Here is a 57671-nt window from a genome sequence, read left to right as displayed (position 1 = left end):
TGATGAAAATGATAAAAATTTAGGAGATAAGCATAAATTAGAAGTAATAGATATTTTTAATGATGATGCTTCTTTAAATTCATTCGGATTACATTATCAAGGAAAAGACAGATTTGTAGTAAGAAAAGAAATATCAAAAGAATTAGAAGAAAAAGGCTTTTTAGTGAAGACTGAAGTTCATACCAATAAAGTAGGAACATCAGAAAGAACAAAGGCAGTTATAGAACCAAGATTATCCGATCAATGGTTTTTAAAGATGAAAGATCTTGCACAACCAGCAATTGATGCTGTTTTAGGAGAAGATGCTGAAATCAATTTATATCCAAAAAAGTTCGAAAACACATACCGTCATTGGATGGAAAATGTGCGTGATTGGAATATTTCTCGTCAACTTTGGTGGGGACAACAAATTCCTGCATATTTTTATGGAGATGGAAAAGAAGATTTTGTTGTTGCAGAAAATAGAGAAGAAGCTTTTAAATTAGTTCAAGAAAAATTTGCAACCACTTCTAAAATTGTAGAAATCAAGATAGAAGATTTAAGACAAGATGAAGATGCATTAGATACTTGGTTTTCTTCTTGGTTATGGCCAATGTCTGTTTTCGACGGAATTAGAAATCCAGAAAACGAAGAAATTAAATACTATTATCCAACAAACGATTTAGTTACAGGACCAGATATTTTATTTTTCTGGGTGGCAAGAATGATTGTTGCAGGATATGAATATAAAGATGAAAAACCTTTTAATAATGTGTATTTAACTGGTTTAGTTAGAGATAAACAAAGACGTAAAATGTCTAAATCTTTAGGTAATTCGCCAGATGCACTAGGTTTAATTAAAGATTATGGAGCAGATGGAGTAAGAGTTGGGTTGTTGTTAAGTTCTGCAGCTGGAAACGATTTAATGTTCGACGAAGATTTATGTCAGCAAGGAAAAGGATTTGCTAACAAAATTTGGAATGCTTTCCGTTTGATAAAAGGTTGGGAAGTAGATGCAAGTTTGCCACAACCAGAAACTTCTAAAATAGGTTTAGAATGGTATGAAGCGAAGTTTCAAAAAGCGTTAGCAGAAATTGAAGATCATTTTTCTAAATATAGATTATCAGACGCTTTAATGGCAATTTATAAATTGATAAATGACGATTTTTCTTCTTGGTTATTAGAGATTGTAAAACCAGCATATCAACAACCAATAGATAAAACAACGTTTGATGCAATTATTGAAGTTTTAGAAAATAACTTGAAAGTATTGCACCCATTTATGCCATTTTTAACAGAAGAAATTTGGCAATATATTGCAGATAGATCTACAGAAGAAGCGTTAATAATTGCAAAATATCCAACAATTAAAGATTTTAATGAGGATATTATTACAGATTTTGAATTTGCAACAGATGTAGTTTCTGGAATTAGAACCATTAGAAAAGATAAAAATATTTCTTTTAAAGATGCTGTTGAATTATTTGTAATAGATAATGATAAATCTTCTAAAGATTTTGATGCTGTTATTCAGAAATTAACAAACACATCAACTATTAATTATGTTGCAGAAAAAGTAGAAGGTGCTTCATTTAGAGTAAAATCTAACGAATATTTTGTACCAATTTCTATTGAAAATATAGATGTAGAAGCAGAAGTGAAGAAATTAGAAGCAGAATTAAAAAGAGCAGAAGGTTTCTTATTCGGAATTACAAAGAAGTTATCTAATGAGCGTTTTGTAAATAATGCACCAGAAAAAGTGCTAGAATTAGAACGTAAAAAAGAAGCAGATACTTTAGCAAAGATAGAAACTATAAAAAGTAGTTTAAATTCTTTAAAATAAAATTATTTTTTTTAAATAGTATAAGTCCATAAAAACTACTGTTTTATGGGCTTTTTTGTTTTTTAAAAGTAAAAAAAATAAGTTTTTCTAAAATAAATATAATTTTTTGGTAGGGTTTTTTAAAGTTGAGTTGTTCTAATTATAATAGAGTATAATTTAATAACAAAAAATGACCGTTAAATGGTTATTTAACTTAAACTAATTAATTATGAAAAACCTTATTATTCCAGTTGTAGCATTATCCTTAATTGCAACCTCATGTGTGTCAAAGAAAAAATATGCTGCTTTAGAAAGTCAGTATAAAGACACTAAAGGAAACCTTCAAAAAACTACTTTAGAAAAAGAAGAATTAGAAAGTAAGTTTGCAAAAATTGAAAGTAGAGTTGCAAATTATAATGAAAAAATTAATTCTCTAAAAAGTGATAATGTTGCTTTACAGAATGAGAATGACGTTAAATTAGATATGGTAGGTAATGCTGCAGTAATTTCTAATAAAACCCGTGAGAGTATGAGAGAAACTTTATCTAAAGTAGATCCAGCTCTTTTGGCAGAAGCAAAAACTTTAAAAGATTCTTTAAACTTGGCTATTTCTTACAACTTAAAAAGTAAGATGAATACAGAAGATTTAAATAATTCTGATGACATAAATATAGACATAGATCAAACTGTTGTTATGATTTCTGTTTCAGATAAATTATTATTTAATACAACAAGTTACAGAGTTAAAAAAGGCGCTTTTAAATTAATTGAAAAATTAGCAAACGTAATTAAATCTGAACCAAGTATGGATGTTATGATTGAAGGTCACACAGATTCTAGAACAATTAATAATGTAACAGTACAAGATAATTGGGATTTAAGTGTAAAAAGAGCAACGTCTATTGTAAGACTTTTAGAAAATAAATACAACGTAGATGGAAGCCAATTAATTGCTTCTGGTAGAGGTTCTACTATGCCATTGGTAGAAAATACGTCTTCAGAAAACAGAGCTAAAAACAGAAGAACAAGAATTGTGATTCTTCCTAATTTAGATAAATTCTTTGCATTATTAGCAAATGAAAAGCCTTTAGAACAATAATTTAAAATTATTACAACATAAAAAGTTCCTTTAAAAGGAGCTTTTTATGTTATAATAATGCATTTTCTTATTAAAGAATGGATTAAAAAATCTTCAAATGTTTCAATTATAAAAATATAACTATATTTATCTAATCTCAAAAAACAGAAAACTACCTATGAAAAAATTTATTTTACCATTATCAATAATTTTATTAGTAGCAACTTCATGTGTTTCTAAAAAGAAGTATTCAGAATTGAAAACAAAATATTCTGAAACGAAAGGAAATTTACAGAAATTAGAACTAAAATTTGACAAAATAGATAGGAGAGTAGAAATTTACAATGAAAAGATAAATTCTCTAAAAGGAGACAATGCAAATCTAGAAAAAGAAAACGCATTAAAGTTAGATATGTTAAATGACAATGTTGTTATTTCTAAAGAAGGAAGAGCATTAATGAATAAAACTTTATCTAAAATTGATCCTAAAAAATTAGCATCAGCAAAGACTTTAAAAGATTCTATGAATTTGGCAGTTTCTTATAATATTGTAAGAAAGACTCTCGGAAAAACCGAATTTAATAATTCTGATGACATAGATATTAATATAGAACAAACTCTAGTAATGATTTCAGTTTCCGATAAACTGCTTTTTAATTCTGGAAGTTATAAAGTTAAAAACAGTGCTTTAGAGTTAATAACAAAATTGGCAGACATTATTGAGTCTGAACCAAGTATAGATGTTATGATTGAAGGTCATACAGATTCTAAAACCATTAGTAATATTGCTGTTGAAGATAATTGGGATTTAAGTGTAAAAAGAGCAACTTCTATTGTTAGACTTTTACAAAACAAGTTTAATATTGATGGAAGCAGACTAATAGCTTCAGGTAGAGGAGATACACAGCCTTTGTACCCAAATACAAGTAATGAAAATAGAGCAAAAAATAGAAGAACAAGAATTGTAATTTTACCTAATTTAAATAAGTTTTTTGCATTATTAGCAGAAGATGGAATTATTGAAAAAGACTAATTTATTCTTGATTATTCAATATAAAAAAGCTCCTAATTAGGAGCTTTTTTTTTTTTACTATATAATTTAAAATTGACTTTACAAGTATATTTAAGAATCAGTGATTTTATTTATTTTTAATAACTCACTTTCTGTAAATGTTGTGTTTTTTATGGCTTTAACACTATCTAAAATTTGTTCTGTTTTACTTGCACCAATTAAAACAGAAGTAATTCTATCATCCTTTAAAATCCAAGAAATTGCCATTTGTGCCAAATTCTGATTTCTATTTTTTGCAATTTCATTTAATGCTTTAATTTTAGGAAGCATTTCCATCACTTTTTCTGTATTTAAAAAAGGACTGTCTTTTATAGCTCTAGAATCTTTTGGCAAGCCAGTTATGTATTTACCTGTCAACATTCCTTGTGCTAAAGGCGAAAAACAAATGGCTCCAACTCCAGAATTTCCTAATAAATCTAACAAACCATTTTCAATCCATTTATCAAACAAACTATATCTTGGTTGATGAATTAAACAAGGTGTCCCTAAACCTTTTAAAATTTTAAATGCTTTTTCCGCTTCTTCTGGCTGATAATTAGAACAATGCTTTTCCTTGTCTAACCATTAGATCTAAAGTACCCATAGTTTCTTCTAAAGGCGTATCATTATCTGGTCTATGATGATAAAAAATATCCACATAATCCAAGTCCATTCTTTTTAAACTTTGGTCTAAACTAGAAACCAAATATTTTTTAGAACCCAAATCTCCATAAGGTCCAGGCCACATTCCATAACCTGCTTTTGTAGAAATAACCAATTCATCTCTATAAGAACTAAAATCCTTTTTTAAAATCTTTCCAAAATTCTTTTCAGCAGAACCAGGAGGAGGACCGTAATTATTTGCCAAATCGAAATGTGTAATTCCGTTATCGAATGCGCATTTTAAAAGTTTTCTTGAATTTTTAAAATTGTCAACATCTCCAAAGTTATGCCATAGACCCAAAGAAATTTCAGGTAATAATAAACCACTATTTCCTGTTCTTCTGTATTTCATTTTTTCATAGCGATTTTCATCTGCTACAAACTTGCTTTTTTTACTCATAAAAATTAGTTTAAAGCTTCTTTTAAAATAGTAATTGGGTGTTTTGCAATACGTTTTGTTCCATCAAAAATTTGATGTCTACAACTTGTTCCAGCAGCAACAATTTCTGTTTCTATTGGTGTGTTTCTAACTTTTGGAAACAACGTATCTTCACCAACTTGCATAGAAATATCATAATGTTCTTTTTCATAACCAAAAGAACCTGCCATTCCACAACAACCTGAATTTATAATTGTTACAGAGTAGTTTTTTGGAAGATTTAAGATTTGAAAACTTGCATGTGTTCCAGACAATGCTTTTTGATGACAATGTCCATGAATTTTTAAAGTTTTAGATGCTGAAGTAAAAAGAGAAGTATCTAAATTACCTTTTTCTAATTCTTTGGCTAAAAACTCTTCAAAAGTAAAGACATTTTTAGCAATTTTTTCTGCGGCTTTTTTATCATCTGCTAAACGAATATATTCATCTCTAAAAGTTAAAATTGCTGAAGGTTCTATTCCAATTAACGGAGTTTCTTCTGTAATAATATCTTTAAATATTTCTACATTTAAATTACAAACTGCTTTTGCTTCTTTTAAAAAACCTTTAGAAATAAAGCTTCTTCCAGATTCTTCGTGATTTACAATTTGTAAATTATAGCCTAATTTTTCTAACAAGTCGAAAGTATCTTTTCCAATTTCAACATCATAAAAGTTTGTAAATTCATCACAAAATAAATAAACAACTCTTTTGTTTTTAGATATTGGTTGTTTTTTACTCCACTTTTTTAAAGTTTTTGAAGCCAATTTTGGCACACTTCTTTTCTGTGCAATTCCCATTGCAGCTTTTGCAAATGGTGTACTTAAAATAGCGTTTGTTAAAGCAGGAACAATGCTTCCTAATTTGTTGTATTTTACATTATTAGCAAATAATTTGCTTCTAAAAGAATAGCCGTTTGTTTCTTGATATTGATATAAAAACTCGGCTTTCATAGTAGCAATATCAACATTACTTGGGCATTCAGAAGCACACGCTTTACAGCTTAAACACAAATCGAAAACTTCTTTTAATTCTTTGTGATTAAATTTATTTGCTTCATCGGAATTTGTTAGAAACTCACGCAATGTATTTGCTCTTGCTCTTGTGGTGTCTTTTTCATCTTTTGTAGCTCTATAACTTGGGCACATGGTTCCTCCAGCTTCCACAGGTTTTCTACAATCTCCAGAACCGTTACATTTTTCTGCAAGTTTTAAAATTCCTTCGCTATCAGAAAAATCTTGAATGGTTTTTATTTTTGGTTCAATTCTATCCACTTCATAACGTAGATTTTCATCCATGGCAAAAGCATCTGTAATTTTCCCTTTGTTGAAGACATTATTAGGGTCAAAAGCCTTTTTAATTCTTCTTAATAATTGATAATTTTCTTCACCAATCATTAATGGAATAAATTCTGCACGTACAATTCCATCTCCATGTTCTCCAGAAAAAGAACCTTTGTATTTTTTTACTAATTCCGCAGTTTCGGTGGTTATTTTTCTGAATAAAACAACATTTGCTTTCTTCTTCAAATTCAAAATCGGACGTAAGTGCAATTCTCCAGCTCCAGCATGGGCATAATAAATTGCGTCTTGCTGATACTTATCCATAATTTTGGTAAATTCTTCAATATAATTTGGCAAATCTTCTAAAGCCACAGCTGTATCTTCAATACAAGCAACCGCTTTCATATCGCCAACCATATTTCCTAAAGCTCCTAAACCTGCTTTTCTTAAATAATGAACTTTCGCAATATCTTTTCCATATACTTTAGGATGATGATATCCGAAATTGTTTTTTTCTAAATCTGCAATCAATTTATCAGCCAATAATTCTGCTTCTGGCAATGTATTTGCAGAAACTTCTAACATTAAAACTGCTTCTGGATTTCCTTGTAAAAAGAACCTATTTTTAGCTAATTCTCTATTGTTTTTAGTACAATCTAAAATGGCTTTGTCCATCAATTCACAATTGTATAAATTATGATTCATGGCAGTTAACGTCGCAATTAAACTCTCGTTAATACTTGTAAAATGAGAACAAACCATAATACTTTCAGTAGGAGGTAAGTCGTCTAATTGTAAAGTAATTGAAGTTGAGAAAGCTAATGTTCCTTCACTTCCTGATAAGAACTTTGCCACATTTATGGTTGGTTCTGTACCGCCAAATAAATCTGATTTTAAAAACTCATCAACTGCATAGCCTGTATTTCTTCTATGAATTTCTGGTTTCGGAAATTCTTTTTTAATTTCATTTTGTGCAGAATCGTAAATTAATTCCGAATAAATACTTTTATAAATTTGTCCTTCTAAAGTCTCTAATTTTGTTTTTTCTAGAAACTCATCCGAAGTTATTTCTTTAAATATTGCTGAAGAGCCATCACTCAAAATAGCTTCAATTTCCAATACTTTATCACGAGTTACTCCGTATTTTATAGAAGTACTTCCAGAAGAATTATTACCCACCATTCCACCAATCATACATCTGTTAGAAGTTGATGTATTTGGGCCAAAGAATAAGCCAAAAGGTTTTAAGTACACATTTAAAGAATCTCTTACAATTCCTGGTTCTAATTTTATGGTTTTCGCTTTTTCATCAAAATGAAGCGTTTTTGTAAAATGTTTAGAAACATCTACCACAATTCCATCTCCAACACATTGTCCTGCCAATGAAGTTCCTGCAGTTCTTGGTATTAAAGTGATTTTATTTTCGGTTGCAAAGGCAATTAATGTTTTAAGGTCTTTTACATCTTTTGGAAACGCAACTGCCAAAGGAATTTTTCTATACACAGAAGCATCTGTTGCATATAATGTTTTGTGTAAATTATCGAATAAAACATCACCAGAAAGTGAGTTGTGTAAAGCTTCTAAAGTAGTATTCTGAATCATTTGTAATTGAAAAAGTATCTAATTACAAATATCTGAATAATATTTCCATTAATACTGAATAGCGCTTGAGTTTCTAAATTTTTGTGGATTTGTTAAATTATAAAAGAGTAATTTTAGATTATCAGTAAATAATGCTATTATTTAAGATAAAATTCAAAGAAACATTTAAACAAATAATGTTTTTAATAAATTTAAACCATTTCTTTTTCTTGTTTTAACTGTTCCCATAGGAATGTTTAATTCTTCTGAAACTTCTTTTTGAGTAAAACCTTCAAAATAGATTAAGTTTAATATGTTCTTTATTTTCGGTTCTAAATTAGACACCATATTTTTTAAACCGATAGTATTAGTAGTAGAATTTGAATCTATATTACACATAAAACTATTTAGAAAATCTTCTGAACTAACATTTTTTTTGTTGTTTTTATAAGATTTAGATCTTATTTTATCAATAGTTGTGTTTTTAGCAATGTTAAGTAGCCAAGTAAAAAATCTCCCTTTTTTATTTGAATATTTTTCAGAATTGTTCCAAGCTTTTATAAATACATCTTGAGTTAAATCATTTGCAATTTCAGTATCTTTTATCATATTAAAAATAACACCATATATACTCTTATGGTACATGCTATATAATTCTTCAAAAGCAAGATGGTCTTTGCTTTTAAAATTCTTTACTAAAATTTCTAATTCTATCATCAAGTCAATTTATTACTTAAGACGAAATTACTTTTAAACAAAAAGCATCAATGCCTCATATAAATTATATTTTAACGCTATTAAGCAAGACTTTAATAAATAGTTGCATCTTATATATTATTTTTTAAATGTAAGGTTAGATAGCATTCTCAATCAGTTGAAGAATTTTAATTTCAATATCCATTGCTATAATTCTATTAATAATGATTTATGATTAGTTTTTCTTTGGGTCTGAAAATAAATATCCCTTTTAATTACAAAAAACTTAAATCAATGTTAAAGTCTAAAATAGAACATTTTTGAATTCATATATTTGTTAGATAACCAAACTTTACTTGAATGAAAAAACTATTTGTACTTTTCTTATTTATATCCATTTCTATTTCTGCACAAAAAGTGGATTTATCTTATTATTTACCTAAAGATGTAACTTATAATAAAAACATTCCAACACCAAAATCTGTCATAGGTCATGAAGTAGGTGAGTGGCATATTACACACGATAAATTGGCTGAGTATATGAAAGTTTTAGCTGCTTCATCAAATAGAATTTCTATAGAAAATAGAGGGAAAACGTTTGAAGACAGACCTTTATTATTACTGACGATTACTTCACCTAAAAATCATCAAAATTTAGAAAGTATTCGTAAAAATCATGTTGATGCTACAAATAGTTCTGCTGATGTTTCTAACAATAAAATTGTGGTATATCAAGGTTTTTCCATTCATGGAAATGAGCCAAGTGGATCGAATGCAGCCTTGGCTGTAGCTTATTATTTAGCAGCTGCAGAAGGAAGTGAAATCGATAATTTATTAGAAAACACGGTTATTCTATTTGATCCTTCTTTTAATCCTGATGGTTTGCAACGTTTTGCATATTGGGCAAATACGAACCGAAGTAAAAACATAAATCCCGATCCTAATGATCGTGAATATTCAGAGATTTGGCCAAAAGGAAGAACTAATCATTATCAATTTGATATGAACAGAGATTGGTTGCCAGTACAATTGCCAGAAAGTCGCGCAAGAATTGCAAGTTTTCATAAATGGATGCCAAATATTTTAACGGATCATCATGAAATGGGAAGCAATTCGAGTTTCTTTTTTCAACCTGGAATACCAAGTAGAACAAATCCTTTGACTCCACAAATGAATCAAGATTTAACCAAAGAAATTGCCACTTATCATGCAAAAGCTTTGGATAAAATAGGTTCTTTATATTATTCTGAAGAAAGTTTTGACGATTTCTATTATGGAAAAGGTTCTACCTTCCCAGATATTAATGGAAGTATTGGAATTTTATTTGAGCAAGCAAGTTCAAGAGGTCATGCACAAGAAACTGTAAATGGTATTTTAACGTTCCCTTTTACGATTAGAAATCAGTTTACAGCAGCATTATCTACATTAGAAGCTGCCAGAAAAATGAGAGTTAAAATTTTGCAATATCAGCAAGATTTTTACAAAGAATCTAGAAGCGGATTTTCAAATAAAGCAATTGTTTTTGGTGATGAAAAAGATGCTGCCAAAAGTTATCATTTAGCCGAAGTTTTAAAACGTCATCAAGTGAAAATTCACGATGTAAAGTCAGATTTTACTCAAAATGGCAAAACATTTAAAAAAGGATACAGCTATGTAGTTCCAATGAATCAGAAGAACCAACGTCTAGTAAAAGCGATGTTCGATGTTCGTAAAACTTTTAAGGATAGTTTGTTTTATGATGTTTCTGCATGGACTTTTAACCATTCTTTTGGTGTTGATTATGCTGAAAATATTTCACTTTCGAAAGCTGGAAATGAAATTGCAGATTTAAAAATGAAAACAGGAACTGTTTCATTTAAAAGTGATTATGGATATTTAATGCCTTGGAATGAATATTATGCTCCAAAAGCTTTAAACGCCATTTTACAAAAAGGCTTAAGTGCAAAAGTTTCGATGAAAAACTTTAATAATGGTGGCAATTCTTACGATTATGGAACGATTTTTATTCCTGTTCAGAATCAAAAATTGAATGCTTTAGAAATGTATCAATTTTTACAAAAAACGGCAGAGGAAAGTCATGTTTCTATAAATGGAGTTCAAACCGGTTTAAATGACGGAATTGATTTAGGTTCGAATAATTTTAGTTCAATTGACAAACCAAAAGTGGCAATGTTGGTTGGAGATGGAATTGCAGGAAACGATTCTGGAGAAATCTGGCACCTATTAGACCAACGTTTCGATATGGCTTTAACACGTTTAGATATGAGATACTTTTCGAGAGTAGATATTAGTAAATATTCTGCAATTGTAGTTCCAAGTAGTTATAGTTTAGGCAAATCTGCTGAAGAAAAATTAAGAACTTGGGTACAAAATGGCGGAATTTTAATTGGTTATAAAAATACTGCAAGATGGTTGGAAAGTAAAAAGTTTATCAATTTAGAATTTGATAAAACAAAGATCGATACTATTAAAGATGTTTCTTTTGAAAACAAAGGCTTACAATCTGGTGCACAGTATATTGGTGGTGCAATTTTTGAAGCTAAAACAGACAGGTCTCATCCTATTAATTTTGGTTATAAGAATGATAAAATTGCGTTATTTAGAAATTCAACAATCTTTATAAAAGCGGACAAAAAGAGTTATAACAATCCTATTCAGTATACTTCAAATCCTTTATTAAGTGGTTATATTTCGAAAGAAAATGCAAAAGTAATTAAGAATACAGTTCCTTTTAAAGTACAAAGAATGGGAAGAGGAAAAGTATTAGTTTTTACTGACAATACAAACTTTAGAGCCTTTTGGTATGGAACTAACAAGTTGTTAATGAATGCAATTTTCTTTGGGGATAAAATGTAATTATAAACATTATTATTTAAAATTTAAAATCCCACTTTTGTGGGATTTTTTTATGTTTTTGACAATTTATATACCTTTAAATAATTATCATCAAACTTTTTTATTCATTTTCCTTATTATCTTTGGTTGAAGAAATGCTTTCACATCAATCAACTATTTTATGAAATTCAACCAACTCTCATTAATTTTATTCACAGGAATTTTTATCACTTTTAATTCCTGTCAGCAAAAGGAAAAAACTGCCGAAAAAACGAAACCAAATATCATTGTCATTTTAGCTGATGATATGGGTTTTTCTGATATCGGAAGTTATGGAGGGGAAATAGAGACACCGAATTTAGATGCTTTGGCAAATAACGGAATTCGCTACACACAGTTTTACAATACTTCTAGATGTTGCCCAACAAGAGCATCTTTATTAACGGGTTTATATCCACACCAAACTGGTTTGGGTTGGATGACAAAAGTAGATTTAGGAAACCCAGGTTACACTGCAGAATTAAATAATAATTGTGTTACGATTGGAGAAGCATTGAAAAATTCTGGCTATTCTACCTACGTTTCTGGAAAATGGCATGTAAATAAAGATGATGAAAGTGCCCAAGATAGTCCAAACCACAATTGGCCTTTACAAAGAGGTTTTGATGGTTTTTTCGGAATTCTAAAAGGTGCCTCCGATTATTTCAATCCTGATAATTTATACGATGGAAATACGCACATTCAGCCAGATGAAAATTTTTATTTTACAGATGCTGTAAACGATGCTTCTTCTAATTTTATTGAAAAGCATATGGAGGAAAAGGTCAATCCGTTTTTTATGTATGTTGCTCACATTGCACCTCATTGGCCAATTCAAGCAAAGCCAGAAGACATCAAAAAATACCAAGGAAAATATATGGAAGGTTGGGATGTTTTACGAAAAAAACGTTACGATAAAATGAAAGAATTAGGAGTAATTGGCGAAAACGTAAAACTTTCTGAAAAAGACAAAGATATTGCAGATTGGAATTCACTTTCCGAAGATGAAAAGATTGATATGGACAAACGAATGGCCATTTATGCAGCGCAAATCGATTGTATGGATCAAGGAATTGGACGTATTATTTCAACTTTAAAAAAGCACAATCAATTAGATAATACCTTAATACTTTTTCTTTCTGATAATGGTGGATGTTTACAGCCAGTTTCTAGAGGAGAAAGTAAAGAATTGGCAGATTTAGGAACCGAAAAATCTTTTGAAAGTTACAGAAAAGCGTGGGCAAACGTGAGTAATACACCTTTTAGAAATTATAAGAAATGGGAACACGAAGGTGGCGTTTCAACTCCTTTAATTGCACATTGGCCAAAAGGAATCAAAGAAAAAGGAGCGTTAAAAAATCAAATGGGACATGTTATCGATTTTATGCCAACTATTTTAGAATTAGCAGAAGTTGAATATCCTAAAACATACAAAGAAAATAATATTACACCTTTAGAAGGAGAGAGTTTAGTAGCTACTTTTAATGGGGATAAGGTTCACGATAGAGCTATATATTTTGAACACACAGGAGCAAGAGGGATGAGAGATGGAGATTGGAAATTGGTTTCTTTAAATATGCAAGAATACCCGTATTTTAAAGATTGGGAATTGTATAATTTAAAGGATGATAGATCTGAAACTAAAAATTTAGCTTCACAATATCCAGAAAGAATCGAGCAATTAAGTAAAAAATGGTATGCTTGGGCAGAAAGAACAAATGTATTACCAATTGACGGACGTGGATGGTATCAAAAAATAAACTTTCCAAATGGAGTAAAAACACCAGAAAGTAAGTAATCAAAAGATTTTATTGTAACAAAAGCAGACTTTAATCGTCTTTATAGTATACCAACCAAAGTTATATTATGAGTATTTTTAGAGTCTTTTTTGCTATTTTCTTTCCACCACTTTCTGTTATAGATAAAGGTTGTGGATCTTTTGTAATTATTTTTTTACTAACACTTTGTGGCTGGATTCCAGGAGTAATTGGAGCGTTGGTTATTTTGAATAATCCGAAGAACTAAAAAGTTTAAAGTTTAAAATTTAAAATTGAGATTTCTCCACAAGGTCGAAATGACAATCGTTATAACTTTTCAATTATGCTAACCACTAACCACTAACCGCTAAAACCTAACTTACCTGTTCTCCGTTTTTAATCTTTTTAGAAGCTTGTAATAAAACTACATTTCCATCTGTATTGTAAACACCAATAACCAAAATTTCACTCATAAAATCAGCTATTTGTCTTGGTGCAAAGTTTACGATTGCAGATACTTGTTTGTTTAGTAATTCTTCTTTAGAATACAAATCTGTTATTTGAGCACTTGATTTCTTAACTCCTAAATCGCCAAAATCAACAGTTAGTTGATATGCTGGTTTTCTTGCTTTTGGAAAATCGTTTACTTCTATAATGGTTCCTATTCTAATATCAACTTTTAAAAAGTCTTCGAATGTTATTTCTGGTTTCATAATTATTTTTTCTTTCTTCCCAATTTCTGAATCACCCAAAGCGGACCAATTAATAAAAATTGTAAATCTTTTGCAAAAGATGGTTTTTTACCTTCCACTTTATGTCCCCAAAACTGACCAATCCAAGCCAAAACAAATATGATTATAGAAGCATATAAAAGATTTGTATTATTTCCTAACCAGAAATTACCTACAATACATAATAAGATTACAAATAGCATATTTAAGAAATACCAAAACCCTAAACGTAAGTAAAAGAGATAAATTACAACACCAATTACTGCTGCCCAATTTTCTAAAAGCGGATTGTATAAACCAAAAGTACTTTCTAAAAATGAAGTTGGAATACTCATTAAAAGCCCAATAACACTAAAGAAAATTAACGGAACACAAATATAATGTACCAATTGGTTGGTTTCGTTTTGATGACTTACTGCATATTCATCAAACCATTGTTGTGCGGTTTTCATTTTTTATAAATTAAAGTTTAAAGATATGAGTATTTTTAGAAAAAGAGAATTAAATCTCTTAATGTGTTTTATTTCCAACCTTTACGAATCATTAATTGCTCTATATGTGCAAAATGATGATTGCAATGCCACGCATAAATACCAATATTTTCTTTCAAACTTACTTTTTCATTTCCTGAAGGATGTATAAAATCTTTTTCTAAATCACTTTCAGATAAACCATTTAACAAATAAACCCATTTAGCATGCAAAGCTTTTAAAGCATCAATTGATAAAGAAATTGGGCCAGAGGTAGAATCTTGTAATTCTGCCCAACGTTCTTCAAAATAAGCTTTAATTACTGGTGTGTCTTCAGTTATAGTCCATTTGAAACGAGTGTAAGAATTATGATGACTGTCATAACAATGGTGTACAACTTGTCTAATTGTCCAGCCATTTTCTCTGTAATGAGTATCTAATTGATTTTCCGATAAATCTTTGGTTAAAAATTCTAATTCTTGTGGAAATTTTTCTAACACAGAAATCCATTCTTCAATATCTTTTTTTGTGATATTCTCTAGGATATTTGCTTTTCCTATTGGGTATTGTAATTGTTCTAGCGTCATTTATTTTATAAATTTAGACAAGAATAAGAATTTTAAAAGACTAATTAATGTGTTTAAATATAATTTTCAATATGATTAAGCGAAATATAAATGGTTATAAGATGTAAGAAATTAAAGTTTAGAATCTCCTATCAATTTATTAATCACTTTATAAGTCATTTCAAAACCTGGTTGTTTAGGGTTTCCTTCCCAAACTACAATTCCTTCAGGGTTTATAATAATACAATAAGGAATTCCAGTAATTTTAAGTTCAGCAGCCATTTTGGCTTTGCTGTCAACTCCACTGAAATATTCAATTTGTTCTTTTTTAAACCTTTTTATTTTCGATTTAGATTGATTGCTAAGTCCAATAATCACTAAATCTTCTTTAAATTCTTTTTGATATTCGTTTAAGTCAGGAATTCCTTGAATACAAGGTCCACACCAAGTTGCCCAAAAATCGACCAATACAAATTTGCCTTTGGTTTCTGGAACTTCAGAAATCCATTTTTTTACATACAATTCTGGAGCTTTCTTATTGATAAAAGATTTTGCGAACATTTGTTTCTCTTGCGCATAAGAAGTCATAAAAAATAGACCGATAAATAATACTACTAATTTTTTCATTTATTTTGATTGAATTGATGTTCGGCAAAACTAATCGTATAAAGTTATTAGAATCCCTATGTTTTGTTAATTAAGTAGAAATTGTGATTTTAATAAATTCTTTCAAGTCATTAATAAAAAAAAATAATTAAATCTAACAATCTAAACCCGATCTACTTTTATTTTTCTTGGAATTTATCTTGAGCGAAGTCGAAAGGTCAATGGAAAAGAAAAGCGAGAAAAACAAGTCTTAACAAATCTTATTTATTAGAACTAATTTCGAGGATTACAAAACATTAAACCTTTTAATAAAACTAATATCAACACAAAAAACAAACGCTTCGAAATAAATAGACATCGTATTTTAAAACAAGTTAAAAATCTAAAAATCAGATAAATAAAGATAACTTTAACAGTTGAATATAATGTAAGAAACACTTACAAAATCTCAAAACCCTATTAAACCTTTATATTTGGTAGCTGATACAAGAAATAGTTACTAAATATAAAATTAAAATGGCAAAAACATTATTTGACAAAGTATGGGACTCACATGTAGTTCGTAGTGTAAAAGACGGACCAGATGTGTTTTTTATCGATCGTCATTTTATTCACGAAGTTACAAGTCCTGTTGCGTTTTTAGGATTAGAAAGCAGAGGAAATAGTGTTGTGTATCCAGAGCGTACTTTTGCGACTGCAGATCATAACACACCAACAATAAATCAACATTTACCAGTAGAAGATCCATTATCTGCGAATCAATTAGATGCGTTAGAAAACAATGCTAAAAAGCATGGAATTTCTCACTGGGGTTTAGGAGATAAAAATAACGGAATTGTACATGTTGTAGGACCAGAAAACGGAATTACATTACCAGGAGCAACAATTGTTTGTGGAGATTCTCATACTTCTACTCATGGTGCATTTGGTGCAATTGCTTTTGGTATTGGAACTTCGGAGGTAGAAATGGTATTGTCTACACAATGTATTATGCAACCGAAACCTAAAAAAATGCGTATCAACGTAAACGGAAAATTAGGTTTAGGAGTTACTCCAAAAGATGTTGCTTTGTACATTATTAGTAAACAAACAACTTCTGGTGCAACTGGTTATTTCGTAGAATATGCTGGAGATGTTTTTAGAGACATGTCTATGGAAGGTAGAATGACAGTTTGTAATTTGTCAATTGAAATGGGCGCAAGAGGAGGAATGATTGCTCCAGATGAAAAAACGTTTGAATATATTAAAGGACGTTCTTTAACTCCAAAAGGAGCAGATTGGGACAAAGCCATGAAATATTGGGAAACTTTATATACAGAAGATGACGCACAATTTGACGAGGAATTCAATTACGATGCTTCAGATATTGAACCAATGATTACTTATGGAACAAACCCAGGAATGGGAATGGGCGTAACAAAATCGATTCCAACAGCAGCAAATGTTGAAGGAGGAGCAGAAACCTATAAAAAATCGTTAGGATATATGTCTTTTAGCGAAGGCGATTCTATGATTGGTAAGCCAATTGATTTTGTCTTTTTAGGTTCTTGTACAAATGGAAGAATAGAAGATTTTAGAGCATTTTGTTCTATTGTTGAAGGACGAAAAAAAGCAGACAATGTTACTGCTTGGTTGGTTCCAGGTTCACATAAAGTAGTAGATCAAATTAACGCAGAAGGATTAGATAAAATAATTACAGATGCAGGTTTCGTTTTAAGAGAACCAGGTTGTTCTGCTTGTTTGGCAATGAATGATGATAAAATTCCAGCAGGAAAATTATCAGTTTCAACATCAAACAGAAACTTCGAAGGAAGACAAGGACCAGGATCTAGAACGTTATTAGCAAGTCCTTTAGTAGCTGCAGCATCTGCAGTAGAAGGAGTAGTTACAGATCCAAGAACATTATTAACAGCATAAATAGTATAAGAGTTGAAAAGTAAAAAGTGTAAAAGTTCGCAACAGTAAGAACTTTGAAACTTTGAAACTTTGGAACTTTACAAACAACAAAACAATGGCTTACGATAAATTTGAAGTATTAACAAGTACAGCATATCCATTACCAATTGAGAATGTAGATACAGATCAAATAATTCCAGCTCGTTTCTTAAAAGCAACAGAGCGTGTAGATTTTGATAAGAACTTTTTCCGTGATTGGAGATACAATCAAGATGGAACACCAAAAGCAGATTTCCCTTTAAACAAAGAGATTTATGCTGGTTCTAAAATATTAGTTGGAGGTAGAAATTTCGGTTCAGGTTCTTCAAGAGAGCACGCAGCTTGGTCTGTGTACGATTTTGGTTTACGTTGTGTAATTTCTTCTGCATTTGCAGATATTTTTAAAGGAAATTGCTTGAATGTTGGTGTGTTACCAGTTCAAGTTTCTCCAGAATTCGCAGACAAATTATTTGATGCAATTATGGCAGATCCAAAAACGGAAATCAAAGTAGATTTGCCAAACCAAAAAGTAACGTTGGTTGCTACTGGTGAAAGTGAATCTTTTGATATTAATGCCTACAAAAAAGACAATATGTTAAACGGTTTTGATGATATTGATTACTTAAAAAACATCGAAAACGAAATTTCTGCATTTGCTGAAACAAGACCATTTTAAAAAACATTTTTTAAGGTTGATTTATGGCTGGTAGAAAAATAGAAATAATGGATACGACACTGCGTGATGGCGAACAAACATCAGGAGTGTCGTTTTCGGTTTCAGAAAAACTAACAATTGCAAAATTATTGTTAGAAGAATTGAAAGTAGATCGTATTGAAATTGCATCTGCAAGAGTTTCTAAAGGAGAATTAGAGGCCGTTCAAAAAATAACTTCTTGGGCTTCAGAAAATAATCAACTAGAAAAAATAGAGGTTTTAACCTTTGTTGATGGTGGAAAATCGATTGATTGGATGATTTCTTCTGGTGCGAAAGTTCAGAATTTATTAACCAAAGGTTCTTTAAACCACTTAACGCATCAACTTAAAAAAACACCAGAACAACATTTTGCGGATATCAAATCTACGATTGAATTAGCTGCAAAAAATGGTATTAAAACCAATGTTTATTTAGAAGATTGGTCTAATGGAATGCGAAATTCCAAAGATTATGTTTTTGAGTATTTAGATTTTTTAACTGCTCAAAATATTGAACGCGTTTTATTACCAGACACTTTAGGGATTTTAACACCAGATGAAACGTTTAAATTTATTACGGAAGTTCGTAATAAATACCCAAATACACATTTTGATTTTCATGGTCATAACGATTACGATTTAGGTGTTGCAAATGTAATGGAAGCTGTAAAAGCAGGTTCAAACGGATTGCATTTAACTATAAATGGAATGGGAGAACGTGCAGGAAATGCACCTTTAGCAAGTGTAATTGCAGTAATTAACGACTTTTTAAAAGAAGTTGAAGTGACTGTAAATGAAACTGCTTTAAATAAAGTCAGCAAGTTGGTTGAAACTTTTTCAGGCTTTCGAATTCCTGTAAATAAACCAGTTGTTGGTGCAAATGTTTTTACGCAAACTGCTGGAATTCATGCAGATGGAGATAATAAAAATAATTTATATTTCAACGATTTAATGCCAGAACGTTTTGGAAGAAAACGTAAATATGCATTAGGAAAAACATCGGGAAAAGCAAATATTCAGAAGAATTTACAAGATTTAGGTATCAGTTTAAATGATGATGAATTAAAGAAAGTAACCCAAAGAATTATAGAATTAGGAGATAAAAAGGAAGTGGTTTCTCAAGATGATTTGCCCTATATTATTTCTGATGTTTTAGATTCTGATACCATTGAAAAACGTGTTGTTGTAGAAAATTATGTTTTGGGACACGCAAAAGGAATGAAACCATCTACAACTTTACAGCTAATTGTGGAAGGAGTTCGTTACGAAGCACATGCACAAGGAGATGGACAATTTGATGCATTTATGAATGCTTTAAAGAAATTGTATAAAACACATAGTAAAAAAGAATTACCGAGTTTAATAGATTATGCAGTTAGAATTCCACCAGGAAGTCATTCAGATGCATTGTGTGAAACAATTATTACTTGGAAAAGAGAAAAAAACGAATTTATAACACGTGGTTTAGATTCAGATCAAACAGTATCTGCAATTAAAGCTACAGAGAAAATGTTGAATATAATATAATAGAATATAAGGAAGTATGAAGTAGGAAGCTTGAGGTCAAGAGTAAGAAGTATGAAAACTATGTTATTTTAATAATTAAGTTTTAATTCTAGCTCATAAATCTTCAAACTTCATACTCCCAACTTCAAACAAAAAATAATAAAAACAATGAAATTAAATATCGCATTATTAGCAGGAGATGGAATTGGACCAGAAGTAATAGACCAAGCTGTAAAAGTTTCGGATGCAATTGCTAAAAAGTTCAATCACGAAATTAATTGGAAACCAGCATTAACAGGAGCAGCAGCAATTGATGCAGTTGGAGAACCTTATCCAGATGAAACGCATGAAATTTGTGCGTCTTCAGATGCTGTGTTGTTTGGTGCAATTGGGCATCCACGTTTTGATAATGATCCTTCTGCAAAAGTAAGACCAGAACAAGGTTTGCTAAAAATGCGTAAGAAATTAGGGTTGTTTGCGAATGTTAGACCAACATTTACTTTTCCTTCTTTATTAGATAAATCACCTTTAAAAAGAGAAAGAATTGAAGGAACAGATTTGGTTTTTTTACGTGAATTAACAGGTGGAATTTACTTTGGAGAAAAGGGGAGAAGAGATGATGGAGAAACAGCTTTCGATAATTGTGTTTACACAAGAGCAGAGGTGCAAAGATTGGCTAAAAAAGGTTTCGAATTAGCAATGACTCGTGGTAAAAAATTATGTTGTGTAGATAAAGCTAACGTTTTAGAAACTTCAAGATTATGGAGAGAAACTGTGCAAGCAATGGAAAAAGATTATCCAGAAGTGGAAGTTTCTTACGAATTTGTAGATGCAGTTGCCATGCGTTTAGTTCAGTGGCCAAATAGTTACGATGTTTTAATTACGGAAAACTTATTCGGAGATATTTTAACGGATGAAGCATCTGTAATTTCTGGTTCTATGGGGTTAATGCCAAGTGCATCTTTAGGTTCTGACATTGGGTTATTTGAGCCAATTCACGGTTCTTATCCACAAGCAACAGGATTAAATATTGCAAATCCAATGGCTACAGTATTATCTGCAGCAATGATGTTCGAAAACTTCGGTTTACAAGAAGAAGGAAAAGCAATAAGAGATGCTGTAAACAATGCTTTAAATAAAGGAATTGTAACAGAAGATTTAGCTGATGGAGGAAAATCTTACGGAACAAAAGAAGTAGGGGACTGGTTAGCAGAAAATATCTAGAATTTTAATTTTAGATTGAAAATATTTAAAAAGCTCTTGAGAAATCAAGAGCTTTTTAATTTAATTTATTACTTTATCCTTACAGCTTGCGTAGCAAAAGACAATCCTTGTTGCCCAACTGTAGAATTCATAATTCCTTCAAACAATGGTTCTGGACAATCTTTAGGAATTTTCCATTCGAATATAAAATTAGAACCTGTTCCACCTTTTACATCAATTTCATCGATAATTATTTCTGCGGTTTCTAAAGGTGCTAAATATATGGGTTGATTAAAATATTTACGAACAACTTTTCCATGAGTATCATAATAATCTGCTTTTAAGATATAAATAGTGTCTATATCACTTGTATTTCTTAAACTTACCATAGAAGTTAGATTGTGTGTTTTATGTTCTGATACACTATATATTTGAGCATAAATTGATAAATATGATTTACCAAATTCTAAAGAATCTTTTACTTTTATATTTGCAGTTCTTTTAGACCAGTTTTCTGGATTTATTGAGCTAATTTCTTTTTGCTTGTTACAAGCAAAAACCAATATGGTAAAGGTTAGTAAGGTGATTATTTTTTTCATTTTAGTTTGATTTTTATATTTTAAAAAAGATCAAATTAACACTTATTTTATTCTTAACAAAGGATGATTTGAACCTCCAATTTCTTTTTTTATGACTTCAAATTTATCAATATTTTGAAAAAGTTTTGTGAGACTTTTAAAACCATAACTTCTTGGATCGAAACTAGGATCTATTTTTCTAATATTTAAACCCAAAGTAGAAATATAAGCAATGTCATCTTCATTAGTAGAGATATCGAAAGCTTTATTTATTGTTTTCCAATCTTCTTTAGAAAGTTTAATTTTTTCTGTAACATTTTTTGCTTTTGGAGTACTGGTTTGCTCTTTCGATTTTACTTTTTTAGTTTCTGGTTCTTCACTTTTTAAATTTTCTGTAAACGTGAAAACCTCACAAGATTTTACAAAAGCTTCTGGTGTTTTTTTCTCTCCAATTCCCATAACATATAAGCCTTCTTCTCTAATTCTCTTGGCTAAACCTGTATAATCGCTATCACTAGAAACTATACAAAAACCTTCTATATTTTTGCTGTGTAAAATGTCCATTGCATCAATAATCATAGAACTGTCTGTAGAGTTTTTACCTGTAGTGTAAGCAAATTTTTGAATAGGACTTATAGAATGTTGATTGATTATTGATTTCCAACTATTCATTTGTTGTGAAGTCCAATCACCATAAATACGCCTTATAGTTGCTTTTCCATATTTAGAAACTTCTTCTAATATTTCTTTTAACAGTTTAGGCTGCGCATTGTCTCCATCTATAAGTACAGCTATATTAAATTTACTTTCCATTTTTTTTATGATTTATTTTCTAATCAATTTTAGAAAAAAGAAGTTATATTTTTTTGTATGAATATCTAAAAAAAAGCCTTTCAATTTTGAAAGGCTTCATATTTTTATCTGTAAATTTTATCGTATAAATCTTGATAAATCTTTTTAATAATTGCCCTTTTCATTTTCATTGTTGGTGTTAAATGTCCACCATCAATTGTCCAAACTTCTGGAGTTAACTCGAAACGTTTAATTTGTTCCCATTTACCAAAATTACTATTACATTCATCTACTTCTTCTTGAATTCGTTTTATAATTATTTCTGAAGTAGCTATTTCTTTTTCTGTTTTACCAATTTTAAGTCCTTTTTTGTCTATCCAATCTTTTATAAACTCAAAATTTGGTTGAATAATTGCTGCTGGCATTTTTTCATTTTCACCAACAACCATCACTTGTTCTATAAATAAAGATTGTTTTAATTGTCCCTCTAATAATGGCGGAATTACATATTTTCCACCAGAAGTTTTAAACATTTCTTTTGTTCTTCCAGTAATTTTTAAGAATCCATCTGCATCAATTTCTCCTTTATCTCCAGAATGGAAGTAACCATCTTTTAAGACTTCAGCCGATTTTTCTGGGTCTTTATAATAACCCATCATTACATTAGGTCCTTTTATTAAAATTTCTCCAGTTTCTGCAATTTTAACTTCTACACCACTAATCACTTTACCAACAGTTCCTGGTCTAAAACCTCCATTTCTAACATCGTTTACAGAAGTTACAGGTGAAGTTTCTGTTAAACCATAACCTTCCATAATTGGCATATTAGCAGCAGCAAAAACTCTTGTTAATCTTGTTTGAAGTGCAGCACTTCCTGAAACCATCAATTTTAATTCTCCTCCAAGAGCAGCTTGCCATTTAGAAAAAATTAATTTTCTAGCAAGACCCAATTGCTTTTCATACCACCAACCATTTTCTCCATAAGGTTTGTATTTTAAACCTAAATTTACAGCCCAGAAGAACAATCCTTTTTTAATTCCTGTTAAAGATTCTCCTTTTAAAACTATTTTATCGTAGATTTTCTCATACAAACGCGGAACAGCTGTCATAACGTTTGGTTTTATTTCTTGAGCGTTTTCTGTCAATTTTTCAATTGATTCTGCGAAATAAACAGATACACCACAATATTGATATAGGTACAAAATCATTCTTTCGAAAATATGACAGATTGGTAAAAAACTCAATCCTCTATCTTTTCCATAATCTAAAGGAACTCTTTCAAAAGCACTTAAGACATTGGTAACTACGTTTTTGTGAGACAACATAACACCTTTTGGTCTTCCTGTTGTTCCAGAAGTATAAATTAAAGTAGCTAAATCTTCTGGTTTTACATTGTTCTTTCTTTCTTCAACAATGTTTTGATTGCTAGTATCTTCACCAGATTTTAAAACTTCTTTCCAGCTTTTTTCTCCAGCAATATCATCAAAAGTAAAAACACCTTTTAAATGTGTATTTCCTTTTATAGCATTTAGTTTTTCTAATACTTCAACATCAGAAACAAAACAGTAAATAGCTTCTGAATGATTTAAAACATACTCATAATCTTCTTTACAAATTGTTGGGTAAATAGGTACATTTTGTGCACCAGTTTGTAAAACACCAATATCACAAATATTCCATTCGGTTCTATTGGTTGATGAAATTACTGCAATTTTATCATTTGGTTGCACTCCTAAATTAATTAGTCCTCTACTAATTTTATTGGCTTCATCTATATATTCTTTTGTAGATATACTTACCCATTCGCCACTAGTTTTAGAGGTAAATGCTTTTTGTAAATTGTAGGCTTCTAATTGATAATAAGGAAAATCAAATAATCTCGTAATTTCTATTGCCATAAGTTATATTTTCTGCAATGCAAAATAGGGAAATTCCCTTAATATGACAAATAGAAAATTAAATGCTTTTTTATTAAGAATTATATATTTTTTTATGCAAATTTTTATATTTTTCTTTAATAACTTTTCTTTTCATTTTCATTGTAGGAGTTAAATGACCATCTTCAATTGTCCATTCATCTGGTGTAATTTCAAACTTTTTAATTTGTTCCCATTTTCCAAATTTTTTATTATAAAAATCTACTTCTTTTTGAATTCTCTTTATCAGTTTTTTATTTGAAGTAATATCTTCAATTGTATGTTTTTTTCTTTTTGCCCATTCGTAAACAAAATCAAAATGAATTTGAATAATGGCAGCAGGCATTTTTTCTCCTTCACCAATTACCATAATTTGTTCTATAAATCTCGATTTTTTAAATTCACTTTCTAAAGCTGAAGGAGCAATGTATTTTCCACCAGAAGTTTTAAATATTTCTTTTTTTCTGTCTGTAATTGTTAAAAAACCATTTTCATCAATAGTACCAATGTCGCCAGTATGTAAATAATCATTAATTATGGTTTTATTGGTCATTTCTTCGTTTTTGTAATAACCTAACATCACATTTTTTCCTTTCATTAAAATTTCTCCATCATCAGCAATTTTAAGAGTTACACCTTCTAAAGGTTTACCCACAGAACCTATTTTTAATCCGTTATTTCTAACATCATTTACAGTTCCTGCAGGCGAAGATTCTGTCATTCCATAACCTTCATAAACAGGAATTTCTGCTGCTGTAAAAACTCTGATTAATCTGTCTTGTAAAGGCGCGCTTCCAGAAATCATAAATTTTAATTCTCCTCCTAAAGCTTCTCTCCATTTAGAAAAAATAAGTTTATTTGCTATTTTTAGTTTGAAATGATACCAAGCTCCGTTTTTTTGATAAGGTTCATATTTTTCTCCTAGTTCTAATGCCCAAAAGAAAAGTTGTTTTTTTATACCTTTTAATTCGCTTCCTTTGTCTACTATTTTATCAAAAATCTTTTCCAATAATCTTGGCACAACCGCTAAATATCCAGGTTTTACTTCTCTAATATTATCGCCTATTTTCTCAATGCTTTCTGCAAAATAAACTTCATTTCCTAGATATAAGTTAAGGTAAGAAGCTGTTCTCTCGTATATATGACAAACTGGTAGGTAGCTTAAAATACGATTATTAACGTTATTTAAATCGAAAGCTTTTACAGTAGCAAAAACTGTAAAAACAATATTTTCATGACTCAACATAACTCCTTTTGGAGTACCTGTTGTACCAGAAGTGTAAATAATTGTTGCTAAATCATTTGGTTTAATGTTTTGTTTTCTTTCTTCTATTTCTTGTTGATAATTTTCTTTTTCGCCTAATTCTAAAAACGAATTCCAACTATAATTTTTAGTTGATTCTTCCAAAGAAAAGATTCCTTTTAATTTTGTTTTTGGGAGTATAGATTTTACCTTCTTGTACAAATCTGCATTAGAAACAAAACAATAAGTTGCATCTGAATGATCTAAAATATAGGCATAATCTTTTTCTGAAAGTGTTGCATATAAAGGAACATTTTGGGCGCCAGTTTGTAGAATTCCAATATCTAAAATATGCCAATTTGGGTTATTATTCTCTGTAATTACCGCAATTTTATCATTTGGTTGTACATCTAAACTTAATAACGAACTACTTACTTTATTGGCTAAATTGATATATTCTGTTGTTGAAATACTTTTCCAAAGAGCACTTTCTTTATAATTGTAACACTTTTCTAATGGATTATTTTCTTCTTGATGATAAGGAAAATCGAAAAGACGAGAAACTGTAATAGCCATAAAATATTATTTTATGACAAGGTAAGAAAAGATTTTTTTAATATAAAAAGGTTAGCAAATAGCTAACCTTTTTTGGTAGAATCAGTTTTTAAATTGATTCGGGGGGAAATATAAGAACTAGTATAATTAAAATTTAAAACAAAAAACTAGCTTACCTTTAGTAAGGTAAGCTAGTAATATCTGGTAAGTTAGCCCCTAATCCAACTGTTCCATTATGGTGCAATTTACTATTAACTTTTAAACTGTATATAGGTATTAATACCTATTTTTTATCTACAAGGTATTTACTGAAGCTTTTTCCGTTGATTTTTGTGTATTTAGAGTCAATTTCATAAGCTACATCCATATTAGAAATATCAAAACTACCATCTACTTTCATGTATTTAATATTTAAATCTTCTTCAAATTTTGAGCTATTAAAAGAAACTCCGTCATGAAACTTAGTGTATTTAAAAATAGCAGAATCTTTAAAAATTGAATTTGAAAAACTTACATTTTTATTAAATGTTGCGTATTTAAATGTAGCAATTTCATCGAAAACAGTATTTTGGAAACTAATATCTTTATCAAATTTTGCATATTTAAAAGTAGAATCATCATCAAAACTACTTCCAGAAAAATCTGCATCTCTTTCAAAACGAGAATATTTAAACATTGCTTTTCTTTCGAAATTACAGTCTTTAAAAATAGTGATATCTTCAAAACTTGCAGTAAAAGTATAACCAGAATCTTCATCTGGGATGTATGCTAAAACATCATCTTTAAACGTACAATTTGTAAAAGAAATTTTTACATCTATCATTTTTTTAATTTGATTGCTGTAATTATTATTGCTCCCCCAGTTAAACCAACTACTTTTTTTCTTTTTAGGAAGTTTCTCTAATGCTTCATCCATATAAGTGAAATCTAATGTACCAACAATAGTTACATTATTATAGGAAATCGATTTTCCGTTTTTAATATCTTTCATAATATCTGAAGCTTCTACAGTTTTTTGTGCAAAACTTATAGTTGCTGATAAAAAAAGACAAATACCTAAAAGTGTAAATTTATTTTTCATTTTATTTGAGTTTTAAAGTGTTTTATTAAATGACCACTCAAAAGTTAAAATGTGACAGTTTTTATAAAATAAACGTAATTATAAACGCTGTTTTTCCATTTTTAGAGTTAAAATGAATACTTCCTTTATGTGCTTCAACAATACTTTTAGTAAGTGTTAAGCCAATTCCAGAACCATTTTTACGAGTTGTAAAATATGGTACAAAAATATTTTCTTTTATTTCATTAGAAATACCAATTCCGTTATCGGAAATTTCTAAATGTAGTCGATTATTTTCTTCTGTAAGTTGAATTTCAATTTCTGGATGTTCAGTTTCTGCAAGTGCATACAAACAATTTGATATTAAATTGATGAGAATTTGTTCAATTTGATTTTTATCCGCATTAATTATAAAATTATCACTTGAATTAAAAATTAAGTTGATTTTTTTAACCAAAAATTCTTGTTTATAGAGTTCTAATGTATTCTGAATAGTATCTGTTAAACTAATTTCTTTCTTATTTGGCAAAGGCAATTCTGCCAATTTTCTATATGTATCTACAAAAGAAGTTAAATGTAAAGAGCGTCTTTTAATAATACTTAAACCTTGTGAAAGTTCGTCAATAGTATCTTCGTCTGTATTTTCTTCTTGTAATAATGAATGTAAATTTTCCGCTAAACTACTAATAGGAGTAATGGTGTTTATAATTTCGTGCGACATTACATTCATTAATTTATACCAAGCTTCTTTCTCTTTTTTGTCAATTAATTGCTGAATTGTCTCTAAAGAAACTACCAAATATTCGAATTCATTGGTTTGTGTGACTGCAGTTTTTAGGAAGAAATTTTCTTTATCATCATTTATTTTTAAGGAAATAGTATTTCTAATTTCTTTCCAATCTTCAATAAAAGTAGATAATTCTCCTATTTTAGTTTGGAGTAAATTCCAATTGTAAAACTTCGGGATTTTTAAAAAGTTAGCAAATGCTTTATTGATTTGAAAAACGGATATTTCTCCATTCACGTCTTTTTTTAGAATTAAAATTCCAATTCCTAAACTTTCTATAATGTTGGTAAATATTAGTTGTTCGGATGTTTTAGATAGACTTTGTTTTCTGTGTTTTTCTAATAATAAAGCAGTTTTATTATGCAATGGATTCTTTCTTTTTTCAGCAGAAATCGTATTAGAATAATCGTCAAACAATAAACAATCTATCGATTTTTCGATATCTGTGAATAATTTTTTAAGGTATTCTGTAAAAAGGAAAAACTGAAATAAAAGGAATAAAGAGAAACCAATTGTATTAACAATAAACCCTTTTTTAAAGCTAAAAACGATTATTACTCCATTAATAATCAATAAAATTAATCGAATTACAATCTGAATATATTGTGGTTTTCCCATTTATAATTGATGTTTCTCTAATCTTCTGTACAAAGCAGCTCTTGTTAAGCCCAAATCTTTTGCAGCTTTAGAAATATTGCCTTGGTGTTTTGTAATTGCTTGCTGAATTAATACTTTTTCAGTTTCTTCTAAATTTAAACTTTCGCCTAAATTTACGTCAATTTTCTTTGCTGAAAAATGCAAGTCAGAAACTTCAATTTCATCATTATCTGTAATAATTACAGCTCTTTCCACAATATGTTCTATTTCTCTAATGTTCCCTGGCCAATGGTATTTTTCCATTGCTTTTAAAGCTTCCGAAGTAAAATTGGTTATTTTTTTTCGATATTTCTGTGTCAGTTTTTCAAGAAAATGAGTTGCTAATAATTTAATATCGTTTGTTCTTTCACGGAGTGGAGGCAAGTTCAATTCAATGGTATTTATTCTGAATAATAAATCTTGACGAAATGTTTCTTCATCCACCATTTTATGAATTGGCGCATTTGTAGCACAAATAATTCTGGCATCAATTTCTGTTTCTTTTCCTTCTCCTAAACGTGTAACTTTCCGATTCTGAATAACAGTTAATAATTTAGATTGTAAATGCAGTGGTAAATTCCCAATTTCATCTAAAAAAATTGTGCCACCTTTTGCCAATTCGAATCTACCTAAAGTGTCTTTATGTGCATCTGTAAAGGCTCCTTTTACGTAACCAAACAATTCACTTTCGAATAAATTTTCATTTAAAGAACCTAAATCTACGTGAATAAAAGGATAATTTTTTCTGTTCGATTGTAAATGAATTTCTTTAGCGAACACATATTTTCCTGTTCCATTTTCGCCTAAAATTAAAACATTGGCATCTGTTGGTGCTACTTTTTTAACCAAATTCATGGCAGATTGCATTGCAGTAGAATTCCCAATAATGTGTTCTGTTTTCTGATGAAACTCTTTGTCTTGGTGTTCTTGAATCGTTTCTAACTGAGTGTTTTTTCTTTTAGAACGAGATAATTCTACACCTGCATTTACAGAAGTGTAGAGTTTTTCTGTTGTCCAAGGTTTTAAGATAAAATCGGTTGCGCCTTTTTTAATGGCATCTACAGCCAAATTAACGCTTCCAAATGCAGTCATTAGAAGAATGGTAGTTTCTGGGCTAATTTCTTTAATGTTTTTTAGCCAATACAAACCTTCTTTTCCATCTTCGAAACCAATTCTATAATTCATATCTAACAATACAACATCTATTGTGTTCTTCGTTAAATGCGAATTTATATTTTGTGGATTATTTTCAGTAATTATTTTTGAAAAGTATTTTTTCAAGCTAATTCTGGCGGAAAACAGAATATCATCATCATCATCTACAATTAAAATGGTTGCTTCTTTTTTTCTCATAGTACATAATTAGTGTTTTGTTTGAATATGAACAAAAATATGTCCGTTTTTGAACACTCTTAATTTTTGATAAATACATATAATATTGAAAATCAATATTTTAAAATTTATTTTTCGTTGGCATATTTGTGGCATATCAATTACCAAACGAAATAGAATTTATGGATACTCAAATAAAACCTAAAAATAAAAAAACTAAAAAAATGCTCTTATGGGGAATTCCTGCTGTTATTTTATTGGCAGTAATTTTAATGAATGCTACTAGAAAAAAGCAAGTCAATCTTAAAAAAGATAATATTAGTATTCGTGAAGTTATCAAAGGAGATTTCGAAGACGTTATTTTATTTAATAGTACAGTAGAACCTAAAACTTCTGTTTTGGTGAATGTAATTCAAGGTGGTTCTGTTTCAGAAATTTTTGTGGAAAGTGGACAAATCATCAAAAAAGGAACGCCACTTTTAAAGGTTTATAACCCAAATGCAGAACTGAATTACTTAACCCAAGAAACTGCAATGGTAGAGCAAATTAATAATTTAAGAAACTTACGTGTGAATATTAAAAATCAGCAATTGAGTTTAGATCAACAATTATTAAGTATCGACAATGATTTTAGAAATGCAGACAGACAATATAAATTAGATTCAACTCTATATAAAAAAGAAGTGATTGCAAAAAACGATTATCAGAAAACACAACAAGAATATTCTTTTCAAAAAGAAAGAAGTGGTGTGATTAAAAAGAGTGTTTTCAACGAGAAAAAAAGTAGAGATAATCAATTAGCAAGAATAAATACTTCTTTGTCGAATATGGAAAAGAGTTTAGAATTATTGTACAAAAACAAAGAGAATTTCGTGGTAAAAGCACCTGTAGATGGTTTGTTGTCTTCATTCAATCCTATTTTAGGAGAAAGCTACAATCAAGGTCAACCAATTGGAAAAATGGATGTTTTAGATGGTTATAAATTGGTTGCAAAAGTCGATGAATATTACAATTCTAAATTACAAGAAGGTATTTCTGGAACTGTTGCCTTAAACGCAAAAAACTACGATGTAAAATTATCGAAAGTGTTTTCTGAAATTGTTGGAGGACAATTCAAATTAGAATTAAATTTTAAACAAGATTCACTTTCCAACGAGGTAAAAAGAGGAATGTCTTTAAAAACGAAAGTATTTTTATCAGGTAAAACAGAAGCTTTATTATTAAGCAAAGGATTATTTTATCAAAGTACAAATGGTAAATGGGTTTTTGTTTTAAATGGGGAGAATAAAGCTGTAAAAAGAAGCATTAAAATTGGTAGAGAAAATCCTTTTTATTATGAAGTTTTAGAAGGATTGCAAGTTGGAGATAAGGTAATTACATCGAGTTATGATGATTATAAAGAGGTTGAAGAGATAAACATTCAGTAGGCAGTATTCAGTCTGCAGTTGCAGTTTTCAGTAAAAATAAAATAACAATTTAAAAAATATAAGTGATGATAAAAATAACAGATTTAGTAAAGGTTTACAGAACAGAAGAAGTAGAAACAACAGCTTTAAATAAGTTGAGTTTAGAAGTTAAAAAAGGCGAATTTGTTTCTATAATGGGAGCTTCTGGTTGTGGGAAATCGACACTTTTAAATATTATTGGTTTGTTGGATGCTCCAAATAATGGAAGCTATCTTTTCGATGGAACAGAAGTGGCAACTTTCAACGAAAAACAAAGAGCAGGTTTACGTAAAGCTAATATTGGTTTTGTGTTTCAGAACTTTAATTTGATTGATGAATTAACAGTTTATGAAAATGTTGAATTACCCTTAATCTACAACAAAGTAAAAGCATCTGAAAGAAAAGAAAGAGTTACAGATATTTTAGAAAGAATAGGTATTGCTCACAGAGCTAAACATTATCCGTTACAATTATCTGGTGGACAACAGCAAAGAGTTGCAGTTGCAAGAGCTTTGGTAACTAACCCAAAATTGATTTTAGCAGATGAACCAACAGGGAATTTAGATAGCAAAAGCGGAAATGATGTAATGGAATTACTAACAGAATTACACGCAACTGGTGCAACAATTATAATGGTAACTCATTCCTCTTACGATGCACAATTTTCATCAAGAATTGTAACCTTAAAAGACGGAGAAATTATTTCTGAAAAAACAAATGAACATAAAGTAGATGTTTTAGTTGAATAAAGTCACTAAAGACAAAGGCGGTTAAAATTGTCATTCTCGTTAAAATGAGAAACTAAATTCATAAAAAAAAAACAGAACTTATGTTACAAATATGGTTTAAAATATTCTTTAGAAATAGCAAGAAAAACTGGCTAAATACATTGATAAATATCAGTGGATTAACACTTGGTTTGGCTGGTTTACTAATCATTTTATTATATCTAAATGAAGAAAAAAGTTACAATCAATGGAACCCAAATAAAAACGATGTTTATAGAGTAAATATAAAAAAAGCAAAATCTGGTGAAGTTTGGATAACTGCAAATGCTGGGATGTATTTAACGTATCCTAAAGAAATACCAGAAGTTACAGAGTCTTTAATGGTAAAGCCATTTTACAGAAGTAGAGTAATTCAATATAAAGATATTTTTGAATTTACAGACAAAACAATACTTACAGAACCACAGTTTTTTAACTTTTTTCCATTCAAAATTTTAGAAGGTTCCAAAGAAAACTTTGCAAAAACCAGAGATAATATTGCAATATCAAAAGAATATTCTGAAAGAATTTTTAAAGGTGAAAAAGCAGTTGGCAATTTGGTTAAAATCGACAATAAAGATTTTTTGGTAACCTGTGTTTATGAAATTCCTAAAAACTCACACCAAGAACCTCATTTGTTAATTCAGTTTTCTGAAGAATTTGAAGTGAATTGGGGAAACCATAATAATGAAGTTTTTTGTAGGGTTACAAAAGGAACAGATTTGGGAGAGTTAAAGCAAAAAATGAATAAAATTATTAATAACGTCCATAAAATTGCTGCTGAAGAAAACGGAATTACTGTTGAAGAATTTGACGAACGTTATGGAATACCAACTGTTCTTTTAGATAAATTAGATACAATGTATTTACACAATACAGCAAAAAGAGCTGGGCCAAGTGGAACAGGAAATTACCAATTATTAATAGTTTTGCTAGGTTTATCCATCCTGTTAATTATTATTTCTTGTGTCAATTTTATCAACTTATCTGTAGCGTCTGCAAGTCAAAGAGCAAAAGAAGTAGGAGTGAAGAAAACATTGGGTTTATCAAAAAAACAACTGCTTTTTCAATACGTTTTTGAGATTGTTTTGCAAGGGTTAATCTCGTTTGTTTTGGCGTTGGTTATTGTAGAATTAGCTTTGCCCTTTTTTAATCAATTTGTTGGGAAAGAAATTTCGATTTTGCATACAAATTCTTTGGTGACTTTATTTGTTACTTCAATTTTGATATCATTTTTTGTTGGTAGTATTCCTGCTTTGTATTTATCAAACTTTAAAGCGATTGAAGTTTTAAAAGGAAGTATTTCTAAAAGCAAAAAAGGAAATTTAGCAAGAAATATGATGCTTGGAGTTCAATTTTTAATATCAGGATTTTTTATTATCAGTATGTTAATTGTTGGGAGTCAAGTAAATTATATGATGGAAAAAGACTTGGGTTTTGACAAAGAACATGTGTTATCTGTTGCATTTTATAATAAAGTAGATAAATATAAAAAATACCAGTTAACGAGGGAAGTTTTAAGTCAAAATAAAAACATTAGTGGAGTTACTGCAAGTATGTTTGTGCCTGGTTATGGTTTTTCAAATGGAACAGATTTAAGACATAAAATAAATGATATTAGCTTTAATTCTGCTTCTAATTTAATAGATTTTAATTATATAGACTTTGCTGGAATTACGATTTTAAAAGGACGAAATTTTTTAAAAAATATTGCTTCAGATACGATTAATAAAGTTTTAATAAACGAAACTGCTGCCAAACAATTGGGCATTTTTAACAATCCTATTGGAGAAATTGTTAATGTTGGATGGCAAGAAGATAATGCTCCAGGTTTAGAAGTCATAGGAATGATAAAAGATTATCATTTTGATGGTTTTGATAAAGAAATAACACCAATGTTTTTAGGTATTTGGAATACTTTTGATTTTGCTAAAAATTGGATTTCAATGATTCAATTTAAAATAAAAGGAAATGATATTGATAAAACAATTGCTGAAATTGAAAGTTTTTGGAAACAAAATATAGACGCTAAATACCCTTTTAATTATGAGTTTTTAGACCAAAATTTTGCAGAAACTTATGAGAAGTATCAAAAACAACAAACGATGTTTTTAATATTGTCAATATTAGTGATTTTAATATCTCTTTTAGGTTTGTTTGCTTTGGCAACGTTAACAATTCAACAAAGGCTAAAAGAAGTTGCTATTAGAAAAACTTTAGGAGCATCAGTAAAAGAAATTATGTTTCAGTTATTGAAAAACTTCTTGAAAGTAGTGGTTATTTCTTCAATAATATTAATTCCGATTGCGTATTATTTTATGGAAAATTGGTTAGAAAACTTTGTTTACAGAGTAGAAATGCCAATACTGCCTTATGTCTTAACTCCAATTATCTTAATCATTTTAGTTTTTGTAGTTGTTGGTTTAAAAGCTTACAACGCAACAAAGATTGATTTAATCAAATACTTAAAATTCGAATAATTATGTTTAATACTTGGTTTAAAATATTTTATAAAAATAGCAAAAAGAATTGGCTAAATATTGTTATAAATATTGCAGGTTTAACTGTTGGTTTTGCTGGACTTTTATTGGTTTTATTATACCTAAATGACGAGGAAAGTTACAATGCCGAAAACCCAAATGTAAATGAAATTCATCGAGTAATTCATAAAATGTCTGATGGCAATATTTGGTCAAGTAGTACAAACTTAGAAGGCATAAAATATAAAGAAGAAGTTCCAGAAATTAATGATTTTCATCTAAGTGATGGATGGCTAGCAAGTTCTGTTGTAAACATTAATGGTAAAGAAATTTATGTAGAAGGTATTTTACAAGGAGATGCAAATTTTTTCTCTTTTTTTCCTTTTCAAATTATTGAAGGAAGTACCACCAAATTTGAAGAATCCAGAAATCACTTGGCAATATCAGAAGAAAAAGCAAAGTTGTTTTTTGGTAAAGAATCTGCAATAGGAAAAACTATTGATGCTTATAATAGAAGTTTTATTGTAACAACTGTTTACAAAATATCAGGCAAGCATTTTTTTATGCCAGATATAGTTATGCAGTATAAAAAAGATCTTGAAGGCAGTTGGGGAAGCTTCTCTAATACTCTATTTATAAAAACCAACAAGGGAATAGTTTTAGATGATGTTTCAAAAAAAGTAAATGATGTATGGTATAAAAACGCAACTTTGCCTCAAGCTAAAGAAGAAGGTATTTCTGTAGAAGAATTCAAAAAAAAATATGGAACAACTATAATTTTAGATCCTCTAAAAGATATTCGTTTAAAAACAATCGCAGATGATGCTGGTCCTGAAGGAAAAGGAAGCTATCAACTAATTTTAATTATGTTGTCTTTATCAATATTACTAATTATTATTTCTTGTGTAAATTTTATAAATCTATCTATTGCGTCTGCAACACAAAGAGCAAAAGAAGTTGGAGTTAAAAAAACATTAGGCCTTACTAAACTGATTTTAATAAGACAATATGCTTTAGAAATTGTAATACAAGGTTGTGTTTCGTTTATTTTCTCATTATTACTGGTAGAGCTTATTTTACCCAATTTTAATGATTTCATGAACAAAGAAATTTCAATTTTAAATTTCGAATTACTTTTTAAAGTTGCAATTATTGCTTTATTAGTATCAATAATTATTGGTTTTATACCAGCTATTTATTTGTCTAAATTTAAATCTGTAGAAGTATTAAAAGGTAATGTTTCTAGAAGTAAACAAGGTGTTTTTGCAAGAAACATAATGTTAGGTTTACAATTTTTAATTTCTGGTTTTTTTCTTGCAGCTTCTATTATAATTTACAATCAAGTAGATTTTATGATGCGTAAAGATTTGGGTTTTAAAGGAGACCAAGTTTTAATTGTACCTATGAATAAATATGATAATAGATATAAAAAATACGAGTTAGCTAAAAAAGAGTTGACTAAACACCCAAATATAGATGAAATAACAAGTAATTCTTATGTAATTGGAGGAGGAAGTTCTAACTCTACAAACGTAAATTATAAAGATATTTCTGTGCAAACATTTGCAAATGCTGTAGACTTTAATTATTTACAAACGATGGAAGTAAAGTTGCTTAAAGGTCGTTTTCTAGATGAAAATAAAGCTTCAGACACAATAAAAAACGTATTAATTAATGAAACCTTAGCTAAAGCTTTTAATATTTATGATGATCCTATTGGTAAAAAAATTAAACCAGGTTTTACAGATGAAAATAACAACGTAAAAGTATTTGAAGTAGTAGGTATGGTACAAGACTATCATACTTTTGGTTTCGATAGTAAAATAGAGCCAACTATGATGTTTCATTGGAACACTTTCGATTGGATGAAAAGAAATTTCTGGTGGGTACAATTTAAAGTAAAATCTAGCGACGTTCAAGAGACTTTAAAAGTGGTAGAAAATTATTGGAAAGAAAATGTAGAACAGGGTTATCCTTTTAATCCACAGTTTTTAAATAAAAGATTCGAGAGAACTTATAAGAAATATCAAAAGCAGCAAACCTTATTTTTTATTTTAACGTCTGTAGTAATTATAGTTTCTTTATTAGGATTGTTTGCTTTGGCAACCTTAACAATTCAACAAAGATTGAAAGAAGTAGCCATTCGTAAAACGTTAGGTGCTTCCGTTAATGAAATTATGTTTGAACTCATTAAAAGTTTCTTGAAAATTACTTTAATTTCATCAATAATTCTAATTCCTATAACATATTACTTTATGCAAAATTGGTTAGAAAACTTTGTATATAGAATAGACATGCCTATTATTCCTTTTATTATTACGCCTATTTTATTATCAATTTTAGTATTTGTAGTTGTAGGTTTAAAAGCATATAATGCCACTAAAATAGACTTGATAAAATATTTAAAATTCGAATAAAGAAAAAAACCGTCACAAATTAAAAATTATTAAGTCCTTAAATTGTAAACAACAATTTAAAACGAACTTTAAAATAAAAATATGAAATTCAAATTAACCCTTTTCTTAATGACTTTATTATGTATTAATAATAGTTTAACAGCTCAGAAAACAATAAAACTTAAAGAAAAGTTTGATAAAGTAATTGTAAGTCCACATATAGAAGTGGTTTTTAAAAAAGGGGACAAGGCAAGCATTAAAATTGAAGAAATTAGTGTTCCTATAGAAAAGTTTAATTACGAATTAGAAAAAGGTACGCTTCAAGTATATTTAGAAGGAGCAAAAACCTATACTAAAAATAAAAAAGTTGTTATTAGAAACCAGGAAAGAAAAGTCCCATTATATAAGAATAGAGTAGCTACTTTAATTATTACTTATACAGATGTTGCTATTTTTTCATTAAGAGGTGAAGAAAAAATTACTTTTAATAGCCCATTAATTCAAGATAAATGCGAATTACGTATTTATGGTAAATCGGAAGTTACCATTCCAACTATAGATGTGAATAAATTATACGTTTCTATTTATGGAGATAGTTTTTTAAACATTGAAAAAGGAACAATTGAAAAGCAAAAAATAACAGCTTATGGAGCTAGTAAGGTTATGGCTTCAGATGCAGTTTCTAAAGAAACTAAAATAACTGCTTATGGAAGTGGAACCTTTCAATTAAATGCAACAGAAAGTATAAAAATAACTTCATATGGTGAAGCAACTGTCTTATATAAAGGCGATGCAAAACTAAAAAAAGGAATTGTTATTGGAGAATCTACTATAAAAAAGGTTCAATAATTATTTAAAAAAATAAAAATTCTATTTTAAACTAAAAAAGGTCGAAACTTAATTCGACCTTTTTTCTTCTTTTACTAACAAAATTCCGATTAAGGTTTTGTTTTTTATCAAAAATAACCCTTTAAAGAAAATTACATCCAAACTTATTACCCCTAATAAAAACATAAGGATGCAATTTAAGGTTAAGCTAATTTAAAGACTATTTCTCATAGTTTTTTGTAAATAATCGTAATTATGGTTTTTTTAAAGCTTTTTTTATAAGTGTAAATTCATCTTTAAAATAATCTTTAAAAGATTTAGATGTAAAAGCTTTAAAATCTTTTGCAAAGTGAGATTCATCATAATAATCATACATATAAATTAAATCTTTTAGACTTATTTTATTGCTTTCATATTGTTTCATTAAATTTTTAAAGCGAAAAATTCTAATGTATTTTGCTGGTGTTAAACCTACCATTTTTTTAAATAGAGTTTCTAAAGTCTTTTGACCGAAAGGAATTTCATTTAATAATTCATTTACAGATATCATCCCTTCTTTTAAATGAATGGTATGTAAAACCTTATCTATTGCAATTGTATTTTTATTCTCTATTATAGGTATTTCTAATAGTAGTTTTTCTAGTTTTTCGAATAATTTTTTGAAATCATTATTATGATTTATAAAAATATTTTCAAACTTATCAGCAAGAATTTTATCTATTTGGTTAAAAACAGAATATTTATGCGAAAATTTAGATATATCTAAACCCGTTAATTTATGAAGGGCTGTAGGTTTAAAACTTAATCCACAAGCAGAACCAATTTCACTTACATTAAACTTGTAAGACTTGTAGAATTGCCCATTTATAATTAAATTTTTAATTACAGTTTCATTATTATTTAATGAAATTTTTTGACCATTAGAGTAAATATAAGCTATACCTGTATTGCCAAGAGGTATTATAGTTGCATTTAATGGAACTATTTTTTTTGAATATGCAATGTGATAAAAATCTTCAACTAAATGACTTGTTTTATCTACATTAAAATAAGTTAGTTTCATAGAATGCAATTTCCTTATTCTAAAAATAAATAAAAAAAATTATTAATACCTACTATTTTTTGGTTATCCAATTTTTAGTAATCAAAAACTTAAATTTCTAACAAAAAACTTTTAGTACTTATGGTAACTTATTTTTTTAGACAAAAGCTAATTATTTTTAATTTCGATTTTATTTTTTTTAGGACTTCTTTCTCTAAATGTACCAGCAAAAAGTAATCCTCCAATAATACCCATAAGAATGAAAGCAACTTGTTCAAATAAGTTGACAGAACCTGTTGTAGTAGATGGATTAAAAAAGGAGTTACTTAAACCCATAAAAGATTTACTTCCTGGTACAAGCATAACAACTCCTTGAATTAAATAAACTGTTTTTGGAGTTTTGGAAATCAATCCAAATAAACGACTCATTGCAACCACAACCAAAGTACCAATAAACGTACTTACTAATACGCCATACCCAGAAAATAATACAGTCATTAAAAATGCAACTACACCTGTTAATACACCAAAAAGCATATCTTTTTTACGAACCTGAAATATTGGTAATAACGTAATCGATAATATAGGAATGGCTAAATAAATAGTCCATTTAGGCATCTCAGACACATGATAAGTTAAGTCAATATTTACTAATGATGTCATTAATGCAATACCAAGTAATACACCAAAAAATTGTTTAAATAATAATATAATTGCATCAAAAAGTTTTGCGCCACCAGAAACCAAACTTTTAGAAGTTATTTCTTCTAAAGCAGTTGTAATTGCTAATCCTGGAATAAAAATAATAATAGAAGATAATATAGTTAAACCTAAATTAAGGTTTGGAAAAATTAATGTTAGCAAGCAACAGATTATAGTTACAACTAAAGCACTTAAAGATTCGAATACATTTTCTAAATATTTAGACTTTTTGGTTAAAAAAACTAATAGATAAATAAACGCACCTAATATTAAGGAAAATACAAAAGAAACAAGATTAGTACCTATTAATAAACTAAAACAACCTGCAGATAAAGCGTATGCTAAAACTAAATATAAATGATTTATTTCCTGTGTTTTTGCATGTATAATATTCAATTCTTTATGTATTGAATCATTGTTAATTTTAGAATCAATAACCTTATTTGTTAATTCTGCAATTCTAGAATATGCACCTAAGTTTAAAGAACCTGGTAAAACACATTCAACATAATTATAAGAATTTTCATCTTCATAAAAAACATAGTTTATCCATGTAGGAGAATCCATAAAACTACCCGTAATCCCTTGTTTTTTAGCCACTTCAGTTAAGTATGCTTGTATTTTATAGGAAGGAATACCATATACGTGTAACGCTTTTCCTAGCGCAACTATAAATTGATATTTTTCAGGAATTTTCATTTGTACTTATTTAAAATTGCTATTTTACTATTTATTTAAACAAAAAAAAGGGCTTTTTAAAAAAGCCCTTTTATAGATACTTCTTATATAATATTACTTTGTTAACCAATTTTTAGCATTTACAAAAGCTTCTAACCAAGGAGAAACTTCATCTTTTCTTCCAGCAGGATAATTTGCCCAATTCCATTGGAATGTAGAACGCTCTATATGAGGCATTGTAACTAAATGACGACCAGTTTTATCTGTCATCATTGCTGTGTTAAAATCAGAACCATTAGGGTTGTTTGGATAGCCTTCATAACCATATTTTGCAACAATGTTATAGTTTTCTTCAGATTCTGGTAAGTTGAATTTTCCTTCACCATGAGAAATCCAAACTCCTAATTCTGTTCCAGCTAAAGAAGATAACATTACAGAATTATTTTCTTGAATTTTTACAGAAGTAAAAGAACTTTCGTGCTTTTTAGAATCGTTATGAACTAATTTACCATGTACTTTATGATCTGGATTAATTAAATCTAATTCCATCCATAATTGTGCTCCATTACAAATACCTACTGATAAAGTATCCTCTCTTTTAAAAAAATTCTTTAAAGCTGCTTTTGCTTTTGCATTGTATTTAAATGCTCCAGCCCAACCTTTTGCAGAACCTAAAACATCTGAATTTGAAAAACCTCCAACAGCACCAATAAACTGAATATCTTCTAATGTTTCACGACCAGAAATTAAATCGGTCATGTGAACATCTTTCACATCAAAACCAGCTAAATACATTGCATTTGCCATTTCACGTTCAGAGTTTGAACCTTTTTCTCTAATGATAGCAGCTTTTGGTTTGTCTTTTCCTATTACAGGTAATTTTCCTGTAAAATTTTCCGGGAATTTATAAGTTAATGGCTGCTTTTTATAGTTATCAAACCTATCTTGAGCTAAATTGTTTGCCGTTTGTTTTTGATCTAACAAGAAAGAAGTTTTATACCAAACATCTCTCATTTCAGCAACATCAAACGTAAAGTTTTCTTCACTATTTTGAATGTTTACAGTTCCTGAATTGTTTGCGGTTCCTATATTGAAAAATTCAATGCTATTTTCTGATAAAATAGTTTCTACAGAAGCATCTGCTTGAAAAACAATTCCTGAATTTTCAGAAAATAATACTTTTATAGAATCTTCTTCATTTAAAGCAGAAATATTTAAATCTGCTCCTAAATTTACATCAGCAAAACACATTTCTAACAACGTTGTAATTAAACCACCAGAAGCAACATCATGTCCTGCAATAATTTTTTCACCTTTTATTAACTCTTGAATTGTATTAAAAGTATTCTTTACAAAAGCAGAATCTTTTACATCTGGAGCTTCATTACCAATAGTATTTAATACTTGGTGAAAAGAACTTCCTCCTAATTTAAATTTATCTTGAGAAATATTAATATAGTAGATGTTTCCTCCATCAACTTTTAAAAGAGGTTCTACAACCTTACTAATTTCATTACAGTTTCCTGCAGCAGAAATAATAACAGTTCCTGGAGCAATTACTTCATCATCAGCATATTTTTGCTTCATTGATAAAGAATCTTTTCCTGTAGGAACATTGATTCCTAAATCAATAGAAAATTCTGAAACTGCTTTTACAGCTTTGTATAAACGAGCATCTTCACCTTCATTTTTACAAGGCCACATCCAGTTTGCAGATAATGAAATTGAATCTAAATTATCTTTTAAAGGAGCCCAAATAATATTGGTTAAAGATTCTGTAATTGCATTTCTACTTCCTGCAGCAGGATCTATTAATCCAGAAATAGGAGAGTGCCCAATTGAAGTTGCAACACCTTCTTTACCATTGTAATCTAATGCCATTACACCAACATTGTTCAACGGAATTTGTAAAGGACCAACACATTGTTGTTTGGCAACTTTACCACCAACACATCTATCTACTTTATTTGTTAACCAATCTTTACAAGCAACAGCTTCTAATTGTAAAACCTGTGTTAAATAGTTTTTTAAGTTTTTAACTTTATATCTAGAATTCTTATAATTTCTTTTTACAGTTTTATCTGTTAAAACAGTTTTAGGAGAAGAGCCAAACATATCTTGCAAAGCTAAATCCATTGGTTTATCTCCTTTGGTTTTAGATTCAAAAGTAAACCTATTATCTCCAGTAACATCTCCAACTGTGTACATAGGTGAACGCTCACGTTCTGCAATTTTCTGTAAAGTGTCTATATGTTTTTCAGCAATTACCAATCCCATTCTTTCTTGAGATTCATTACCAATAATTTCTTTTGCAGATAATGTAGGGTCTCCAACTGGTAATTTATCTAAATCAATTTTTCCACCTGTATCTTCTACTAATTCTGACAAACAATTTAAATGTCCTCCAGCTCCATGATCGTGTATAGAAACAATAAAATTTTCTTCACTTTCTACCATTCCTCGAACCGCATTTGCAGCACGTTTTTGCATTTCTGGATTAGAACGTTGTACTGCATTTAATTCAATTCCTGAGGCAAATTCCCCTGTGTCTGCAGAAGAAACTGCTGCTCCACCCATTCCAATTCTGTAGTTTTCACCACCAAGAATTACAATTTTATCACCTTCTTTTGGTGTATCTTTTAAAGCTTGTTCTGCTTTTCCATAACCAATTCCACCAGCTTGCATAATTACTTTGTCAAAACCTAATTTTCTTGCTTTTGCTTCACTTGAAGAAGAATTTTCTTCATGTTCAAAAGTTAAAACAGAACCTGTAATTAAAGGTTGTCCGAATTTGTTTCCAAAATCTGAAGCACCATTAGATGCTTTAATTAAAATATCCATTGGAGTTTGGTATAACCAATCTCTTTCTTTGAATTTATGTTCCCAATATCTATTTTCTTCTAATCTTGAATAAGAAGTCATATAAACAGCTGTTCCTGCTAAGGGTAAAGAACCTTTTCCTCCAGCCAATCTGTCTCTAATTTCTCCTCCAGAACCAGTTGCAGCACCGTTAAAAGGTTCTACAGTTGTTGGGAAGTTATGTGTTTCTGCTTTTAATGAAATTACAGAATCAAAAAGTGATGTTTGATAAAAGTCTGGTTTATCTGCAGTTTTAGGTGCAAACTGTTCCACTTTTGGTCCTTTTACAAAAGCAACATTATCTTTATATGCAGAAACAATATCATTCGGATTTTCTTTCGAAGTTTCTTTAATCATTTTGAATAGGGAAGTAGGCATTTCTTCTCCATCAATTACAAAAGTTCCGTTAAAAATCTTATGTCTACAGTGTTCTGAATTTACTTGACTAAAACCAAATACTTCAGAATCTGTTAATTTCCTTCCAATTTTTGTAGCAACACCTTCTAAATATTCTACTTCTTCATCACTTAAAGACAAACCTTCTTGTTGGTTGTAAGCAGCAATATCTTCAATATCTAAAATTGTGTCTGGTTTTATGTCAACTGTAAATGAATCTTGATCTAAACCATTAAATTTTTCTGAAATCATTGGATCGAAATCCTTAAAATCTTCTAAAACTGCTGTAAATTCTTCAATTCTAATAATATCAGAAATTCCCATATTTTGGGTGATTTCCACAGCATTTGTACTCCAAGGAGTAATCATTGCTGCTCTTGGGCCTACAAAAAAAGTATCTAAAGTAGTTTCCTCTATCTTTGGTTGGTTGCCAAAAAGCCAGGTTAATTTATCAATGGTAGTTTTAGCTAATTTTTTTGTGGTTTGAACAGCGAATACTTTGCTATCTATGTTTCCGAAGAAATGAATCATTAGTTATTGTGTTTGTGTGTTGTTGTAAAAATGCAAATTTACTTTTTTTCAACTTAATTATGATGAATTATTTTGCTGAAATTACGGAGTTATTCACGTGTTTATTAACCAAAAAAAAGCGATTCAATTTGAATCGCTTTTAAAATTATCTTATAATTAACTTTTTAGAAAGTATATTGTTATTTTGATACAACTTAATTATATAAATTCCTTTTTTTAATAAGGAGATATCAATTTTGTTTTTATTAGAATCTACGTTATTAGAAATAACTAGTTTTCCTAAAACATCAAATATTTTTACATTGGTGGACTTATTTATTTTTATAAATAAATCTTTACCTGATGTGGGATTTGGATAAATTTTAACTGTATTAAAACTGAAAGAACTTTCTGTAGAAAGTACAGAATTCCAAATTGTATTAACATATTCTGGATGATCTACAAACGGATTTCTATTTTTTTGGTGTTTAAAAATCTCTTCATTTCTATCCAATTCCTTTTGACTGACTGGATCTATTGTATGCCAACGATATAACATATCTAAAGCCCATTGTTCAAAAACTTTATCACTTGTACCATTTAACATATTATCTGCACCATTATTGTTGTTTTCCCAAGAAGCTATTTCATCTTGATAACGAACAGCAACATAAAGTAAACCTCTAGCTATATCACCTTTATATTCATCTATGGGTTCAAAAACTTTATCATTTGGTCCTGTAATACTACTTGTTCCTCTTTTAGAACCATTATTAGATGTATAATCTGCAGTTAAAACTTCTCCAAAAGCTAAATTTCCTCTAATACCATTTACTTTTTTATCTGTAGCAAATACATGATGCGCATCTCCTCTTAACGTATGTGAATTACTACCACCATACCAACTTTGGGCAAATGTATGTTCCCTATTATATTTGTCACACTCTGTAGTACCACCACTTCCAGAATCTTGATCTGTAACAAATGTAAAATTACAGTCACTATAAATATCCCAAACTTTTCCATCACTTCTTACATCAGATGTTTCGTATAAGTCCCACAAATCACCATAGGTTACACTTGTATCATGAAAAGCCTGTCCATTACCATCATTGATATTGTCAATTATATTTTTTAATTGTGTTTTTAATGTGAAACCACTTCCTGTTGCAGAATTGTAATATCCACTAGGTATTTGTGAAAATACCAAAAAGGAACTTAAAATAAATATTAATAAAAGTAATTTTTGCTTCATTATTCTTTAACAATTTTTATAGAATGTACTTTATTTTCAACTTCTAATTTAAGGATATAAATTCCTTTGGACAAAAAAGCTACGTTAATTTCTTTAGAAGGATTTTTAATATTCATAATATTTTTCCCTAAAAGTGTATAAATAGAAGCTTTATTGATGGTTTTATTCTTACTATTTTGTATTGTTAAAATTGTATTTATTGGATTTGGATATATTTTGAATCCATCTAATAAAAAACTATTTACACTTAAAGTGCTATTGTGTTTTCCAATATCATCTACAGTATCTTTTGGTAAAACATCCCATTCGTTATCTAAATCAAAAGCTGTATTTGGTTGAGAAACTCCACTTTTTCGACGTAAAGTCTTGTCTTTAGCAAAATTTGCTGTTCCCCCATTATAAACACCAATTATATCAATTAGAATATCATTTTTAAACAACCCAACAGGATCATCACCATTAAAATTTATTGGTGCTCCAAAATTTGTTGCGCTAGAATTTGGTTGTACAAAGTTTGCTTCATCAATTAAAGTTTGTAAATCAGAACTTCCATTAATTATTACATAAACATCTCCTTTTATAAGTGTGCCAGAAAGTAGTAAAGGATGTTCCCATTCATCTCCTTCTTCACCACCATCTTTTTGTCTTTTTATACTGTAAGCACTTAAGTCTACATCAGCAGATGTTACATTTACAATTTCAACTGCTTTATTATTACGAGAGCCTTCTACATATTCTGAAAAGAATAATTCATTGGCTGTTGTTGTAGAGCCATCTGTAGTTGTTGCATTTACACCAGATGATAAATTAGATTTATTATTAACAGCATCTTTAGCTAATACTTGTAAATTATAAGTTGTAGATATTGTTAAATTAGTTACAGTATATGTAATATCTGTAGTTGTTGCTAGAAAACTTCCATCAACAAAAACCTCATAACCAGTTACAGCTGTATTGTCTGTTGAAGCTGACCAACTTGCTTTAAATGAAGTTCCTGTTTCATTACTAATAACAATATTTGCAGGTATTGTTGGGGCTTCAATATCTTCTATAGTTGTTATGTTTATTGGTGCGCTTTGCGCAGATTCATTATTTGCTACATCTTTTGCCAAAACAGTAATAGCAAATGAAGTATTAGAATCTAAACCAATTATTTTTGTTGAAGTATTTGTAACATTTGAATTTAAAACTCCATCTACAAAGACATCGTAACTAGTAACAGCAACATTATCTGTTGAAGCATCCCAAGAAACATCCACTGAAAATGTAGTAATATTTGTAGCTGTAACATTTGTAGGAACTGTAGGGTTTTCTGTATCTGTATTTGAGTAAATTCCCCAAATATCTTCAGCTTCAGGACCTCCCCAAATTCTTGTTGCTAATCTAGGGTTGTCTATAAAAGGATTTCTATTTCCTTGTGCTTCTAGATTACTTGTGTTTTCATGATATGTATTTCTTTGTTTTTCAAAATCGGAAACTTTATCTTCAGCATTCCATTTTAGAAATAAATCTATCATATCATCTGGAGTTGCAGAATTATCACCAATTCCAATATTACTAGGTAAACATCTGCTACCATAACGTAAATACATATACATCATCATTCTTGCAACATCTCCTTTCCATTCATCTCCAGGATACCAACCATTATTTGTTCTTAAGGATTGAACTCCAGAACCTTCTGCAAATTTTTCATTACTTCTAGAAGAGTTTCTTTGTGTATCTGAAGGTCTTAAATGGTGTGCGTCTGAACCTGGTCCAGAATCACCTAAATTTGGATTTCCTAAAGAACGAGCATAAACATGTTCTCTATTCCATTGACCAACACTACCACCATTATTATTTATGCCACGTTCTCTGTCATTGGTACCATCACTATCTGAACCATTTTCCCAACCATAAACCAATAGTACTTGATTACTGTTTTCTGGGTTTACATCTGTTGCTTTTGAGGCGTCCCATACTTGGTCATAAGATAAAAAACGAGTATGAGTGTTTATAATTTTTGTTGCTAATTCATCTTTTAAAGACAGACCCGTAAGATTTAAATCTACATCACTGTAATAAGATTCTTGAGCATATGAGAATACTGTAAATAAAAGAAATAGATAAAGTATATTTTTTTTCATCATTAAATTGTTTTCTAATTAATTAAAAACAATTTCTTTTTCTGCAATTCTAAATTTTATACAAGCAATTAAGTATAAAATTTATTTTCTTTCTAACAACGCCATATAAAAACCATCGAAACCAGAAATATGTGCCAATACTTTTTTGTCAGAGACAAAGGTAAAGTCTTTTCCTGATTCTGATGTTAAGAATTTATTAACTTGATCTTGGTTTTCCGATGGTAAAATAGAACAAGTTGCATACACCATTTTCCCTCTTGGTTTTACCATTTTAGAATATTGTTGTAATACGTCTTGTTGTACTTTTTTAATATTGTCGATAAATTCTGGCTGTAATTTCCATTTAGAATCAGGATTTCTACGAATGACACCTAAACCAGAACATGGAGCGTCAATTAAAACTCTGTCTGCCTTACCGTGTAATTTTTTAATTGGTTTTGTAGAATCAATCACACGCATGTCTATATTATGCGCTTTGTTTCTTTTGGCTCTAACTTTTAATTTACGAAGTTTACTTTCGTAAATATCCATAGCAATTATTTGCCCTTTATTTTCCATTAATGCTGATAAATGCAAAGTTTTACCCCCAGCTCCAGCACAAGTATCTACTACTTTCATTCCTGGTTTTACGTCTAAATATGCAGCCACTAATTGAGAAGAAGCATCTTGAACTTCAAAAAAACCATTATGAAAAGCTTCTGTTTTAAAAACATTTGCTCTTTCTGGTAAAACTAAAGCATCTGGATGATTAGGAACAAATTCTGTAACTACATTTTCTGCATGTAATTTTTTTTGAAGAATTTCTCTTGAAATATTTAAAGTATTCGTTCTTAAAATTACTTTTGCTTGCTCATTTAAAGCTGCAATTTCTTTTGTCCAAACTTCTTCACCTAATTCAGAAAGACATAATTCGTCCATCCAATCTGGAATAGATTCTCTAAATTTTCTTGTTCTAGATAATTCTGCAAAACGTCCTTTAATTCTTCTTTCTGGAACATGATCACCAATTTGATTCCAATCTGGTAAGGCAATTCCTCTTAAAATACACCAAACAGAGAATAATCTCCAAATGTTATCTCGGTCATAAGGAAGCTTAACTTCTGCAATTTCTGCATATAAACGATTCCAACGAACAATATCGTAAATTGTTTCTGCAACAAACTTACGATCTCTTGCTCCCCAACGTTTATCTCTTTTTAAGGCTTTTTCTACAGCTTTATCTGCATAAACTCCTTCGTTAAATATATCTCTAATACTGTCAATAACAGCAAATGTTAAATTTCTATGTAATCTCATTTTTTAATTATAAATCGAGTGCAAAGATACGTGAAATAAAAGGTATTTCGTATTTTCGTTTTTACAAACTTATCAACGTTGAATTTAGATTACCCAATAACATATATAAAAGGAATTAGTGTTCAAAGAGCAGCGCTTTTATACACAGAATTGGGTATTAAAACATGTAACGATTTATTAAATTTCTTTCCTTTTAGATATATAGATAAAACACAGTTTTACGCCATTAAAGATTTACAACCTAATTCTTCTGAAGTACAAATTGTTGGAAAAATTACACGTGTAAAATCTGTTGCTCAAAAAAGAGGAATTAGGTTAGTGGCAACGTTCCAAGATGCTTCTGGAACCATGGAATTGGTTTGGTTTAAAGGGCAAAAATGGATTAAAGATTCACTTAAAATTAATGAACCTTATGTGGTTTATGGAAAATTGAATCATTATAATGGAAATTTTAGTATTCCGCATCCAGAGATGGAATTGGTTACAGAATATAAGAAAAAGTTGCAAACAAAGATGCAACCAGTTTATCCTTCCACAGAAAAATTAACAAATTCTGGAGTCTCTAATAAATTGATGCGTAATTACATTCAAAATTTGTTGCAACAATTTTACGACGGAATTCAAGAAAGTTTATCGCAAGAAGTTTTAGAGGATTTTAAATTGATGAAAAAGCGAGATGCATTATTAAATGTGCATTTTCCTAAAAGTCAAGAAAATTTAGCGAAAGCACAAAATCGCTTAAAATTCGAAGAATTGTTTTTTATTCAATTACAATTATTGAGAAAGAAACTCATCAACAAAACTAAAAACAAAGGATTTATATTTGAAAATGTTGGCGAAGTTTTTAATCAATTTTATAGTGAAAAGTTACCTTTTGATTTAACAAATGCTCAAAAAAGAGTGTTGAAAGAAATTAGAAAAGATGTTGCTTCAGGTGCTCATATGAATCGCCTTTTACAAGGAGATGTAGGTTCTGGAAAAACAATTGTTGCTTTATTAACTATGCTTTTAGCAATTGATAATGGTTTTCAAGCCACAATTATGGCACCAACAGAAATTTTGGCGAATCAGCATTTTACTGCAGTTTCAGAGCTTTTAGAAGGAATGGATATTAAAGTTGATATTTTAACTGGTTCTGTAAAAACAAAAAAACGAAGAGAAATTCACGCAAATTTAGAAGATGGAAGCTTACATATTTTGGTTGGAACACACGCTTTATTGGAAGACAAAGTCCAGTTTAAAAATTTAGGAATCGCAATTATTGATGAACAGCACAGATTTGGTGTCGCTCAAAGAGCAAAATTATGGATGAAAGGTGGCCCACCTCAATCCTCCCAAAGGGAGGAGGCCCAATCTGTGCGTGAAAAATATATGACAGCTCGTCCATCAGTTTATAAATTGATGAAAGAATTGCAAAAAGATAGAAAAAAACAAACTACAGAAGCTGAACAAATTCTTTGGGAGCAATTAAGAGCTAAAAAACTTGAAAATAAATTTAGAAAACAACATATTATTGATGAGTTTATAGTAGACTTTGTTTCAATTTCAAAAAGATTAATTATCGAGGTTGATGGAAAATATCACAACACAAAAGATCAAAAAGAGGCCGATGAATTAAGAACACAAATTCTTAAGGAACTAGGCTTTAAAGTGATAAGATTTAATAATGAAGAAGTTGTTGGGAGTATTGAAAATGTTTTAGAAAAGATATCAGAAGAATTAAAAAGTTTATCACAAGAAGAAGAAAATAAGAGTAAGAGTTCCCTCCCTTTGGGAGGGTTAGGGAGGGCTTATCTGCCTCCCCACATTTTAGTAATGACAGCAACACCAATTCCAAGAACTTTGGCTATGTCTGTTTATGGTGATTTAGATATTTCTGTAATAGATGAGTTGCCTCCAGGAAGAAAAGAAGTAAAAACGGTACATCGTTTTGATAGCAACAGACTATCTGTCTTTAAATTTATGAAAGATGAAATAGATAAAGGCAGACAAGTCTATTTGGTATATCCATTAATTGAAGAATCTGAAGCCATGGATTATAAAGATTTAATGGATGGTTATGAGAGTGTTTCAAGAGAATTTCCTTCACCAAAATATCAGATTAGTATCGTTCATGGAAAAATGAAACCTGCAGACAAGGATTTTGAAATGCAACGTTTTGTTAAAGGTGAAACTCAAATTATGGTAGCAACAACTGTAATTGAAGTAGGCGTAAATGTACCCAATGCAAGTGTTATGATTATTGAAAGTGCAGAACGTTTTGGACTTTCTCAATTGCACCAATTAAGAGGAAGAGTTGGGAGAGGAGCAGACCAAAGTTACTGTATTTTATTATCGAGTTATAAATTATCTGAAGAAGCAAAAACACGTTTAAAAACGATGGTAGAAACTACAGATGGATTTAAAATTGCAGAAGTAGATTTAAAATTACGTGGTCCAGGAAATCTAATGGGAACGCAACAAAGTGGTGTTTTAAATCTTAAAATTGCAGATGTTGTAAAAGACACTAAAATATTAGTTGCTGCAAGAAATACAGCTATTTCAATCTTACAAGAAGATGGTAATTTATCTCAAGAAAAAAACTTCCCAATAAAAACAGCGTATACAAAAATGACCAAATCGTCTAAAATTTGGTCAAATATTAGTTAAACTTTATAGTAAAAAACTTAAATAGATTTTACAACTTCGTTTATTGGTCTTCTAGATTTTGGATTTTTAGAAGGCATATTCCCATCACTTTCATCTCTGTAACCAATACAAACACCTACTAAAGAATGATAATTTTCATCACCTAAAATTGCATTGTATTTTTCTGGCTCAATACCTTCCATTGGTGTTGCATCAATACCCATAGCTGCACATGCGCTTAAAAATACACCCAAAGCTAAATACATCTGATTTGCAAACCAACTTTTAATTTCTTCTTCTGGTAAAGGTTTTAAGAAACCATTATAATAACCAACTGCGCCTTCTGGTAATGTTTCAGCGATTTGTTTTTCGAACTTTTCTACACTATCAATCCTACTGAAAATAACTAAAGTGTCACATTCTTCAATCTTTGAAGCATTAAAAAAAGAAGCTTCTGCAAATTTCTTTTTAGTTGTTATATCAGAAACAAAAGTAAATTTCCAAGGTTGACTATTTATAGAAGATGGACTTAACAATAAAATTTCTTTTAATTCTTCAATTTTTTCTGAAGCTATTTTTTGGGTATTGTCATACTTTTTTGTGGTATAACGTTCTTGCATTGCATTTAAAAAACTCATATTTATTATTTTAATTTTATACTATCATTTTTATAGTTACAAAATTATGTATAGTTTTGTAATCTCGCAAGAACGGTCTAAAAGTATAGTACTCTTTTTTTGTAAAATTTAACAATATGTATATAGTAAAAGGTAAAGAATATCCCTGTTGTGCAAGTGTAACTATGGGAATGATTGGTGGAAAATGGAAAACTGTTATTTTATTTCATTTAATAGATTCTCCTTTACGCTACCATGAATTGCGTAAAAAAATGGAAAGCGTAACAGAACGAACTTTAAGTTTGCAACTTAAAAAATTAGAAGAAGATGGTATTATAAAACGAAAAGTCTACACTACAAAACCACCTTTAAAGGTTGAATATTCTTTAACCGATTTTGGTAAAACCGCCATTCCGTTATTGAAATCTATAGCAGAATGGGGAGAATATGTTGTGGAAAATAATTAAAGTTAATTAAAATATTGTGGTTTTGGCTAACGGTTTTGTGTAAGAAAAGTTACGTTGATTAAGCAATAAAGTTACTAAATAAACACGAACGGTGAAAATCCGAAGGATTTTCCCAAGTGAGCTAAAACTAGCAATTTTACTTACACAGTGTTGTAGCTAGTATTTTATTCCGTTTTTATTTAATATTTTCTCCGTTTCATTTTCGTTCAATTCTCTAATTGTTTTTCCAGAATGTCCATATAAGTCAGATGTGTTTTTTGGTCTGTTGAATTTTTTTAAAGAATAATTGAATTTTTTAGTTCCGAAATTATAGTTAATTGAAAGTATCACTTTAGAAGAATCTACCAATACAACATAATTATCATTTTCCATTTCTATTCCTCTATTCCATTTGTCAAAACAGGCATATTTAGCATAAAATCTTGGAACTTCTGAACTTTTATTTATCCAAGTTTGATAAACATAGGTGTCTTTACCTTTCCTAATTAAAGAAGAATCAATGGGTACAAGTCCGATTTCAATTCGCTCTTTGTTGAATGAAGTTCCGTATAGTTTTGGATGATATTTTTTTAAGAATTCGAAACTAAAATATAAAATCAGTATGACATTTAATATTTTCCAAAGATGTTTTTTCATATTACCTACAATTCTAATGATAAGGTGAGTTTTAATTCACTTTATGATGTGTTAGCGAAGTTATATTTTTTTAAGTTTAGAAACAAACCAAACTATAATGTGTTAATTTTTGTTGAATAACTTATAGGTAAACTCCAATACAAAACAAAAAACAATAATTCCCAAAGCAATTAAAACACCAGTTTTATTAGTAGAATATTGCTGAATTATCAAAGTAAAAAAAGCTAAAAGACATAAAATACAAGCTATTAAATGAATTGTTTTTTTAGATGCTAATTCCTTATGTTTTTTGAAACCGATATAATTTACAATACTAAAAATCAATAAAAAACCAACACTTCCTGCAGTAGAAATACTTTGTAAGTTGAAAAGGTTTACTAATAAAATAGATAATACAGCAGTTATTAATAAACCAATGGGTTTGCCCCAAAATTCATGACAAAAATATTTAGGTAATTCGTTGTCTTTAGCAATGTCATAATTTACTCTTCCACTGCCTAAAATGGTTGCATTTATGGCCGAAAATGTAGAGATTAATGCTGTAATTGTAATAACTGTAAAACCAATTTGACCTAAAGTGGGTTCTGCAGCTTTTGCTAAAACATAATCTTCTGCATTTGCAATTTGTTCAAAAGGCAAAGCGCCAACAGTAACAATAGCTATTAAAATATATAAAACAACTACAAAACCAACAGCGCCAAAATAAGCTTTTTCGGTATTTTTTTCTTTGTCTTTAAGGTCAGAAATTGAGTTAGCAATCAACTCAAAACCTTCATAAGCGACAAAAATTACCATTCCACCAGAAATTAATAGTAATGGACTTTCCCAGTTTTTGGGCGATAATTGTTGCAGATTTTCTGGATGAATAGAAAGTCCGTAAAAACCAACTCCAATAAAAGCTAATAGAATTAATAGTTTTATAATAACTGCAATAGATTCTATTTCGCTGACTAACTTTACACTTAAATAATTAATAAATAAAGCAATTAAGATTATTGAGGTTTGAAAAATGCGAACATCAATATTTTTTTCTCCAGTTACAGAAAGCAATTCAGCACAATAAGAACCAAAAGCAGAAGCGTATAAAGCCAACATTACAATATAGCTAATCCATAATAAATTATTTATTCCGCCAGCAAAAACTCCATTTCCAAATTGTTGATGAATGAATTTTACGGTTCCGCCATTTTCTGGATATTTTTTTGAAAGTTTTGCATAAGAATAGGCAGTTAAAAGTGCAATAATTCCTGCAAAAAGAAAGGCAATAGGTGTTCCTCCTTTGGCTAAAGAAACAGCCAAACCAAGCACAGCAAAGATTCCACCTCCAACCATTCCTCCAATTCCGATGGAAATAGCGTCTTTTAATCCGATTTTTTTATTCATTTTATAAATTTTAGAAAAACTGGAAAATATTATAAGTTTAAAAGTCTATTTGCAGCAGAAAAAGGTGTTGTTTGCTCGTTTTCTAATTTCTTTATTTCTTCTTGTAAAGCTGTTTTTATCAACATATTATTGTAAAAATTATCTTTTAATTGCTGGTTTATAGTTGACAACAACCAAAATTTATTTTGCTCATTTCTTTTTGTGTTGAAATAATTATTCTCTTTAGTTAAGAAAATATAATCAGTAATCATTTTATCTATTTCAGCAATGCCACAATTATGCAACGCACTTGCTGTTAAAACTTTTGGTTGCCATTTGCTTTCTTTTAAAGGATATAAATGCAACGCTCTATTAAATTCAACTTTAGCAATTTTTGCGTTTCTCTCGTTTTCTCCATCGGCTTTATTTATAACAATTGCATCTGCCATTTCTATAATTCCACGTTTTATTCCTTGCAATTCATCTCCAGCGCCAGCTAACTTCAATAATAAAAAGAAATCTACCATAGAATGAACGACGGTTTCCGATTGTCCAACACCAACAGTTTCAATAATAATAGTATCAAAACCTGCAGCTTCACACAAAATAATACTTTCTCGAGTTTTTTGAGCAACACCACCTAAAGATGTTCCAGAAGGCGAAGGTCTAATAAATGCATTTTTGTCGGTCACTAATTCTTCCATTCTAGTTTTATCACCTAAAATAGAACCTTTATTTACAGAACTACTTGGATCTACAGCCAAAACAGCGACTTTTTTTCCTTGAGAAGTTAAGTGTTTTCCAAAAGACTCGATAAATGTGCTTTTTCCAACACCTGGAACTCCAGTAATTCCTATTCTAATAGATTTATTTGCAAAAGGCAAACATTGTTCTAAAATTTCGTTGGCTTTTTGTTGATGTTTTACATTCGTACTTTCTACCAATGTAATGGCTTTACTTAAAAAAGTAATATTTCGGTCGAGAATTTTAGCAACATATTCTTTAACAGAGTTTTGTTTTGCTCTGCTTAATTTAATCTTTTCTGCACTAGTTTTACTCGTTGTTTCTGGTTTAGAAACGCCGTCTTTTTCGTGTAAAGCAGAAGATTTTTTATTCATTGTAAAGTTATTAGTGTAAATTTAATCATATTTTTTGCAACACTCCAAAAAATGTGTCGTCTATAGAGTAAGAAAGTTTTAATGAAACCAACCAAACAATTACATCAACCAATTATTGACTTATGCAAAAATAATTGTGCAAAGTCGCAAATGCAACTGTACAATTTGTATTGTAAAGCAATGTTGGTAGTGGCTCATAGGTATGTAAAAGATAGATTTATTGCAGAAGATGTTATGCAAGATGCTTTTATAAAAGCGTTTAAATACATAGAAAGTTACAAAAACGAAGTCGCTTTTGGAGCATGGTTAAAGAGAATTGTTATCAACCAAAGTATCGATTATTTAAAGAAAAATAAATTAGAATTGGTTTCAATTAATGATGAAGTTTATAAAGTAGAAAATGAAGAAAATTGGACTATAGAAAGTGATATTTCTGTTGATGGAATTGTAGAAACAATTAACAATTTAAAAGAAAAATACAGATTGGTTTTAACCATGTATTTATTAGAAGGTTACGATCATCAAGAAATAGCTGAAGTATTAAATATCACAGAAAATACGTCAAGAACACATTTGTTAAGAGGAAAAAAATTATTGAAGGAACAGTTAAAAAACACGAGTTATGCAGCAAGATATTAGAGAAGAAATAAAAGGTTATAAAGAACCAAATATAGAATTATCTGCAAATCATGCTAATAAATTTGAAAAATTATTGATGGCAGAAATGCATCAACAAAAACCTAAAAAGAAAAACTTTAAATGGTTGTCTATTGCATCATCTATAGTATTGTTAATTAGTTTGGGAATTAAATTTTACCCAACTAAAAATATAGAACAACCAATAGAAAATGTTACGAAGGAGATAAGTTTAGGAAGTATTTCTCCAGAATTCGAAACTATAGAAAAGTATTATATAAACAGCATCAATTTAGAAATTAGTCAGTTAGAATTAACAGACGAAAACAAAGAAATTATTGATGGTTATTTATCAAAAATTGCAGAATTAACAAAAGAATACAAATCGTTAACCAAAGAGCTCAATACAAAAGGAGTTAACGATTCTACAATAGATGCACTAATTAGTAATTTACAATTGCGCTTACAGCTGTTAAAACGTTTGAAAAAACAATTAAAAGAACTCAAAAATTTAAACAATACACAAAATGATACACAAATTATATAAACCAATTTTCACGCTTTTAGCAATCTGTTTTTTAGGAACAGTTTCTGCACAAAAGTTTGATAAAAAAATTACTGAAAATTTTAAAGTAAATAAAGATGTAGAAGTAGCAATAAATGCTACAAACACCGATATTAATGTAACAACTTGGTCTAAAAACGAAGTACAAGTAGAAGCGTTTATAGAAGTTGAAGGAATCTCGAAAGAAGATGCAGAAAAGTATTTTAAAAACTGGAATTTTGAAGCTTTAGGAAACAGTAAAAAAGTAAAAATTAAATCTAGAGGAAACATTTCTAATGGTAAAGATTTTGTTTTTTTTAATGACATGAATTTCGATTTTGTTATGCCAGATATCGACATTCAAATGCCAGATATGGATGCTATTGTAATTCCTGATATGGATTTTGATTTCGACTTTGACTTCGATTTTGGTTCAATGGAAGATTTAGAAGATAATATGGAACGAAAAGGGAGATATTTTTTTGAATATCATAATGATGATGAACACATTATTATAAAAACGAAAGAAGAATGGGAGAAATTTAAGAAAAGTAAAAAATATGAGGATTTAAAAAAGTCTTTCAGAAAAAAAAGAAATGATATAAAAGTAATAGATAAAGATAAGTTGAAGGAATCGTTAGAAAAAGCGAAGCTTCAAATGAAGAATATCAATAAAGAAGAAATTAAAAAAGGTTTGGAAAAAGCAAAAGAAGCTTTAAAAAATATGAAATTCAACTTTGGTTCTAATGATGATGATGTAATCATTAATGGTAAAAAAGTTAAGATTAAAAAAAGATTGGAAATTAAAGTTCCAAAAGGTGCAACATTCAATTTAAATACGAAACATTGTAAAGTGAAGTTGCCAAACACAGTTGCTTCTGGAAACGTAAAATATGGTGCTTTTGATGCTAATAATCTAATTGGAGGTCGTTTAACTGTAGATTATTCTCCAGTGAATATAAATAGTTTAAACGCTTGTACTTTATTTTTAAACAATGTAACTGATGCTAAAATAGCATCAGTTACAAATTCTACAATGCGTAATAATTCTTCGGAAATTAAAATTATA

The 57671-nt window shown here is 29.3% G+C and carries 43 protein-coding genes and 1 pseudogene (2 of these 44 only partly in view); 20 read left to right on the top strand and 24 right to left on the bottom strand.

What is annotated here, in order from left to right:
• From H9W90_RS05610 to H9W90_RS05600, 3 genes are all read left to right on the top strand, one after another.
• On the top strand, nucleotides 1–1822 hold the 3' portion of the coding sequence (locus H9W90_RS05610; protein ID WP_187483473.1) for a valine--tRNA ligase. The gene continues 827 nt to the left of window position 1, outside the view; the window shows 1822 of its 2649 coding nt (coding positions 828–2649); its start codon lies beyond the left edge, outside the window; it ends in the stop codon at nucleotides 1820–1822.
• A 208-nt stretch (nucleotides 1823–2030) separates the two neighbouring features.
• A complete protein-coding gene (locus tag H9W90_RS05605) occupies nucleotides 2031–2900 on the top strand; it encodes an OmpA/MotB family protein (RefSeq protein WP_187483472.1) in 870 nt (289 codons plus the stop codon).
• A gap of 157 nt (nucleotides 2901–3057) precedes the next feature.
• Nucleotides 3058–3912, top strand: a complete 855-nt coding sequence (locus tag H9W90_RS05600) for an OmpA/MotB family protein (RefSeq protein WP_187483471.1) — start codon at nucleotides 3058–3060, stop codon at nucleotides 3910–3912.
• A 90-nt stretch (nucleotides 3913–4002) separates the two neighbouring features.
• Here H9W90_RS05600 and H9W90_RS05595 read toward each other — a convergent pair.
• From H9W90_RS05595 to H9W90_RS05585, 3 genes and pseudogenes are all read right to left on the bottom strand, one after another.
• Nucleotides 4003–4993, bottom strand: a pseudogene (locus H9W90_RS05595) (aldo/keto reductase).
• Nucleotides 4994–4998: 5 nt separating this feature from the next.
• Nucleotides 4999–7896, bottom strand: coding sequence for an FAD-binding and (Fe-S)-binding domain-containing protein (locus tag H9W90_RS05590; RefSeq protein WP_187483470.1), 2898 nt, complete (start codon nucleotides 7894–7896; stop codon nucleotides 4999–5001).
• 165 nt (nucleotides 7897–8061) lie between these two features.
• Nucleotides 8062–8592, bottom strand: coding sequence for an RNA polymerase sigma factor (locus H9W90_RS05585; RefSeq protein WP_367890066.1), 531 nt, complete (start codon nucleotides 8590–8592; stop codon nucleotides 8062–8064).
• A gap of 339 nt (nucleotides 8593–8931) precedes the next feature.
• Here H9W90_RS05585 and H9W90_RS05580 point away from each other — a divergent pair, with 339 nt between their 5' ends.
• From H9W90_RS05580 to H9W90_RS05570, 3 genes are all read left to right on the top strand, one after another.
• On the top strand, nucleotides 8932–11427 hold the full coding sequence (locus H9W90_RS05580; RefSeq protein WP_187483469.1) for a M14 family metallopeptidase: 2496 nt from the start codon (nucleotides 8932–8934) through the stop codon (nucleotides 11425–11427).
• A gap of 160 nt (nucleotides 11428–11587) precedes the next feature.
• Nucleotides 11588–13243 carry an arylsulfatase gene (locus tag H9W90_RS05575; protein ID WP_187483468.1) on the top strand — a complete coding sequence of 552 codons (1656 nt, stop codon included), beginning with the start codon at nucleotides 11588–11590 and terminating at the stop codon, nucleotides 13241–13243.
• 68 nt (nucleotides 13244–13311) lie between these two features.
• Nucleotides 13312–13470, top strand: a complete 159-nt coding sequence (locus H9W90_RS05570; RefSeq protein ID WP_088355109.1) for a YqaE/Pmp3 family membrane protein — start codon at nucleotides 13312–13314, stop codon at nucleotides 13468–13470.
• A 106-nt stretch (nucleotides 13471–13576) separates the two neighbouring features.
• Here the strand turns inward: H9W90_RS05570 and H9W90_RS05565 are convergent, their stop codons facing one another.
• The 4 genes from H9W90_RS05565 to H9W90_RS05550 form a co-directional block, all read right to left on the bottom strand.
• Nucleotides 13577–13915, bottom strand: coding sequence for a tRNA-binding protein (locus H9W90_RS05565; protein ID WP_187483467.1), 339 nt, complete (start codon nucleotides 13913–13915; stop codon nucleotides 13577–13579).
• Nucleotides 13916–13917: 2 nt separating this feature from the next.
• Nucleotides 13918–14385 carry an Mpo1 family 2-hydroxy fatty acid dioxygenase gene (locus tag H9W90_RS05560; protein WP_187483466.1) on the bottom strand — a complete coding sequence of 156 codons (468 nt, stop codon included), beginning with the start codon at nucleotides 14383–14385 and terminating at the stop codon, nucleotides 13918–13920.
• A gap of 68 nt (nucleotides 14386–14453) precedes the next feature.
• On the bottom strand, nucleotides 14454–14990 hold the full coding sequence (locus H9W90_RS05555) for a YfiT family bacillithiol transferase (RefSeq protein ID WP_187483465.1): 537 nt from the start codon (nucleotides 14988–14990) through the stop codon (nucleotides 14454–14456).
• A 111-nt stretch (nucleotides 14991–15101) separates the two neighbouring features.
• A complete protein-coding gene (locus H9W90_RS05550) occupies nucleotides 15102–15596 on the bottom strand; it encodes a TlpA family protein disulfide reductase (RefSeq protein ID WP_187483464.1) in 495 nt (164 codons plus the stop codon).
• Nucleotides 15597–16091: 495 nt separating this feature from the next.
• Here H9W90_RS05550 and leuC point away from each other — a divergent pair, with 495 nt between their 5' ends.
• The 4 genes from leuC to leuB all read left to right on the top strand — a co-directional run bounded on the left by leuC (nucleotide 16092) and on the right by leuB (nucleotide 20933).
• The gene (gene leuC, locus H9W90_RS05545) at nucleotides 16092–17492 is read left to right on the top strand and encodes a 3-isopropylmalate dehydratase large subunit (RefSeq protein WP_187483463.1); all 1401 of its coding nucleotides are present in this window, start codon (nucleotides 16092–16094) and stop codon (nucleotides 17490–17492) included.
• 94 nt (nucleotides 17493–17586) lie between these two features.
• Entirely contained in the window at nucleotides 17587–18186 is a 600-nt protein-coding gene (leuD, locus tag H9W90_RS05540) for a 3-isopropylmalate dehydratase small subunit (protein WP_187483462.1), read from the top strand.
• Between the two features lie 23 nt (nucleotides 18187–18209).
• Nucleotides 18210–19730, top strand: coding sequence for a hydroxymethylglutaryl-CoA lyase-like TIM-barrel protein (locus H9W90_RS05535; protein ID WP_187483461.1), 1521 nt, complete (start codon nucleotides 18210–18212; stop codon nucleotides 19728–19730).
• Nucleotides 19731–19877: 147 nt separating this feature from the next.
• Nucleotides 19878–20933 carry a 3-isopropylmalate dehydrogenase gene (gene leuB / locus H9W90_RS05530; protein ID WP_088355099.1) on the top strand — a complete coding sequence of 352 codons (1056 nt, stop codon included), beginning with the start codon at nucleotides 19878–19880 and terminating at the stop codon, nucleotides 20931–20933.
• A gap of 68 nt (nucleotides 20934–21001) precedes the next feature.
• Here leuB and H9W90_RS05525 read toward each other — a convergent pair whose 3' ends face one another.
• The 7 genes from H9W90_RS05525 to H9W90_RS05495 form a co-directional block, all read right to left on the bottom strand.
• Complete coding sequence (locus tag H9W90_RS05525) at nucleotides 21002–21511, bottom strand: DUF3124 domain-containing protein (RefSeq protein WP_187483460.1); 510 nt, start codon at nucleotides 21509–21511, stop codon at nucleotides 21002–21004.
• Between the two features lie 42 nt (nucleotides 21512–21553).
• Complete coding sequence (locus H9W90_RS05520; protein ID WP_187483459.1) at nucleotides 21554–22303, bottom strand: NYN domain-containing protein; 750 nt, start codon at nucleotides 22301–22303, stop codon at nucleotides 21554–21556.
• 104 nt (nucleotides 22304–22407) lie between these two features.
• Nucleotides 22408–24180 carry an AMP-dependent synthetase/ligase gene (locus H9W90_RS05515; protein WP_187483458.1) on the bottom strand — a complete coding sequence of 591 codons (1773 nt, stop codon included), beginning with the start codon at nucleotides 24178–24180 and terminating at the stop codon, nucleotides 22408–22410.
• A gap of 73 nt (nucleotides 24181–24253) precedes the next feature.
• On the bottom strand, nucleotides 24254–26017 hold the full coding sequence (locus H9W90_RS05510) for an AMP-dependent synthetase/ligase (RefSeq protein ID WP_187483457.1): 1764 nt from the start codon (nucleotides 26015–26017) through the stop codon (nucleotides 24254–24256).
• 262 nt (nucleotides 26018–26279) lie between these two features.
• The gene (locus tag H9W90_RS05505) at nucleotides 26280–27077 is read right to left on the bottom strand and encodes a pentapeptide repeat-containing protein (RefSeq protein WP_187483456.1); all 798 of its coding nucleotides are present in this window, start codon (nucleotides 27075–27077) and stop codon (nucleotides 26280–26282) included.
• 61 nt (nucleotides 27078–27138) lie between these two features.
• Nucleotides 27139–28461 (bottom strand): sensor histidine kinase, encoded by a 1323-nt coding sequence (locus H9W90_RS05500; protein ID WP_187483455.1) that lies wholly within the window; start codon nucleotides 28459–28461, stop codon nucleotides 27139–27141.
• Nucleotides 28462–29832 (bottom strand): sigma-54-dependent transcriptional regulator, encoded by a 1371-nt coding sequence (locus H9W90_RS05495; RefSeq protein WP_187483454.1) that lies wholly within the window; start codon nucleotides 29830–29832, stop codon nucleotides 28462–28464.
• Nucleotides 29833–29993: 161 nt separating this feature from the next.
• Between H9W90_RS05495 and H9W90_RS05490 the strand changes: the two genes are divergently transcribed.
• The 5 genes from H9W90_RS05490 to H9W90_RS05470 all read left to right on the top strand — a co-directional run bounded on the left by H9W90_RS05490 (nucleotide 29994) and on the right by H9W90_RS05470 (nucleotide 37748).
• Nucleotides 29994–31238 carry an efflux RND transporter periplasmic adaptor subunit gene (locus tag H9W90_RS05490; protein ID WP_187483453.1) on the top strand — a complete coding sequence of 415 codons (1245 nt, stop codon included), beginning with the start codon at nucleotides 29994–29996 and terminating at the stop codon, nucleotides 31236–31238.
• Between the two features lie 65 nt (nucleotides 31239–31303).
• A complete protein-coding gene (locus H9W90_RS05485) occupies nucleotides 31304–32005 on the top strand; it encodes an ABC transporter ATP-binding protein (RefSeq protein WP_187483452.1) in 702 nt (233 codons plus the stop codon).
• 80 nt (nucleotides 32006–32085) lie between these two features.
• A complete protein-coding gene (locus H9W90_RS05480; protein WP_187483451.1) occupies nucleotides 32086–34503 on the top strand; it encodes an ABC transporter permease in 2418 nt (805 codons plus the stop codon).
• A 2-nt stretch (nucleotides 34504–34505) separates the two neighbouring features.
• Complete coding sequence (locus H9W90_RS05475; protein WP_187483450.1) at nucleotides 34506–36920, top strand: ABC transporter permease; 2415 nt, start codon at nucleotides 34506–34508, stop codon at nucleotides 36918–36920.
• A gap of 81 nt (nucleotides 36921–37001) precedes the next feature.
• Complete coding sequence (locus tag H9W90_RS05470) at nucleotides 37002–37748, top strand: head GIN domain-containing protein (RefSeq protein ID WP_187483449.1); 747 nt, start codon at nucleotides 37002–37004, stop codon at nucleotides 37746–37748.
• Nucleotides 37749–37980: 232 nt separating this feature from the next.
• On the opposite strand, the gene H9W90_RS05465 is transcribed toward H9W90_RS05470, so the two are convergent.
• From H9W90_RS05465 to H9W90_RS05440, 6 genes are all read right to left on the bottom strand, one after another.
• The gene (locus tag H9W90_RS05465) at nucleotides 37981–38790 is read right to left on the bottom strand and encodes a helix-turn-helix domain-containing protein (protein ID WP_187483448.1); all 810 of its coding nucleotides are present in this window, start codon (nucleotides 38788–38790) and stop codon (nucleotides 37981–37983) included.
• Between the two features lie 147 nt (nucleotides 38791–38937).
• Nucleotides 38938–40170 carry a threonine/serine exporter family protein gene (locus H9W90_RS05460; RefSeq protein ID WP_187483447.1) on the bottom strand — a complete coding sequence of 411 codons (1233 nt, stop codon included), beginning with the start codon at nucleotides 40168–40170 and terminating at the stop codon, nucleotides 38938–38940.
• 93 nt (nucleotides 40171–40263) lie between these two features.
• Entirely contained in the window at nucleotides 40264–43935 is a 3672-nt protein-coding gene (gene purL / locus H9W90_RS05455; protein ID WP_187483446.1) for a phosphoribosylformylglycinamidine synthase, read from the bottom strand.
• Nucleotides 43936–44080: 145 nt separating this feature from the next.
• Nucleotides 44081–45169, bottom strand: a complete 1089-nt coding sequence (locus tag H9W90_RS05450) for an endonuclease (RefSeq protein WP_187483445.1) — start codon at nucleotides 45167–45169, stop codon at nucleotides 44081–44083.
• Nucleotides 45169–47301: an endonuclease gene (locus tag H9W90_RS05445; RefSeq protein ID WP_187483444.1), complete on the bottom strand. Its 2133-nt coding sequence runs from the start codon at nucleotides 47299–47301 to the stop codon at nucleotides 45169–45171. The genes H9W90_RS05450 and H9W90_RS05445 overlap by 1 nt, the downstream gene beginning before the upstream one ends.
• A 78-nt stretch (nucleotides 47302–47379) precedes the next feature.
• Entirely contained in the window at nucleotides 47380–48594 is a 1215-nt protein-coding gene (locus tag H9W90_RS05440; RefSeq protein ID WP_187483443.1) for an RsmB/NOP family class I SAM-dependent RNA methyltransferase, read from the bottom strand.
• A gap of 78 nt (nucleotides 48595–48672) precedes the next feature.
• Here H9W90_RS05440 and H9W90_RS05435 point away from each other — a divergent pair, with 78 nt between their 5' ends.
• Nucleotides 48673–51243, top strand: coding sequence for a DUF559 domain-containing protein (locus tag H9W90_RS05435; protein ID WP_187483442.1), 2571 nt, complete (start codon nucleotides 48673–48675; stop codon nucleotides 51241–51243).
• A 17-nt stretch (nucleotides 51244–51260) separates the two neighbouring features.
• Here H9W90_RS05435 and H9W90_RS05430 read toward each other — a convergent pair whose 3' ends face one another.
• Nucleotides 51261–51860 (bottom strand): nitroreductase family protein, encoded by a 600-nt coding sequence (locus H9W90_RS05430; protein ID WP_187483441.1) that lies wholly within the window; start codon nucleotides 51858–51860, stop codon nucleotides 51261–51263.
• Nucleotides 51861–51976: 116 nt separating this feature from the next.
• Between H9W90_RS05430 and H9W90_RS05425 the strand changes: the two genes are divergently transcribed.
• Nucleotides 51977–52306: a winged helix-turn-helix transcriptional regulator gene (locus H9W90_RS05425; RefSeq protein ID WP_187483440.1), complete on the top strand. Its 330-nt coding sequence runs from the start codon at nucleotides 51977–51979 to the stop codon at nucleotides 52304–52306.
• Between the two features lie 156 nt (nucleotides 52307–52462).
• Here H9W90_RS05425 and H9W90_RS05420 read toward each other — a convergent pair whose 3' ends face one another.
• The 3 genes from H9W90_RS05420 to meaB all read right to left on the bottom strand — a co-directional run bounded on the left by H9W90_RS05420 (nucleotide 52463) and on the right by meaB (nucleotide 55422).
• Complete coding sequence (locus H9W90_RS05420) at nucleotides 52463–52942, bottom strand: hypothetical protein (RefSeq protein ID WP_187483439.1); 480 nt, start codon at nucleotides 52940–52942, stop codon at nucleotides 52463–52465.
• A 102-nt stretch (nucleotides 52943–53044) separates the two neighbouring features.
• Nucleotides 53045–54325 (bottom strand): APC family permease, encoded by a 1281-nt coding sequence (locus H9W90_RS05415; protein ID WP_187483438.1) that lies wholly within the window; start codon nucleotides 54323–54325, stop codon nucleotides 53045–53047.
• A 29-nt stretch (nucleotides 54326–54354) separates the two neighbouring features.
• Nucleotides 54355–55422: a methylmalonyl Co-A mutase-associated GTPase MeaB gene (gene meaB / locus H9W90_RS05410; RefSeq protein ID WP_187483437.1), complete on the bottom strand. Its 1068-nt coding sequence runs from the start codon at nucleotides 55420–55422 to the stop codon at nucleotides 54355–54357.
• A gap of 81 nt (nucleotides 55423–55503) precedes the next feature.
• On the opposite strand from meaB, the gene H9W90_RS05405 reads away from it, so the two are divergent.
• The 3 genes in view from H9W90_RS05405 to H9W90_RS05395 are tightly spaced (each overlapping or abutting the next) and all read left to right on the top strand, a layout consistent with a single transcriptional unit that may run on beyond the window.
• Complete coding sequence (locus H9W90_RS05405; RefSeq protein WP_187483436.1) at nucleotides 55504–56061, top strand: RNA polymerase sigma factor; 558 nt, start codon at nucleotides 55504–55506, stop codon at nucleotides 56059–56061.
• Nucleotides 56045–56605, top strand: coding sequence for a hypothetical protein (locus H9W90_RS05400; RefSeq protein ID WP_187483435.1), 561 nt, complete (start codon nucleotides 56045–56047; stop codon nucleotides 56603–56605). Before H9W90_RS05405 ends, H9W90_RS05400 begins: the two co-directional genes overlap by 17 nt.
• Nucleotides 56586–57671: the 5' portion of a hypothetical protein gene (locus tag H9W90_RS05395; RefSeq protein ID WP_187483434.1), read on the top strand. The gene runs 261 nt beyond the window's last position; the window shows 1086 of its 1347 coding nt (coding positions 1–1086); it begins with the start codon at nucleotides 56586–56588; its stop codon lies beyond the right edge, outside the window. The genes H9W90_RS05400 and H9W90_RS05395 overlap by 20 nt, the downstream gene beginning before the upstream one ends.

This window comes from Polaribacter pectinis (assembly GCF_014352875.1).
GTDB classification, from domain to species: Bacteria; Bacteroidota; Bacteroidia; order Flavobacteriales; family Flavobacteriaceae; genus Polaribacter; species Polaribacter pectinis.
This window is presented reverse-complemented; position numbering and strand designations above follow the sequence as displayed.

Excerpts from the sequence above, each read along its gene's own strand:
- leuC (WP_187483463.1), top strand. The coding sequence starts at position 16,092 with ATGGCAAAAACATTATTTGACAAAGTATGGGACTCACATGTAGTTCGT.
- leuB (WP_088355099.1), top strand. The coding sequence starts at position 19,878 with ATGAAATTAAATATCGCATTATTAGCAGGAGATGGAATTGGACCAGAA.
- H9W90_RS05560 (WP_187483466.1), bottom strand. The coding sequence starts at position 14,385 with ATGAAAACCGCACAACAATGGTTTGATGAATATGCAGTAAGTCATCAA.
- H9W90_RS05425 (WP_187483440.1), top strand. The coding sequence starts at position 51,977 with ATGTATATAGTAAAAGGTAAAGAATATCCCTGTTGTGCAAGTGTAACT.
- H9W90_RS05555 (WP_187483465.1), bottom strand. The coding sequence starts at position 14,990 with ATGACGCTAGAACAATTACAATACCCAATAGGAAAAGCAAATATCCTA.
- H9W90_RS05605 (WP_187483472.1), top strand. The coding sequence starts at position 2,031 with ATGAAAAACCTTATTATTCCAGTTGTAGCATTATCCTTAATTGCAACC.
- H9W90_RS05495 (WP_187483454.1), bottom strand. The coding sequence starts at position 29,832 with ATGAGAAAAAAAGAAGCAACCATTTTAATTGTAGATGATGATGATGAT.
- H9W90_RS05470 (WP_187483449.1), top strand. The coding sequence starts at position 37,002 with ATGAAATTCAAATTAACCCTTTTCTTAATGACTTTATTATGTATTAAT.
- H9W90_RS05510 (WP_187483457.1), bottom strand. The coding sequence starts at position 26,017 with ATGGCTATTACAGTTTCTCGTCTTTTCGATTTTCCTTATCATCAAGAA.
- H9W90_RS05585 (WP_367890066.1), bottom strand. The coding sequence starts at position 8,592 with ATGATAGAATTAGAAATTTTAGTAAAGAATTTTAAAAGCAAAGACCAT.
- H9W90_RS05480 (WP_187483451.1), top strand. The coding sequence starts at position 32,086 with ATGTTACAAATATGGTTTAAAATATTCTTTAGAAATAGCAAGAAAAAC.
- H9W90_RS05400 (WP_187483435.1), top strand. The coding sequence starts at position 56,045 with ATGCAGCAAGATATTAGAGAAGAAATAAAAGGTTATAAAGAACCAAAT.
- H9W90_RS05445 (WP_187483444.1), bottom strand. The coding sequence starts at position 47,301 with ATGATGAAAAAAAATATACTTTATCTATTTCTTTTATTTACAGTATTC.
- H9W90_RS05430 (WP_187483441.1), bottom strand. The coding sequence starts at position 51,860 with ATGAGTTTTTTAAATGCAATGCAAGAACGTTATACCACAAAAAAGTAT.
- H9W90_RS05515 (WP_187483458.1), bottom strand. The coding sequence starts at position 24,180 with ATGGCAATAGAAATTACGAGATTATTTGATTTTCCTTATTATCAATTA.
- H9W90_RS05535 (WP_187483461.1), top strand. The coding sequence starts at position 18,210 with ATGGCTGGTAGAAAAATAGAAATAATGGATACGACACTGCGTGATGGC.
- H9W90_RS05520 (WP_187483459.1), bottom strand. The coding sequence starts at position 22,303 with ATGGAAAGTAAATTTAATATAGCTGTACTTATAGATGGAGACAATGCG.
- H9W90_RS05565 (WP_187483467.1), bottom strand. The coding sequence starts at position 13,915 with ATGAAACCAGAAATAACATTCGAAGACTTTTTAAAAGTTGATATTAGA.
- H9W90_RS05465 (WP_187483448.1), bottom strand. The coding sequence starts at position 38,790 with ATGAAACTAACTTATTTTAATGTAGATAAAACAAGTCATTTAGTTGAA.
- H9W90_RS05525 (WP_187483460.1), bottom strand. The coding sequence starts at position 21,511 with ATGAAAAAAATAATCACCTTACTAACCTTTACCATATTGGTTTTTGCT.
- H9W90_RS05580 (WP_187483469.1), top strand. The coding sequence starts at position 8,932 with ATGAAAAAACTATTTGTACTTTTCTTATTTATATCCATTTCTATTTCT.
- H9W90_RS05550 (WP_187483464.1), bottom strand. The coding sequence starts at position 15,596 with ATGAAAAAATTAGTAGTATTATTTATCGGTCTATTTTTTATGACTTCT.
- H9W90_RS05575 (WP_187483468.1), top strand. The coding sequence starts at position 11,588 with ATGAAATTCAACCAACTCTCATTAATTTTATTCACAGGAATTTTTATC.
- H9W90_RS05590 (WP_187483470.1), bottom strand. The coding sequence starts at position 7,896 with ATGATTCAGAATACTACTTTAGAAGCTTTACACAACTCACTTTCTGGT.
- H9W90_RS05500 (WP_187483455.1), bottom strand. The coding sequence starts at position 28,461 with ATGGGAAAACCACAATATATTCAGATTGTAATTCGATTAATTTTATTG.
- H9W90_RS05420 (WP_187483439.1), bottom strand. The coding sequence starts at position 52,942 with ATGAAAAAACATCTTTGGAAAATATTAAATGTCATACTGATTTTATAT.
- H9W90_RS05490 (WP_187483453.1), top strand. The coding sequence starts at position 29,994 with ATGGATACTCAAATAAAACCTAAAAATAAAAAAACTAAAAAAATGCTC.
- leuD (WP_187483462.1), top strand. The coding sequence starts at position 17,587 with ATGGCTTACGATAAATTTGAAGTATTAACAAGTACAGCATATCCATTA.
- H9W90_RS05505 (WP_187483456.1), bottom strand. The coding sequence starts at position 27,077 with ATGAAAAATAAATTTACACTTTTAGGTATTTGTCTTTTTTTATCAGCA.
- H9W90_RS05415 (WP_187483438.1), bottom strand. The coding sequence starts at position 54,325 with ATGAATAAAAAAATCGGATTAAAAGACGCTATTTCCATCGGAATTGGA.
- meaB (WP_187483437.1), bottom strand. The coding sequence starts at position 55,422 with ATGAATAAAAAATCTTCTGCTTTACACGAAAAAGACGGCGTTTCTAAA.
- H9W90_RS05450 (WP_187483445.1), bottom strand. The coding sequence starts at position 45,169 with ATGAAGCAAAAATTACTTTTATTAATATTTATTTTAAGTTCCTTTTTG.
- purL (WP_187483446.1), bottom strand. The coding sequence starts at position 43,935 with ATGATTCATTTCTTCGGAAACATAGATAGCAAAGTATTCGCTGTTCAA.
- H9W90_RS05600 (WP_187483471.1), top strand. The coding sequence starts at position 3,058 with ATGAAAAAATTTATTTTACCATTATCAATAATTTTATTAGTAGCAACT.
- H9W90_RS05485 (WP_187483452.1), top strand. The coding sequence starts at position 31,304 with ATGATAAAAATAACAGATTTAGTAAAGGTTTACAGAACAGAAGAAGTA.
- H9W90_RS05405 (WP_187483436.1), top strand. The coding sequence starts at position 55,504 with ATGAAACCAACCAAACAATTACATCAACCAATTATTGACTTATGCAAA.
- H9W90_RS05460 (WP_187483447.1), bottom strand. The coding sequence starts at position 40,170 with ATGAAAATTCCTGAAAAATATCAATTTATAGTTGCGCTAGGAAAAGCG.
- H9W90_RS05475 (WP_187483450.1), top strand. The coding sequence starts at position 34,506 with ATGTTTAATACTTGGTTTAAAATATTTTATAAAAATAGCAAAAAGAAT.
- H9W90_RS05570 (WP_088355109.1), top strand. The coding sequence starts at position 13,312 with ATGAGTATTTTTAGAGTCTTTTTTGCTATTTTCTTTCCACCACTTTCT.
- H9W90_RS05440 (WP_187483443.1), bottom strand. The coding sequence starts at position 48,594 with ATGAGATTACATAGAAATTTAACATTTGCTGTTATTGACAGTATTAGA.